Origin of the sequence: Janthinobacterium sp. BJB446 (genome assembly GCF_002735655.1) — a bacterium.
Taxonomy (GTDB): domain Bacteria; phylum Pseudomonadota; class Gammaproteobacteria; order Burkholderiales; family Burkholderiaceae_D; genus Janthinobacterium; species Janthinobacterium lividum.
In genome coordinates, this window is sequence record NZ_PDZK01000003.1 from 450,543 (window position 1) to 508,213 (window position 57,671).

Sequence of the window (57,671 nt, forward strand, 5' to 3'; positions counted from 1 at the left end):
GCCTCGTCTCGGAAACGGCGACGCCCCTGTCCATCTTCAAGGCCGAGGATTTCGCCAAGCAGGGCTTGACGACGGCCCAGGAGGTGCTGGGCAGGATTCCCTCGAATGCGTCGAGCATGGGCAGCGGCAATGCCGTCGGCGGCAATACCAGCGGCTTGCCCACGGGCGGCCAGGCCAGCGCCGACTTGCGTGGCCTGGGCGGCGACAAGACGCTGGTGCTGCTCAATGGCCGGCGCATCGCCAACCATCCGTATGACGGCGCCAGTGTCGACCTGAACATCATTCCCATCGCCGCCCTGGAACGGGTCGAAGTGCTGCGCGACGGCGCCTCGGCCATCTACGGCACGGACGCCATCGGCGGCGTCATCAATTTCATCACGAAGCGCTCCGTCAACGTCACGAATATCACCGCCGAGATCGTTGCCCCACAGCACAAGGGCGGCGGCGAGCACCGCATCAACCTCTCGACGGGCTATGGCGAGCTCGACACCGATGGCTACAATATTTTTGGCGTGCTCGACTATCACAAGCAAAAAGTGCTGACGTCGCAAGACCGCGCCTTCTCGGCCACCGGCATCGTTCCCTCGCGCGGCCTGTCCATCACCAGTGGCACGACTTTCCCCGGCAATTACTTCGATGCGGCGGCCAACGGCGGCGACGGCCTGGCTGGCAACCCCTACGCGGCCAGCGGCTGCCTGCCGCCGCTGTCGGTGCCGGCCGTGCCGGCGAATGGCACTTGCCGCCAGGATTACACGCGGCAGATCGACGATCTGCCCGCGCAGGAGCAAGTGGCCTTCTTCGGCAAGGGCGCCTTCAAGCTCGGTGGCGGCCACCTGGCCACGCTGGAATATCTGCATTCGGAAAACAAGGTCAAGGCGCGCACGGCGCCGCCGCCGCAAACGGGCTTGATCCTGCCCAGCACCAGCCCCTACTATCCGGGCAATGCGGGTGGCGTGCCAGCCCAGCCCGGCTTGTCGGGCCAGCCCCTGAGCGTCAACTGGCGGCCCGTCGAGGCAGGCCAGCGGCAAATCGATTCCACCGGCAAGGCCGACCGCCTGGTGCTGGCGCTGGAAGGCGAACTGGCGGGCTGGGATTACAAGACGGAGCTCAGCCATGCGATCAGCAAGTCGTCGGAAAAGTTCACGAACGGCTATGTGCAGGATGCGGGCTTTGCCGCTGGCGTGCTGAACGGCATCCTGAACCCGTTTGGCGTGCAGGATGCGGCCGGCAAGGCTTACCTGGCCAGCACGGCCCTGCGCGGCGAAGTGCAGAACGCCAAGGTCACCACAACGGGTGTCGACCTCAAAGGCAGCCGCGACCTGATGCAGCTGGCCGGCGGCCCGCTGGCCATCGCGCTCGGCGGCGAAGTGCGGCGCGAAAAGGCCGACTTCAACGTGAACCGCGATATCGCCGGCCAGGCCGCCAGTTCCGGCTTGTCCGGCTCGCTGTCGAAGAGCGGTGCGCGCACGATCCAGGCCGTCTTCGGCGAAATCAACTTGCCGCTGATCAAGGATCTGGAAGTGCAGCTGGCCGCCCGTTTCGACCATTACAGCGACGTGGGCAGCACCACCAATCCCAAGCTGGCCCTGCGCTACCAGGCCAGCAGCGCGCTGGTGCTGCGCGGCTCGGCCAGCACGGGTTTCCGTGCCCCCACCCTGTTTGAAAAGAATGCGCCGCCGTCGAAGAACGATACCAACGATAGTTATGACGACCCGATCTTGTGCCCCGGTGGCGTGCCGCAGCCCGGTGCCAATCCCTTGCGCGATTGCGACTTGCAGCAGTTCAAGCTACAAGGCGGCAATGAAAACCTGAAACCGGAAAAATCCACCACCTTCGCCTTCGGCCTGGTGCTCGAACCGGTGAAGGAAGTGACGGTGGCCATCGATTACTGGAACATCCATCTGAAGGACAAGATTGCATCCTTGCCCGAGCAATCGATCTTCGGCAACTATGAGAAATACAAGGCCTTGTTCCTGCGCAATCCCGACGGTTCGCCCTACGCCATTCTCGACCTGAACGACAACCTCGGTGAAGTGAAAACGGACGGCATCGATGTCAGCCTGAATGCGCGGCTGGGACGCGGCCCGTATGGCGATGTCAGCGTATCGGTCGATGGCACGTGGACCCGCAAGTACGACTACCAGAACGAGCGCGGCGGCGCCTTCATCGCCAACGTGGGCCGCTATGCGGACAACAATCCCGTGTTTCGCTGGAAGCATACGGCGGCGCTGAACTGGCGCAAAGGTAACTGGGGCGCCACCTTGTCGCAATCGTTCAAGTCCGGCTACACGGACCAGAATCTGGTCGCGCCGCCATACCGGCACGATGTGCCCTCGTACAGCCTGCTTGGGCTGTCGGGCAGCTATGCGTGGAAAGGCTTGCTGCTGACGGCCGGCGTGAAGAACCTGCTGGACAAGGAGCCGCCGTTTTCGAACCAAGGCACCTTGTTCCAGAAAGGCTATGACCCGCGCTATACGGACCCGATCGGGCGCGCCTGGTACCTGCGCGGCAGCTATACGTTTTAAGGGGAGAAATTCAGATCGATAAATAAAACAGGCAGCGCTGGCAACAGCGTACCAGCAACAGAAAAGCGGCTCCATCAGCGATGATGTGCGCCGTTTTATTTTACGCATCTGAGCAAGTCTGACAAGGGTTCGCGATACTTTATTACTGAAGGATTATAAAAAAAACAGGGAAATGTTGCATTTCGTCCAAAAAGTCCGCGCGAAATTGACAATCTGAATCGTGAATGTTTTGATGAGGGCCCTGAAAATTTACAGAATTTTCATTGGTGGATTTTCAAAAAGGCAAATAAATTGTTGGTTAGCAACAAGTTATTTCAAAATAATTGCCGCCTTTATCACAATAACAAGGAATTTCAGATGATGATAGAAAATGTAATATCGCGGTCGCTGCGCCTGATGTTTGCAGGCGGCATGGCCCTGAGCATGCACGCCGCGTATGCACAAGAAACAACAGATAGCCCCATGCAACGCGTGGAAGTCACGGGTTCGAGCATCAAGCGTCTGGCATCGGAAACAGCGCTGCCGATCACCTCGATCAAGGCCGACGATTTCGCCAAGCAAGGCTTGACGACGGCGCAAGAAGTCCTGTCCACCATTTCCATGAACCAGAGCTCGCAAAGCAGCTCGCAATCCGTTGGTTCCGGTACTGGCGGCCAGTCCGTCGCCGACCTGCGCGGCATCGGCGGCGACAAGACCCTGGTCCTGCTGAACGGCCGCCGTATCGCCAGCCACCCGTTCAACGGTTCGTCTGTCGACCTGAACATCATCCCGATTTCCGCCCTGGAGCGCGTCGAAGTGCTGCGTGACGGCGCTTCCGCCATCTACGGCACCGACGCCATCGGCGGCGTGATCAACTTCATCACCAAGCGTTCCGTCAAAGGCGGCTCCGTCACGGTCGAACATTACGAGCCACAGAAATCGGGCGGCGGCGACGAGTCGCGCCTGAACCTGTCCGGCGGCTATGGCGACCTGAACAAAGATGGCTTCAACGTCTTCGGTGTTGTCGACGTACATCGCCAGTCGGCGCTGAGCACGGCCGACCGTTCCTTCTCGAAGAGCGGCTACATCCCGAGCAAGGGCGTGGATAACCTGAGCGGCACCACCTTCCCGGCCAACTTCTACGATACGGGCAATGGCCTGATCGGCAACCCAGCCTTTGCCGGCGGTTGCGTGGGTGAAAACCTGTACAAGAATACCTCGGGCAAGAGCACGTGCGCCATGGATGTCACGCCATTCATCCAGGCCATTCCGAAAACCCAGCAGGAATCCTTCCTGGGCAAGGCCAGCTTCAAGCTGAACCAGGATCACCTGGCCACCATCGAATACCTGCACTCGCGCAGCACCAACGAAGCGCGCATCTCGCCGCCGCCGATGTCGAACATCGGCATCCTCATGCCGTCGAGCTCGCCGTACTACCCGGGCGGCAGCGGCGGTGTGCCAGCCATGGCAGGCCTGTCGGGCGAACCGCTGGACATCAGCTGGCGTCCAGTGGCGTCGGGCCAGCGCAGCGGCTTCGACACCAGCACCTCGGATCGCCTGGTACTGGCTTCCGAAGGCGTCCTGGGCGCATGGGACTACAACGTCGGCCTGAGCTACTCCGTCAGCAAGGCCACCAGCGCCTTCACGGGCGGCTACCTGAATGACCAGCGCATCATCGACGGCATCGGCAATGGTATCCTGAACCCGTTCGGCGAGCAAAGCGCCGCCGGCCAGGCCTACCTGAATGACTCCGTCCTGAAAGGCGAGTACCTGAGCGCCAAGATGACCAGCACTGCGGTCGACGCCAAAGTCAGCCGTGAGCTGTTCACCCTGCCGGCAGGCGCCGTCGGTTTCGCCGTCGGTACGGAATTCCGCAACGACAAGGCGGAATACAATGTGAACCGCGACCTGGCTGGCCAGGCGTCGAGCTCCGGCTACGCCGAAGCGCAGAACCAGTCGGGCAGCCGCAACATCGCCGCCATCTTCTCGGAACTGAGCATTCCTGTCGTGAAAGACCTGGAACTGTCTCTGGCAGCCCGTTATGACCACTACAACGACGTCGGCGGCAGCTTCAACCCGAAAGTCGGCGTGCGCTGGCAGCCAACGAGCCAGGTGCTGCTGCGCGGCTCCTACAACACAGGTTTCCGCGCGCCAACGCTGTATGACCTGCATGGTCCGCAAACCAAGACCTTCACGGCCAACAAGTATGACGATCCACGCCTGTGCCCAGGCGGCGTACCGATCCCTGGCGCCAACAGCAACGTCGCCTGCGGCGCGCAGCAATACATCCGTTCGGGCGGCAATCCGGACGTCGGCCCGGAAAAATCGAAAACCTTCAGCGCCGGTATCGTCATCGAACCGACGAAATCGCTGACCGTCTCGCTCGATTACTTCAAAATCAAGCTGCGCGACAAGATCGGCACCGTGGCCGAACAGACCCTGTTCGACAACTACGATAAATATCAAAGCAACTTCATCTACACGGCTGACGGCAAGCTCGATTACGTGCTGGCGACCCTGGGCAACCTTGGCGAAATGCACACTTCGGGCATCGACCTGGGCCTGAACTGGAAATTGCCACGCAGCCAGTACGGCAACTTCACCTTCAACTTCGATGGCACCTGGGTACAGAAGTATGAGTACCAGAATGAGCGCGGCGGCGAATTCGTGCAAAACGTGGGCGTGTATGGCGACAATGCACCGGTATTCCGCTGGAGACACAATGCCTCCCTGCAATGGAATATGGACAAGTGGAATGCCACGCTGTCGAACAAGTATATGAGCGGCTACCGCGACCAGAATTATGTCGATCCGCAATTCGAGCAAAGCGTCAAAGCTTACTCGGTATGGTCGCTGTCGGGCGCGTACTCGGGCTTCAAGAACACCGAAGTCACCGTGGGCGTGAAAAACCTGCTGAACGAAGATCCACCGTTCAGTAACCAGATCGGCACATTCCAGTCCGGCTACGATCCGCGTTACGCTGATCCGCTGGGCCGTACTTTCTACGTGCGCGCTACCTACAAGTTCTAAGTACACCTGACATAAGCTACTGCGCGTCGCGATTTGCGGCCTGCGATGCTCACTGTGCTCAAGCACAGTTCCGCGTCTCGGCCGCAACTTGCTGCCGCTCGCTACGCTTCTGTCAGGCGTCTTGAATGCATTAAAAAAGCCCGGAAAGCTTAGCTTTCCGGGCTTTTTTTCATGCTGCGCGCCACGTCATTCCGCGTCGCCCTGCAAGCGGCGCTGCTTGACGGCCGCCGCCAGGTTTTCCAGCACGGCCACGCTGGCGCTCCAGTCGATGCAGCCATCCGTGACAGACTGGCCATAGATCAATTCCTTGCCCGGGATCAAATCCTGGCGTCCCGCCACCAGGTGCGATTCCACCATCACGCCAACGATGCGGCCATCGCCCGCCGCCACCTGGCTGGCGATGTCGGCGCACACGGGGATCTGGTTTTCCGGTTTTTTCGAGCTGTTCGCATGCGAGGCGTCGATCATCAGGCGCGCCGCCAGGCCTTGTGCCGCGATGGCCTTGCACGCCTCGTCCACGCTGGCCGCGTCATAGTTCGGGGTTTTCCCGCCGCGCAAGATGATGTGGCAATCCTCGTTGCCGTTGGTCGAGACGATGGCCGAGTGGCCGCCCTTCGTGACGGAAAGAAAATGGTGCGGCTGCGAGGCGGCCTTGATGGCTTCCACGGCGATCTTCACATTGCCGTCCGTGCCATTCTTGAAGCCGACCGGACAGGACAGCCCCGACGCCAGCTCGCGGTGCACCTGCGATTCCGTCGTGCGCGCGCCGATGGCGCCCCAGCTGATCAGGTCGGCGATGTATTGCGGGCTGATCACGTCGAGGAACTCGGTGCCAGCCGGCAAACCCAGCTCATTGATATCGCGCAACAGTTCGCGCGCCATGCGCAAGCCGTCGTTGATGCGGAAGCTGTTGTCCATGTACGGATCGTTGATCAGGCCCTTCCATCCCACCGTGGTGCGCGGCTTCTCGAAGTAGACGCGCATGACGATTTCCAGTTCACCCGCGAAACGCGCGCGCTCCTTGACCAGCAGACGCGCATATTCCATGGCCGCCTTGGTATCGTGGATGGAGCAAGGCCCGATCACCACCATCAGGCGGTCGTCTTGGCCATGCAGGATACGGTGCAGGGCAATGCGGGCGCTGGCAGCGGTCTGTTCGGCTTGCTCCGAGCAGGCAAATTCGCGGATCAGGTGGGACGGCGGGGTCAATTCCTTCATTTCGCGAATACGCAAATCATCGGTGCGGGGCATCATTTTCTCCAAAATTTAAGGATGGGTAAAACATCTGGGTAAAAAAAAACCGCCATGAGTGGCGGTTTTTTAGAATTTGCTGGGATCTCGTTTTGCTGCTACGTGAACCGACCGCTACTCCACCGCCTTTGGGTTGGAATTGCTAAAGTAAAAATAAGCGGTAAAAAAGTGGCGAGCGAACATGCGAGTCATCCGTAAGTGATGAACGACTATAAACCTAAATTGCAAGGGTTGGCAAGCATATTTGTCGGCAAAGCCGCATGCCACCGCCGTTTTACACTGCACAACACGCAAAAAAGCATAAAAAGTTGCGCGCTATGACTCTCGCTGTGCATCTGCGCTGTGACTCTGCATACCGGACGCCACCGCTGTGTCCGTCGTGGCAACCACGCCACGCCAGCCATTCTATCGACGAGAAGCGGGGCACTACTTGATCTAGATCAATTCCAGCGTCGCGGGACGGAGAAAACTCAAGGACGTATCGATGACCTTTGACTGCCTGACCTTTCCGGAGAACCGCATGATCCCGACACCATCCTTACAGTCCACCACCTTTTCACCACCCAGACTGGGCCTGGCACTGGCCAGTGCGCTGCTGAGTCTACCCGTCCTGGCGCAGGATGCCGCGCCGATTGCCCGCGTGGAAATCACCGGCTCGAACATCCGCCGCGCGCAGGCGGAAACGGCGTCGGCCGTACAAACCCTGAACGCGGCCGACATTGAAAAGTCGGGCAAGTCCAGCGTGGCCGAACTGCTGCAGACCCTGGCCGTCGACAACCAGGGTTCCGTGCCCACGTCCTTCGGCAACGGCTTTGCCGCCGGCGCTTCCGGCGTGTCGCTGCGGGGCCTGGGCACGGCCTCGACCCTGGTCTTGCTGAATGGCCGCAGGGTGGCGCCGTATGGCCTGGCCGACGATGGCCAGAAAGTGTTTGCCGACCTGAACATCATTCCCCTGGAAGCGGTGGAACGGGTGGAAATCCTCAAGGATGGCGCCTCGGCCATCTACGGTTCGGACGCCATCGCCGGCGTGGTCAACGTGATCCTGCGGCGCGACTACCAGGGCACGGCCATCAAGGGCAATTACGGCAAGACCAAGGAATGGGACGGGCGCGACGCGCGCGCCGCCATCACGCACGGCTTCGGCGACATCGACAGCGACCGCTACAACGTGCTGCTGAATCTCGAATACAGCGAAAAGGCCGCCATCTGGAACCGCGACCGGGCCGGGCGGGGGGCCGTCGGCCGCAGCGACTTGCGCGACCTGGGCTTCAGCGCGCAGGAGTCGCTCAGCGGCGCGGGCGCCATCACCACCAACAATGCGGCCGGCAGCGCCGTCAACGGCAATGTGCGCAATCCCGACACGCTCGATTACTACAACCGCGGCAATCTCGCCGGCGCGGGTTTTACGCGCGCCTTCCCCGGCGCCGCCTGCGGCAACTTCACCACGCATCCGCAAGGCGACCCGGGCGGCGGCTGCCTGACCGATGCTGCGCAACAATACGGCCAGATCCAGCCGAAACAGAAGAACATCAATTTCTTTGGCCGCGCCGCCTGGCAACTGACGCCAGCGTTGCAGACGTATGCCGAATTGAACGTATATCACAGCGAATCGCACTCGGCCACCACGCCATCGACGGTCAGCGGCTCGGTCGGCTACCCGGGCGGCCCTGTCAGCAATGCGGGAGTGTCGCTCGGTGCCGCCCACCCGGACAATCCGTATTTCGGCACGGCGGCGCGGCTGCGCTACCTGGCCGCCGACGTGGGGCCGCGCCTGTCGGAAGTCAATTCCACCTTCACGCGCTTTGTCGCCGGCATCAAGGGCGCGGTGGCGGGCTGGGATATCGACAGCGCCTTGCTGTACTCGCAGAACAAGGTGTCGAACGACTTGAACGGCTACCTGCAGCGCGACGTCGCCTTCGCCCTGCTCAACCCGACTGCCGCGAATGTGGCGGCGGCCAGCCTGAACCCCGCGTATGCAGCCCTGCCGGCCGGCAGCCTGTGGCGCATCGCGGAAAACGCGGGCCTCAACTCAGCCGAGCTGTACGCGGCCCTGTCGCCGCGCATTTCCAACGATGCCAAGACGCATATCGCGCAGATCGACTTCAAGGCCAGCCGCGAGGTGGCCAAGCTGGACGGCGGCGGCCTGGGCGTGGCCGTGGGCGCCGAATTCCGCCACGAATCGACGGAACTGAAACCTACCACGGGCACGGAACGGGGCAATATCATTGGCCTCGGCTATTCCGCCTACAAGGGCAGCCGCAATGCCTCGGCCATCTATGCCGAGGTGCTGGCGCCCGTGCTGAAAACCGTGGAACTGTCGGGCGCGCTGCGCGCCGACCATTTCACCGACGTGGGCAATTCCTATACCCCGAAAGCGGGCGTGAAATGGACGCCCGTGCGCGAACTGGCCCTGCGCGGCACCTTCGCCAAGGGCTTCCGCGCGCCCAGCGCGGCGGAAAACGGCGTCGGCGGCCTGGCCGCGTTCTCCACCGCCAGCGATCCGCTGCGCTGCGGGCTCGGCGTGGAGGTGGCTTGCGATCCCGCCTCCATCGCCGTCATCACGTCGCCCAATCCCAAGCTGTCGCCCGAGCGTTCGCGCAGCTATTCCGTGGGCGCCGTGTGGGACCCGCTGCCGCGCACCAGTATTTCCGTGGATCTGTGGCAAATCCGCCGCAAGAATGAAATCAACCAGGAGCAAACGGACACCGCCATCGCCGAAGGCCATGTGGCGCGCGACCCGTCGACGGCCACGGGCATCGCCGGCGATCCGGGTGCCATCACGGCCGTGCTGGCCAATTATGTGAATTCGGCGCAAACGACGGTGCGCGGCATCGATATCGACGCGCGCCAGCGCTTCAGCCTGGGCAGCGAGTATGGCAGCCTGGTGTTCGACCTGAAATGGACGCACTTGTACAAATGGCTGCGCACGGAGCAGGATGGCACGCAGCGCGATTTTGCCGGCACGCATGGCAATTGCGATGTGTCCAACTGCATGGGCACGCCGGACGACCGCATCAACCTGGGTGCCACCTGGGAGCGCCAGGACTGGCGGGTCACGGCCAACGTCAACTACCGCGCGCCGCTCGACAACGTGCTGTTCAAGAATGATCCGGACGGCTGCGCCACGCATTTCGCCGACGGCACGGATGCCCCTCGCGGCTGCCGCATCGCCTCGTTCACCACGGTGGACCTGACGGCCCGCTGGCTGGCCACGCCCAAGCTGGAAGTGTTTGCAACGGTGCAAAACCTGTTCGACAAGATCGCACCGCTCGATCCGCTCACATATGGCGCCACGGGCTACAACCCGCTCGACTACGCGGGCGCGGCAGGACGCTTCATCAGCGCGGGGGTGAAGTACAAGTTCTGAATTTCGTCATATTTTCAACGTATCAGGCGTTTCAGGAACCGTAGCGAGCAAGCCCAATATTGGGTTGAGTAGCGCAGCTGTACTTCAGGTACAGCGAGCAACGCAAACTCAAGAGTGGGCTGCGCAGTAGGTTCCTGAAATGGCGATCTAAGCCGTCCCGCCGACCGTGATGCCATCCAGGCGCAAGGTTGGCTGCCCCACGCCCACGGGCACGCTTTGCCCCTCCTTGCCGCACACGCCCACGCCCGAATCGAGGCGCATGTCGTTGCCGATCATGGAAACGCGGTTGAGCACGTCCGGGCCGTTGCCGATCAGGGTCGCCCCTTTCACCGGGTAGCTGAGCTTGCCGTTTTCAATCATGTACGCTTCGCTGGCCGAGAAGACGAACTTGCCGTTCGTGATGTCGACCTGGCCGCCGCCGAAGTTGACGGCGTACAAACCGTTCTTGACGGACGCGAGGATCTCGCCCGGGTCCTTGTCGCCGCCCAGCATATATGTATTCGTCATGCGCGGCATGGGCAGGTGGGCGAACGATTCGCGGCGCGCATTGCCCGTCACGGGCATCTTCATCAGGCGCGCATTCATGGTGTCCTGGATGTAACCCTTCAGGATGCCGTCCTCGATCAGGGTCGTGCACTGCGTCGGGTTGCCCTCGTCATCGATATTCAGCGAGCCGCGCCGGCCCGCCAGGGTGCCGTCATCGACCACGGTGACGCCCTTGGCGGCCACGCGTTCACCGATGCGGCCCGAAAACGCGGACGAACCCTTGCGGTTGAAATCGCCTTCCAGGCCATGGCCGATCGCTTCGTGCAACAAGATGCCGGGCCAGCCCGGTCCCAGCACGATGGTCATGGGACCGGCGGGCGCCGGGCGCGCTTCCAGGTTCACCAGGGCCGAATTGACGGCGTCCGTTGCGTATTGTTCCAGCACGGCATCGCTGAAATAGTCATAGCTGAAACGCCCGCCGCCGCCGGCCGAGCCCGTTTCGCGGCGGCCATTCTGTTCCGCGATCACCGTCAGCGAGACGCGCACCAGCGGGCGGATGTCGGCCGCCAGCACGCCATCGCTGCGCAGCACCAGCACCACGTCGTATTCGCCGGCCAGGCCCGCCATCACTTGCACCACTCTGGGATCTTTCGCCCGCGCCATCTTTTCCACGCGTTCCAGCAATTGCACCTTGGCCGTGGCATCCAGCGAGGCGAGCGGATCGTTGGGCAGGTACAAGGAACGGCCGCCCTGCGCAAGCATCTGGCCCGCGATCTTGATTTTGCCGCTACCTGCGCGCGCGATGGTACGCGTGGCCGCCGCCGCTTCCAGCAGGGCCCGCTCGGAAATATCGTCGGAGTACGCAAAGGCCGTCCTGTCGCCAGACACGGCACGCACGCCCACACCCTGGTCGATGGAAAAACTGCCCGTCTTGACGATGCCCTCTTCCAGGCTCCAGCCTTCGCTCTTGGTCGACTGGAAGTACAGGTCGGCATAGTCGACCTTGTGCGTAAACATCGTGCCCAGGGCTTTCAACAGCTTGTCTTCATCCAGGCCGAACGGCGTGAGCAGGATATCGCGCGCCACGGCCAGGCTGGACAGATTGGGTTCAAATGGGATCATGGTTCTTTCTCACAATTCAATTCACATGGTGCGGTGCGCCAGGGCGGGCAGCGACTCGCGCACGCCGGCCAGGAACACCAGGTCGATCTCGCCGCTCACCACGCCCTCGCCTTCAGGCAACACGGCTTTCACTTCGCCCCACGGGTCGATCAGCATGCTGTGGCCCCACGTGCGGCGGCCGTTCGGATGCAAGCCGCCTTGCGCCGAGGCCAGCACATAGCACTGGTTTTCGATGGCGCGCGCGCGCAGCAGCACTTCCCAGTGGGCGCTGCCCGTCGTATGGGTAAACGCGGCCGGCACGACGATCAGCGCGCAATCGCCCATGGCACGGTACAGCTCGGGAAAGCGCAGGTCATAGCAGATGGACAGGCCGACCCGGCCGAACGGCGTCTCGATCGAGCGCACCTGCGCGCCCGGCACGATGGTGCGCGATTCATTGTACGACTCGGTGCCGCGCGTAAAACCGAACAGGTGGATCTTGTCGTAGCGCCCGGCCGGCGCGCCTTGCGGGTCGTACACCAGCGTCGTATTGAGTACCTTGCCCTCCTCACCGGAAATCAGGGGCAAGGTGCCGCCGATCAGCCAGATGCCGTGCTGGCGCGCCATCTGCGCCATGCCATCCTGGATCGGTCCGCTGCCGGGCTGTTCCGCATGGGCCAGCTTGTCCGTTTCCTGCTTGCCCATGATGGCCCAGTATTCGGGCAGCACCACCAGCTGCGCGCCACCGGCGGCGGCCTGCGCCACCAGCCGGCGCGCCGTGGCCAGGTTGTCTTCCACGGAGGGCGAGGAAATCATTTGTACTGCTGCGACTGTATGCATCATTGCCACCTCTTATCCATTCGAACGCCTCGCCTATTTCGCCACGGCCTCCACGGCTGCAGCGGCAGGCACGGCGACAGGTTCCAATTTACCACCATCGAGCTTGGTCACGACGGGCGATTTCCACGGGCCGGCGATCTGCATGTGGTAAGTGAGCGCCTTCATCACGGGAGCGCGCAGGAACAATTGCGCCAGGAAACTGCCCAAGCCGATGACGGGGTTGACGGCCAGCGCGTACACGAGCGGCCCCGTGCCCAGGTTAAATTCGGGGATCACCACCACGTGCAAATTCGTCGTTTCATTGGCGATATCGGCCGTGCCATCCATCAGCACGGTGGCCGCCACGCCATGCATCTTGAGGTTGTCCGTGGTCACGACGCCGCGCTTGATGCTGGCGTTGGCCGTGATGCCGTCGAAGGCCAGGCCTTCGGAAAACACGTCGTGGAAATCGAGTTTCAGCAAACGGGGCAAGGCTTGCAGGCTGAGCACGCCCAACAGCTTGGCCGCGCCCGGATCCTGCTTGAGGAACTGGCCCGATTCCACGTTCATCTCGATCTGCCCCGACAAGGTGGGAATGTCGAGCGAATACGGCAAGCCATTCCAGGCGATGTCACCGCTCAGGCGGCCCTTGCCGCGACGCACCGTATCGGCAAAGCCGAAGCGGTCGAGCAACTTGCCTGCATCGACGATATCGAGGCCAAAACGCAGGCTGGTCGTGCTTTGCCCATCCTTGATGACCCATTTGCCATTGCCGCTCAGCGCGCCATCGGGGTTCGACAGCTGCAGCTTGCCTACGCGCCATTCTCTCCCGCCCGCCGCCATGGTGTTATAGGCCTGCAATTCCAGCCGGCCGATCTTCTTGTTGAACAGTTCAAATTGCTCGGCGACGATATCGAGCGAAGGGATCGACTGGGCGCCACTTTTTCCTTCCAACAGATTCTTCACGTCATTGGCGGCCGACTCGGGAATGATCAGCGACGACAGGCGCGCCGTCATCTTGCCCAGGCCGGACGGCGTTTCCAGCCACGTCACATAGCCGGACACCTGCTTCGCGTCAATATTGGCTTGCCACACATCCTTTTGATGCGTGGCGCCCACGACCACGTTTTCCAGCTTGCGCTCGCCCAGCATCAGTTCGCTGGCACGGGCCGCCATCATGTCCGGCACCACGTATTGCGCAATATCGGGCGCATCGTCGGCAGCACCGCTGTCGGCGGGGGCCATGCCGCTGCCGGCGATTTCACTGCCGGCGGCAATCCAGCTGTCCACGTCCAGGGTTTTCATGTTGACGTTGAACATCATGCCGCTGTCCGGTTCCGGCGCCGGCACATTCACGCCGATGCCGCCGCGCACCAGGCGCCAGGCATCCTTGCCCTGCTTCTGGCGCTGGTAGCGGGCAGCGATGCCGGAACCCAGCGCGATGCGGATATCGTCCGTGCGCAAGCCCGCGCCGTTGGCCGCATTGCCCGTCAGGGTGAATTTCACGGGCAGGCTGTCGCCGGCCGGCTTTTTCAGGGGGGCGGGGAAATCCAGACCCAGGCCCGTCAGCGGCGACTCGACATTGACGACCACCTGGTGGTCGCGCGCCGTGATCAGGCCGCTGTAACGGGCGCCGCCATTCAAATGTTTCGCCAGGCGCTGCAGCACGGGCGCCGGATAGGTCTTGCGCAAGCCGTCGATCGTCATGTTGCCGGCCAGTTTCACCTGGATGGAACTGTCCGGCTGCGTGCCGCCCGAAATGGCCAGCGGCCCGCCCAGCAGGCTACCATTCAAGCCATTCAGGTTGACGCCTTTTTCGTTGAATTCGATCTTGCCCTGCGTGCCGAGCACGGGCGGCATGTCGTGGAACAGCACCACGTCGTTGCCCGCCAGCTGCAAGCTGCCCTGCACGGTCGACTCGAGCATGCGCTCTGTCGGCAAGTGCAATTTGAGGGCCAGCTTGGCATTGCCCGTTGCCGTCGTTTCATCCGTGAAATGCTCGATCCAGCCGAGCACGGGGCTGGCCGTCACGTACTTGAGGAATTCCTGCATCGGGCCGGCCGCATTGCCCTCGATATCGAGCAAGGTGTCGAAGACGGTCAGGTCGGGGATCACGGCTTTGACATTCGTCAAGGCCACGCCGCCCGTGGTGGCCGTGTCGCCGCGGATTTCCATGCGCGCCCGCTCGAACACGAAACTGCCCTTGATCTTTTCCGCCTGCGGCCACAGCGGTGCCTTGCCGGCCAGGGGGCCGCTTTCCGCAAATTCGCCGGGCGCGTAATTCAGCGTGCCATTCTCGATCTTGCCGGCCACGCGGAAGTCGCCCCGGTTGCGCTGGGCCGGGGTGTCGGCCTTGAAGGGGAAATGTTCGAGTTCGCCGCGCAGGCGCAGGCTGACATCGCGCGCCACGCCGCCCTCCAATGCGCCCGTCAGCCAGTGGCGCAGGTGTTCGGGCGTTTGCAGCGGCAGATAGCGGCCGATGGTGTTGATCTGGAAGTTGTCGATCGTGCCCGTCACATCCACCTGACCCAATTTGCTGCCGTCGAGCGGCAAACGCTGCGAACCATGCAAGGCGACCCGCATGCCTTGTTGATTAAAATCAAGCCTGTCCAGGTCAACTTGCAGCATATTGTCTGCTTGGAAAGCCCAGCGCGCCTCCATTTCGAATTGTTCGAACGGCAAGGCCGGCTCACTCAAGTAGGAGGCCAGTTGCAATACCAATCCCTGTGCATCGATATCGATCTGGCCGCCCTTGTCGCTGGCGTCGATACTGCCCGTCAAATGATCGAAACCGGGGATAGCCGGTGCGGCCGCCTGCGCAGGACTGGTCGCCGTCTTCGCCACGGCCAGGCGCGCCGGCTGCGCATTCAGGCCCAGATCGATGAGCTTGCCACGCAAACGGTAGCTGGCCGGCGTCGCCATCTCGCCTTCCCATTGCGCAGAAAAATCCTGCAAACGCCCGCGCGGCGCCAGGGCGTCGAGGCGCTGGCGCTGCTGTTCACCCAGCGGCAGCTTGTCGGCCAATGCGGCCAGGGTCTGCAAATCGAGCGACTTGGCCGTGATTTCCGTACGCGCCGGCTTGCGCTTCGTGGCGGCCACAAAGCGTTCGGACAGGGTCGTGGGCGGCAGGCTGAGGCCATCGCGGGTTTCTACCGCAAAATTCGTCAACTCGACCTGGTGCCCATTCGCGCCAAAGGTAGGCTTGCCGTCCGGCACCTGCGCCGACAGCTCTTCTTTTGCCGAAATGCGCCCGCTGACCGACAGCAAGTCGAGCGGCGCGATATGTTCGCCCAGCTGCGCCTGCACATCCGTCAAGCCCACGTCGGCCGTGAAGCCGGCCAGGCGCGCGTGATCCAGGCTCAACCAGGCGCGCAGGGCGCCCTTGCCCTGGCTCAATTCAAACGGATAGTCGAGATAGCGGCGCCAGGCGGCCAGGTCGGCATTTTTCAGGTCGGCGTACAGTTCCCCCTTCCACATCGACACATCCGAGATGCGCGTGCTGAAAGGCGGATGCGTGAAGTGGGCGCGCACATCGATGGGCGCGGCCAGGCTAGGGGGCGGCGTGGCCTGCAAGCCCAGCCGGTGGCTGCGCCAGCGGTTGCGCAACAGCACATTGACCTGCGATAAAGCCAGCTCGGGTGTGCCGCGCGCTTCGTCCGTCCAGCGCACCTTGCCGTCGCGAATGATGATGTCATGCTGCGACAGCAGCCAGTCGGCGCCCTTGCCATCGCTGCCTTGCGTGCTGTCGATCAATACCCCGGCTACGTACAGCTTGCCATCCTTGCTGCGCCGCACGTCCAGGTCGGGCCGCGTGATTTCCAGGGTAGTAAAGCGCACGGAGCCAAGCACGCTCCACCACGACACGGTAGCCGATATGCTCGGCAGGCTCAACGCCTGGCGGCCCGCCTGGTCGCGCAGGGTCACGTCGCCAAGGAAGAGATTCGGGCGTACGCCATGCCAGGAGGCATAAATGCGCGCAATGCTGACAGGGTTGCCCAGCGCGCGGCTGGCCGCCCGCTCGATATCGCCTTTGTAGTAATCGATATTCGGCAAGATCGCGTAGCGCAGGAATAAAAACAGCACGGCGAAGGCGAAGTACGCCAGCAATACCAGTTTAATGGTAAAACCCAACACATGGTGGGTGGCCAGGTTGGCCATGCGATAGGCGGCACGCAGCCGCTGCCAGCGCAGGGCCAATGGCACATGTTCTGTCACGCTTGCTTCTGGCGGTTTTTGCATCAATAAGCTAATAAACTGGCCCGGCGTCAAATAATGGCAAAAATCGTCTGCATTCGTGGTGCGCGCCTGCATCCTTGCGCTTGCGTCTGAGCAAAGCCTCCCTTACCATCGTCCGGAAGAGCACGCACTGCCGGCGGTATTGGGCCGGCGGCACAATTTTACCGCATCCCCCGCCGTTCGCAGCCAAGTTAAGCAAGAACATGCACGCAGCATCCACGAGACACTTACCGATACCATGAGCACACAGCCTTTGATCTCCGCCTCCCGTTTCTACCAGCGCTGGCTGGACGCCGCCCCCGAGCGCGCCGCGCAGGTGGCGCAACTGGTGCGCGCGCCGCTGGACGGGCTCGACTTTGCCGCCGAGTTGGCCGCCCAGGCGAATGTCGCCACGCCGCCGCTGCCGCCCGAGCGGGCCATGCGCCGCCTGCGCAACCTGCTCGTCTGCGGCCTGATCGCGCGCGATCTTGGCGGCCAGGCCGACTTGAACGAAGTCGTCACGGCCATGACGGGCTTTGCCGATTTCGCCATCCGCACGCATGTGGACGCCATCATGGCCGAAATGGTGGCCCTGCACGGCATGCCTGTCGGCGAGGAGTCGGGCGAGGAGCAGGCCTTGATGGTATTGGCGATGGGCAAGCAAGGCGGCGGCGAACTGAATGTCTCGTCGGATATCGACCTGATCTTTGTCTACCCGGAAGATGGCGACACGCAAGTCACCGTGGCGGGCCAGCGCAGCCTGTCCAACCACGAGTTTTTCATTCGCATGGGCAAGAAACTGATCGCCGCCCTGGCCGAGATCACGCAAGACGGATTTACTTTCCGCGTGGACATGGCCTTGCGTCCGAACGGCAACTCGGGGCCGCTTGCCGCCAGCCTCAGCATGGTGGAACAGTACCTGATCGTGCAAGGGCGCGAATGGGAACGCTACGCCTGGGTCAAGGCGCGCGCCGTAACGGGCAAGGCCGAGGATATCGCCTCGCTCGACGCCATCGTGCGCCCGTTTGTCTTCCGCCGCTACCTCGATTTCGGCGTCATCGATGCCATCCGCACCATGCACGGCCAGATCCGCGCCGAGGTCAACCGCCAGGAACGGCTGCACCCGGACCGCAGCAACAACGTCAAGCTGGGCCGTGGCGGCATCCGCGAAATCGAATTCCTCGCGCAAGTGTTTCAATTGATACGGGGCGGGCGCGACGCCGAGCTGCGCGAACGTTCCACGCGCGCCACCCTGCGCACGGTGGCAGACAAGGGCTTGCTGGAACCGGCCATCGTGGAACAGTTGCTGGGTTCCTACACCTTCCTGCGCAACCTCGAACACCGGCTGCAATACCTGGACGATGCGCAAACCCACACCCTGCCCGCGAATGACGCCGACCGCCTGACCGTGGCGCAGATGATGGGCTTGCCCGACACGCCTACCCTGCTGGCCCAGCTGGAAGCACACCGCGTATTTGTCGCCGGCCAGTTTGACGAGATGTTCAGCGACAAGAGCAGCGGCACGCCGCCGGCCGACACGGGCATCGATCCGCAAACGTCGAACGACTGCGCCGCATCCGACCAGCAGGAAGCCATCGAAGCGCGCTTTGCCGCCCTGGGTTTCCATGAGCCCGCCGCCTGCGCGCGCCGCCTGCTGGCCACGTGGCAGGCGCCCCGTTTGCAATCGTTGCCCGAGGCGAGCCGCACGCGCCTCGTCGCCCTCGTCAATTCCGCCCTGCCCCTGATCACCGATTGCTCCGTGTCCAACGGCAATGCCAGCCAGCTGGCCACCCTGGGCCGGCTGCTCGATTTCCTGGAAGCGATTGCGCGCCGCTCGGCCTATCTGTCGCTGCTGACGGAATACCCGCATACGCTCGAGCGCGTCGTGCGCATGGTGTGCGCCAGCGGCTGGGCCGCCACCTTCCTCACGCAGCACCCGATCCTGCTCGACGAGTTGCTCGATGAGCGCATCCGCAACACGGTGCCGGACCCGGCCGCCCTGGCGCTCGACCTGCAGCGCCAGCTCGACGACGCGCCCGGCGACACGGAGCGGCAGATGGATATCCTGCGCGAAATGCACCACGCGCAGCTGTTCCAGTGCCTGGCGCAAGACCTGGCGGGCGACCTCAGCGTGGAAAAACTGGCCGACTACCTGTCGCAGCTGGCCGACATCATCGTCGCCGCCACCGTGCAAGCCGTCTGGCAAACCTTGCCGACGCGCCACCGCGACGTGCCGAAATTCGCCGTCATCGCGTACGGCAAGCTGGGCGGCAAGGAACTGGGCTATGTGTCCGACCTGGACGTCATTTTCCTCTTCGACGACGACGACCAGGAAGCGCCCGGCCTGTACGCGAAGCTGGCGCAACGTTTCATTACCTGGATGACCTCGCACACGTCGGCCGGCATTCTGTTCGATATCGACATCGCCCTGCGTCCCGATGGCGCCTCGGGCATGCTGGTTTCCAGCGTGCAGGCATTCGAGCGCTACCAGGGAAGCGCGGCCTGGGTGTGGGAACACCAGGCGCTCACGCGCGCGCGCTTTTGCGCCGGAGATACCACCATCGGCAAGCATTTTGAGCGCATCCGCGACACGATCTTGCGCAAGGAGCGCCCGGAAAACGGCCCGCTCAAGGGCGAAGTGGTGGCCATGCGCAAGAAGATGCTGGATGCGCATCCGCCCCGCCCTGGCAGCTTTGACTTGAAGCAGGATCCGGGCGGCATGATCGACATCGAGTTCATGGTGCAGTACCTGGTGCTTCAGCATGCGGCGCAGTATCCGCAACTGACGGCCAACTCGGGCAATATCGCCCTGCTGCGCCTGTGCGGCGAACTGGGACTGATCGACGCCCAGCTGGCCGCCCTGGTCGCCGACGCCTACCGCGCGCTGCGCAAGCTGCAGCACCAGTTGCGCCTGCAGGGGCAGGACCTGGCCCGCGTGGAACCGGAGCGCGTGCGCGTGCATGCGGATAACGTCGTGCGCCTGTGGCAAGCCATCTTCGGCGCCGCAGCCTGAGGCCGGCCCGGGCATGCCGCTCCATTACCTGTCGCGCCTGAGCGGCTCGGCGCGCGATACGCAAGCCAACCTGCAGCTGGGCTGCGTGCTGGCGCTGGTGGCGGGCGCCGTGAATGCGGGCGGTTTTCTCGCCATCGGCGGCTATACCTCGCACATGACGGGCATCGTCTCGGGCATGGCCGATGACCTGGCGCTGGGCAATATCACCGTGGCCCTGGCAGCGCTGGGCGCATGGCTGGCCTTTGTCAGCGGTGCGGCCGTCACGGCCATCATGGTGAACTGGGGCAAGCGGCGCCGGCTGCACAGCCAGTTTGCCGCCAGCCTGCTGCTGGAAGCAGCCTTGCTGTTGCTGTTCGGCTTGACGGGCAATTATCTGGCCGCCATGCCCGACGTGCTGGGCCCCGTCACCATCTTGCTGCTGTGCTTTGTGATGGGATTGCAAAACGCCATCATCACCAAGATTTCGGGCGCCGTCATCCGCACCACGCACGTGACGGGCCTGTCCACCGATATCGGCATCGAACTGGGCAAGATGGCGTATTACAACCGGCGCCACCTGCCGGACCGGATGGTGAAGGTCAACCGCGGCAAGCTGAGAACGCACAGCCTGCTGATCGCCTGCTTCTTCATCGGCGGCGTCAGCGGCGCCCTGGCCTTCAAGCACATCGGTTTTCCCGCCGCCACTATCCTGCTCGCCGGTGTGCTGACCCTGCTCTCCGGCGTGCCGGTGCTGCGTGACTTGCGCCTGCTATGGCGCTTTTACCGGCGCCGCCTGCACGCCTGGCGTTAGCAGGAATATTTTTCTTTATAGCAATAAATTACTGATTTTAATGCTAATATTTTTCTGCGTCTGGCCGGTTCACCATGCCTGCCGTGGCGGCCTTTTGATTTGACACCCTACCGTTGTCCAATTGTGAAAGCGAGAAAAATGATTTCCATTAAAAAAGCCCTGTTTATCTTTGCCATCGCCGTCGGCGCCGCAGCTTCGTTCTCCAGCACGGCCGCCGTGCGCGCGTGGATTCCGTCGGAAAACTGCGACTACATCCTCAACATGTGCTACCAGGGCGTCGAGGCGTCGTGCGAGCAGTGGCGCAACCAGTGCGAACCCAAGGAATAAGCTGGCAACAGACGAAAAAAAACGCCCCGAAGGGCGTTTTTGCTTATGCGGTCAAAAGATTACTTGGCCGACATCAGTGCGACGGTGGTGTCGAGCATGCGGTTCGAGAAACCCCACTCGTTGTCGTACCACGACGATACTTTCACCAGGCGGCCCGACACTTTGGTCAGGGTCGAATCGAAGTTCGACGAAGCCGGGTTGTGGTTGAAGTCGATCGAGACCAGCGGTTCGGTCTGGTACGTCAGGATGCCTTCCAGGGCGCCTTCCGAAGCGGCCTTCATCAACGCGTTGACTTCTTCCACGGTGGTGTCGCGCTTGGCGATGAAGGACAGGTCGACCAGCGACACGTTGATGGTCGGCACGCGGATGGCGAAGCCGTCCAGCTTGCCATTCAGCTCAGGCAATACCAGGCCCACGGCGGCAGCGGCGCCCGTCTTGGTCGGGATCATGCTCATGGTGGCCGAACGGGCGCGGCGCAGGTCTTCATGCATCACGTCGGACAGCACCTGGTCGTTGGTGTAGGCGTGCACGGTGGTCATCAGGCCCGTTTCGATGCCGATGGCGTCGTTGAGCGGCTTGACCAGCGGTGCCAGGCAGTTGGTGGTGCACGAAGCGTTCGAGATGACGGTGTCGGTCGATTTCAGTACCGAGTGGTTGACGCCGAACACGACGGTTGCGTCGACATCCTTGCCGCCTGGTGCCGAAATGATGACTTTTTTCGCGCCGCCCTTCAAGTGAGCCGAAGCTTTCTCTTTGGTGGTGAAGAAGCCCGTGCATTCCAGCACGACGTCCACGCCCAGCTCGCCCCATGGGATTTCAGCCGGATTGCGCTGTGCGAATACGCGGATCGGATCGCCATTGACGATCATGTTGTCGCCTTCGACGGTGACCGTGCCCGGGAACTTGCCGTGCGCGGTGTCATAGCGGGTCAGGTGGGCGTTCGATTTGGCATCGCCCAGGTCGTTGATGGCAACGATCTGGATATCCTGTTTCTTGCCGCCTTCGTAGAAAGCGCGCAACACATTACGGCCGATGCGGCCGTAGCCATTGATTGCAACTTTGATCGTCATACTCTGCTCCTGATTAAAAAAGAAGGTACATGCACGCCCCTGGCAAATGCATTGCCAGGGCCGTTAGAAATCAATATTAGCCAGCGATAACGGCTTTGACCTTGGCCACGACGTTCTCGACCGTGAAGCCGAAGTGCTTGAACAGCACGCCAGCCGGAGCCGATTCGCCAAACGTGTCGATACCGACCACGGCGCCTTCCAGGCCCACGTATTTGTACCAGAAGCTGGTCACGCCCGCTTCGATGGCCACGCGCGGCACGCCTTTCGTCAGCACGCTGGCCTTGTAGGCGGCGTCCTGACGATCATACACGTCGGTCGACGGCATCGACACCACGCGCACGTTGATGCCTTCGGCTGCCAGCGCGCTGGCGGCGGCGACAGCCAGTTCCACTTCGGAACCGGTGGCGATCAGGATCGCCTTGGCATCGGCCACGTCGTTCAGCACATAGCCGCCGCGGTAGATGTTGTCGATCTGTTCGGCGCTACGCTCCTGGTACGGCAGGTTCTGGCGCGAGAAGATCAGGGTCGACGGGCCATCCTTGCGGCGCACGGCGGCGCCCCAGGCAGCGGCCGACTCGACGGTGTCGCATGGACGCCAGTTGTCCAGGTTCGGGATCAGGCGCATCGACGAGACGTGCTCGACCGATTGGTGCGTCGGGCCGTCTTCGCCCAGGCCGATCGAATCGTGGGTGAACACGAAGATCGAACGCAGCTTCATCAGGGCAGCCATGCGCAGGGCATTGCGGCTGTAGTCGGAGAACGTCAGGAACGTGGCGCCGAACGGGATGTAGCCGCCGTGCAAGGTGATGCCGTTCATGATGGCGCTCATGCCGAATTCGCGCACGCCGTAGTTGATATGGTTGCCCGGCTGGCCCGAACGCACGGCCACGCACTCTTTCCAGTTGGTCAGGTTCGAACCGGTCAGGTCGGCCGAACCGCCGAGGAATTCCGGCAGGGACGAAGCCAGGGCCTGGATGGCGTTCTGGCTGGCCTTGCGGGTGGCGATGTTTTCTTTTTTCTCGACGCAGGAAGCGATGGCGGCCGACAGCGCCGTTTCAAACGCGGCTGGCAACTCGCCCTGCATGCGGCGCGACAATTCTGCGGCTTGCTGCGGGAATTCACGGCTGTAGGCGGCAAAGCGCTCGTTCCAGTCCGCTTCCAGCAAGGCGCCTTGTTTCTTGGCATCCCAGGCCGCGTACACGTCGGCCGGCATCTCAAATGGCGCGGCATCCCAGCCGATGTATTCGCGTACGGCAGCGATTTCCTTGTCGCCCAGCGCGGCGCCGTGGACCTTGTCGCCGCCTTGCAGGTTCGGCGAACCCTTGCCGATGATGGTCTTGCAGCAGATCAGGGTTGGCTTCGATGCGGTCTTGGCGGCGGCGATGGCGGCAGCCACGGCGGCAACATCGTGGCCATCGACGGCGCGGATGACGTTCCAGCCGTACGCTTCGAAGCGGGCCGGGGTGTCGTCCGTGAACCAGCCTTCGACTTTGCCGTCGATGGAAATGCCGTTGTCATCGTACAGGGCGATCAGCTTGTTCAAGCCCAGGGTGCCGGCCAGCGCGCACACTTCGTGCGAAATACCTTCCATCAGGCAACCGTCGCCAACGAAAGCATAAGTGTAGTGGTTGACGATGTCGTAGCCAGGCTTGTTGAATTCAGCAGCCAGCAATTGCTCCGACAGGGCCATGCCGACGGCGTTGGCGATGCCCTGGCCCAGCGGGCCGGTAGTCGTCTCGATGCCTGGCGTGATATCGACTTCCGGGTGGCCCGGGGTTTTCGAATGCATCTGGCGGAAAGCCTTGATGTCATCCATCGACAGGTCGTAACCGGTCAGGTGCAGCAGCGCGTAATGCAGCATCGAGCCGTGGCCGTTCGACAACAGGAAACGGTCGCGGTTCTGCCATTTTGGATTCGCGGGATTGTGGCGATAGTGACCACTCCACAGAGCAACTGCGATCTCGGCCATGCCCATCGGCATGCCTGGATGGCCGGAGTTGGCCTTTTGTACAGCGTCCATTGCCAGTGCGCGGATCGCATTGGCCATTTTGGTAGTCGGGAGCGTAGTTGTCATGATGGTGTGGGTCAGTCGCGAGTTTGGGATTCGTTTGCAACAGCACGGACAGGGAAGCCGGCTGCTTTCTGTGGTCAAGTATTTTACCAGACTGGGGGGCCGCAAATTAGAATTGCGGCGTACTGGCCAGCCAAATGGCTATACTTTGACGTCTTTCCACCCCACATATACCCCCGTTGAGGATTTGCATGCCGCGTTTTTTCTGCCCCCAGCCGCTCGTTGCCGGCACCACCATCGCCCTGCCGGAGGCTGTCGCCCACCATATCCAGGTCGTGCGCCTGGCACCGGGCGATGTCATCACCCTGTTCAATGGCGAAGGCGGCGAAGTGCAAGCGAGCCTGGTGACGGTTGCCAAGCGCAGCGTGACGGCTGAAATCCAGACGCACATAGCCCGCGAAGCGGAGCTGCCGTATGCCGTGACCCTGGCGCAGGCGCTGCCGGAAGCATCCAAAATGGACTGGATCATCGAAAAAGCCATCGAACTGGGCGCGGCGGGCATCGTGCCGCTGTCGGCCCAGCGCTGCGTCGTGCGCTTGTCAAGCGAACGGGCCGAAAAAAAACTCGCGCATTGGCAAGGCATTATCGTTTCCGCTTCGGAACAATGCGGGCGCAACCGCCTGGCGCAGCTGGCACCGCTGCAGGATTTCAATAGCTGGAGCAGCCAGAAAGATTTACATAAACGCATCATTTTGACGCCGCGCGCGGAGCAGTCCCTGGCCGACTGGGCCCGCCACCAGCCGCCGCAAGCCATCACCGTGATGGTAGGACCGGAAGGCGGGTTTTCGGAGGCGGAAGAAAAGGCGGCCCTGGCCGCCGGCGCCATCGGCCTGGCCATGGGCCCGCGCATCCTGCGCACGGAAACGGCGGGCCTGACGGCGCTGGCCACGCTGAGTGCCTTGTGGGGCGGGATGTAAGCAGTCAAGACTGGACGAGCAGGCAAAAAAAACCCCGCTAGCTTGCGCTAGCGGGGTTTTTCTTTTCCCCTCTTGCCGTGAGACACGGCAAGGGGTGAAAAACAAGTCAATTAAAACTTGTAGTTGTACTCGGCGGTCAGACGCACGGAACGCGGTGCGGTGTAGCTGATAACGCGGCCGTAGGTTGGGCTGACGTTCAACGAGCTGTCCACGTTGTACGTTTCGTCCAGGGTCTGCACGGTTTGCTTGTTGAGTACGTTAAATACGTCAACTTTCAATGCCAGACCTTTCACCAGTTGCGGACGGTAGGACAGATTCATGTCCAGACGCGTATCCCACGGCAGGGTGCCTTTCGAGCCGCGTGGTGAAGCAGCACCATCGCAGTAGAAGTAGACCGAACCATAGTCCACTTCGCCAGGAACGTTAGGGTTCCAGCCGAAGCAGTTCTTCGGACGACCCGAAGCCAGCAAGGCGTTCGCGCCGACAGTCCACTCAGGGTTCAGTTCATAGAAACCGAAGGCCTTGATTTGGTGCTCGCGGTTGTTTGGCAGCAAGCCGTTGGCATTCACCATCAACTCCGGATTATCCCAGGTCGACGTTGCGGCAACGTCGGTTTGGGCATTGTCCGAACGGGTTTGACCTTCGGTATTACCTTTGCTGCGCGACCACGTGTAGTTCACACGGCCATACCAGCCATCACGCATCGGATGCTCAGCAAACAGATCGATTGCCGTGTACGTACGTTTCGCTTCGTCAAAGCCCAGCTGTGCTTTGGTCAGGTGAACTTTCGTGTAGTTGCTGCGGGTACCAGCATAGTCGACCAGGAAGGTGTTGTCTTTACCTGGGTTAAACGATGCACACGAAAAACCGGAGTAGTTCGACGTATCGATATTGTTATCAACAGCGTAAGCGTCGATCAAACGGGTATCGCAGTAGTCATCGATGGTGGCTTTCAATTGGCGATAAGTCACTTTCGCGCCAAAGTTCAGGCTAGGCGAAAACGCTTTTTCGAAACCGATGGTCAACTCATCCTGATACGTTGCCTTGATATCCTGAGCAACAACGGTTTTTGGATCCTTGTACTGACCCAATTCGTTGTTGACCGAGTAAACCGGTGCCAGCGATTGCAGGCCCGTCGGCTGACCGTAAGCGTCGGTACCCGTGTAGGTGTAGCCTTCACGTGTCAGTGTCGAACGGCTGCCACCGCGAACGGCAAGGTGGGTCGGGATTTGCAGAGCATAACGGCCAGCGCTACCGTACACTTTCAACGAGGCATCACCGTTGACGTCCCATGCCGCGGCAAAGCGTGGCGAGATCATGTTCTTCACTTCCAGGAAGGTATCACCGTCGCCGTTGACGTTTTTAAAGCCTTCGTTACGAATGCCCAAGGTCAGCAACAGGTCCTTCGTGGTTTGCCAGCGGTCTTCCAGGTATTGTGCGCTTTGCTCGGAACGAGCATCCGTCACGCTGGAGAACAGGCGCTTGCTGACCCAGTAACCCTGGGAAGCCAGCAGACCAGGATTGTTCGAGGTCTTCACGGTGCTACCACCCAACTGCAGCGGCACAGTACCGTCACCAACACCGTTTTTACGGGTTTGGCCATACACCCAGATACCGCCGCCGCCATAGATGTCACCGACGTTGGTCGAGGTCAGCTTGTTGTCATCCAAACCGCCACGGATGGTGTGGTTGCCAATCTTGTATTCCAGATCCAGACGGGTAGACTTGATTTTGCTGGCCGAGTCGTTAGCGGAAACAGCACCGTTCAAGGTTTGCGGGCTGCTGTAGTTCAAGCCAGGCGCGCGGACATTGCTGGCGGCGCTGATCTGGAACAGATCCGCAGGTGCGGTACCGATCGGATCATAAACAGCCGAGTTCGGCGTTTTGCTTTGACCGTACAGGGCATTGACCGTCAAGTTTTCAGTCAGGTTACCCGTGTAGCGAATAATTTGCGTTTCTGCACCAACCGATGGCGAGAAGTCTTCGCTGTTCTTGTAGTGCTGCGATGCGGTCTTGGCAAGACGACGGCTGTTCGTGTAGTCGTAGCCATACAATTGACGGTCGGTCTTGGCTTCGTCGCCCAGCAACGTCATTTCCAGACGGTGATCATCCGTGATATTCCAGTCAAACTTCGCCATGTAGCGGTCGATCTTGTGCTGGTTCGACTGCCAGCCAGTGGTGGCGTTCGATGCCGAGGTACGGGTACCCAGCGCGGCGTCGGTATCGAGACTGCGCGATTCAAACGCGGCAAACATGAACAGTTTGTCTTTGATGATCGGGCCACCCACATAGGCGCCATACGTCTTTTCCGAGCGCGAGCTGTCGTTGCGGCGCAGGTACAGCGTGTTGTCGGTCGCGGCGTTCGACGTCGCGCCCGTATTCGGGTAGTAATAGTCTTTTGGCGTCGAGCGCAAACCGTTAGGCTCGATGGCAACCTGGGCACCGAATTCCCAGTTGTTGGTACCGCTCTTCGTCGTGACGTTGACCACGCCGCCAACCGAACGGCCAAACTCGGCGCCGAAGCCGCCGGTCAGGATCTGTGCCTGGGCGATCGCGCCGAATGGCAGTTCCGATGCGCCCAATTGGGTCAGCGGATTGGTAACTGGGAAACCATTGATGTAATACGCATTTTCCGAAGCGCCGCCGCCGCCGAACGATGCGCCGGCAGAGTAACGGGAGTCAGCACGGGTCGTGTTAGGCGCCAGCTGAATGATCGCGGCAACGTTTTGCGCGATAGGCAATTTTGCCAGTTCTTTGGCGGTAAACGTCGCGCCATTGTTCGAGCTCGAAACGTCGATGCGACTACGACGACCGGTAACCTGCACTGCCTGTACCGCGCTGCTGGCGAACGATGCATCAACGCCTTGACCCACGATAACATCGGTTTCGACGGTGTTGACGGTCTTGCCGTCGCGCACCAAGTCAATCTTGTAATGGCCTGGAGCCATGCCCGACGCAAAATAGCGACCCTCGGCATCGACCGTCACGGTACGTTTGGTACCAGTACCGATATTTTGCAAGACAACGGAAGCGCCAGCGGCTGCGCCATCGACCGTACCGTAAATATTACCGGCAGCGTTAGATTGCGCCATTGCGACAGGAACGACAGCTGCAGTCACCGCAGTCGCACTAAATGCAATCGCCAATGCACGCACTAAGACAGTTTTTCTAAACATGTGATTTCCTAATTATAGTTAAGCTTTTCTCGTGGATCAGCTTGGATAGAATGCATACAACAAATCACGGTCAATATTATTTTAAGTCCCGATTTTCCCCACTCCGTCATTTTATGACAGGTCATATAGTCCTATAGCCGGTCCCCTAGCTAGCTGACTAGACAACATATGGAAACATATGCAAACCTTAACTGTCAACAAACAGTACAGAATGGTGCGCAGAAACAACACACCTGCACAAAAAAGGTCAGAAAAAATAAACACACCCAAAAATGGTGCGGCAATGCACAATTTTGATGCGTGGAAAAGGCATAAAAATGCATATGCAAATACGTTTTTAGCGCGCTGCCAGCTCTTGCATGTATGAAAAAAGGGAGGAGTGCGGCCGCAGGAAGCGGTTATGTGCGAGTGCGCAAATAGAGACCCGCTGCCCGCCACGCACCGCCCAAAACCTCACGAATAGGGGGTGCGCTGACGGGGATCGAACGAAATATGCAGCCGCTATCAGATGGCTAAACGTTTCTGCTCTGGAGTAGGATTCAAAATAAATTAATTATCATTTAAATAATTATTTCTTTTTATATGCAATACGCTTCATCTCTTGCAGGTTGCGCAAGTTTCTCTCTTCCTGATCATTATCATTTTCCAATTTCACCAACTGGGCTTTATGTTGTGCATTGCTGTTATAAACAAATTCTTCAGTATCTTTTTTCCAGCGAACATTATCGGCAATGATTTCATCCGCGACCTTCTGGCTGTCATTTGCTATTTTTTTATACGTCTCAGAAATCAGTACATCTGCCTTGACAAATTCCTCATTGCTCATCAGCTTAAGGATATCTGGCGGAATAGTATTTGTTATTGGCATCGCCGCATTCAAATTCTTTACGAAACGCCCATAACAATCCACCCATGCATTAACGGCGGAATTCACCGAAGTAATTTCAGTATTTTTAGTAGACACCTTGGGAATTACTGGATGGGTACAATTAAATTTGCCATAGGCGACATTGGCACCGTCAAAGTTGGTAGTGTAGTAAGCGATGTCGGTTTTGCGTGCGCTCCGTTGTTGCACCAGATCCAGTGATGCGGCCGCTTCCGGGTTGCCGCCGGCAGCAGCCTGCTTGAGCCAGTACGTCGCCTGCGCTACGTCCTCTGTCGTGCCTTCACCAAAACCGTACATTTCACCCAGCTGCAATTGCGCGGCACTGTTACCCTGCTTGGCCAATTTCGTGAACTTCTGGAACGCAGTTGAAAAATCCTTGGCTTCCCACGACTTCTGAGCATCGGCAAGGTCATCTGCATGTACAGCCCCGAATGCCATCATTAAGCAAAAGCTGAGTGTGATTTTTTTCATCTTGACGTCCACTAGAAAGTTGATTGGAATAAAAGAATTTTCTGCTGGCAGGTTCGTTGCTCGTACGGAAGCAGTAGCAGTTCCCAGAAGGCAAATACAGCCCGACGAGTGCTTTAATCGTAGCTCAGAAATACGGGTTCCGCAATTAATAAGTTTGGCAAAAGGATCACATTTTTACGGCACTGTTAAATAAAAAAGACAAGCAAACCGTCACACCTCGTTAACTATTTATATTGTTTACACACAACCGAGCCATCCATGGCAAATCGACGAAGACGTAGCCGTCATGCAACGTCCGCCCCACATACCCGCCAGCCATCATTGACATGCTCTGCAAATAGCAGCGCTAGGGGTAAAATAGCGCCTGGACTGCGCTCTTCCCTCCCTGGCAAAACCTTCTCATCGCAAGTTATGGTTGGCAAGGAGCAACAGCTTGCCAGGCAGTCTTTGCGTGCTTTATTCATGGGGCCTAGATAGCCCCCAACCTTGGACCCATCATTATGTTGCGACTCAACGAAGTAAAACTCCCCCTCGAACACGACGAAGCGGCCCTGCCCGCCGCCATCCTGGCGCGCCTGGGCATAGCCGCCGCCGATTTGCTCGGCTTTACCGTCTTCAAACGCAGCTATGACGCGCGCAAGCGCAGCGCCGTGGTGCTGATTTACTCGCTGCACGTTGAAGTCAGGAACGAGGCCGCCGTGCTGGCGCGCCTGCAGCACGATGTGCACCTGATGCCCGCGCCCGACACCGACTACAAATTCGTCGCCGGCGGCGAACAGCTGGCCGGCCATACCAATGAACCGCGCCCCATCGTCATCGGCACGGGCCCCTGCGGCCTGTTCGTGGCGCTGATCCTGGCGCAGATGGGCTTGCGCCCCCTCATCCTGGAGCGGGGCAAGCAGGTGCGCGAACGCACGGTCGACACCTTCGGTTTCTGGCGCAAGCGCGAACTGAACCCGGAATCGAACGTGCAGTTCGGCGAAGGCGGCGCCGGCACCTTCTCGGACGGCAAGCTGTACAGCCAGATCAAGGACCCCAAGCACTACGGCCGCAAGGTCTTGACGGAATTCGTGAAGGCGGGCGCGCCTGAAGAAATCATGTACGTGAGCAAACCGCACATCGGCACCTTCCGCCTGGTCAAGATGGTGGAAGAAATGCGCGCCAATATCGAACGGCTGGGCGGCGAATACCGCTTCAGCAGCAAAGTGGTCGATCTCGACATCGTGCCAGGCAGCGATGGCGGCCAGGTGCGTGGCGTGGTGCTGGACAATGGCGAAACCATCGCCAGCAACCACGTCGTGCTGGCCATCGGCCACAGCGCGCGCGACACCTTCGAGATGCTGCACCGCCGCGGCGTGTACATCGAAGCGAAACCGTTTTCGATCGGCTTCCGCGTGGAACACCCGCAATCCCTGATCGACAGCTGCCGCTTCGGACCCAGCGCGGGCCACCCGATCCTGGGCGCGGCCGACTACAAGCTCGTGCACCACGCCAGCAATGGCCGCTCCGTCTACAGCTTCTGCATGTGCCCGGGCGGCACGGTGGTGGCGGCCGCGTCGGAACCGGGGCGCCTGGTGACGAACGGCATGAGCCAGTATTCGCGCAACGAGCGCAACGCCAACAGCGCCATCGTGGTCGGCATCACGCCGGCCGACTACCCGGGCGACCCGCTGGCCGGCATCGCCCTGCAACGCGAACTGGAAGAGCGCGCGTTTGCCCTGGGAGGCAGCAACTACGATGCGCCAGGGCAATTGGTCGGCGACTTCGTCGCAGGCCGCGCCTCGACCGAATTTGGCAGCGTGGTGCCATCGTACAAGCCGGCCGTACACTTGACGGACCTGGCGCCATCGCTGCCAGAATACGCGATCACGGCCCTGCGCGAAGCATTTCCTGCGTTCAACAAACAGATCAAGGGCTATTACAAGGCCGACGCCGTGCTGACGGGCGTGGAAACGCGCACCTCTTCGCCGATCCGCATCAAGCGCCGCGACGACGACCTGCAAAGCCTGAATACACGGGGACTGTTCCCCGCGGGCGAAGGCGCCGGCTATGCGGGCGGCATCCTGTCGGCGGCCGTCGACGGCATCAAGGTGGCTGAAGCGGTGGCCCTGTCGATGGCGGCACGCGGCTAAGCACGCTGTCCCCGCCCTGCAGCGTGACGAAAAAAAAACCGGCACCATGTGCCGGTTTTTTTACGCCTGCGCGCTGCTTAAAACTTGTACGAGGCATTCAGGTAGCCAGTGCGGCCGCGCGGATCGTAGTAGCGGTCGTCATAGCCGAATTGCTGGCCGCGGTTCGCGCCGGACGTCGATGGCACGAATGGCGGGCTCTTGTCGGTCAGGTTCAGCACGCCTGCGGTGAGGACCCAGCTCTTGCTGGGCGTCCATACCGTTTGCCAGTCGAGCGTCGAATAGAAGCCCACTTTCATGCGGATCTTTTCCTGGCCCGTCACTGCGCCCGAAGCGTCAAGCACGTCGACCGACGTTTCCTGGTCCTTGTAGCCGGACAGGAAGTTGACCGTCAGCGAATTGGCCCAGTTGCCCGTTTTCAGGGTATTCGTCCATTGGCCGCGCGTGCGGAAAGTCACCGTGCCCAGATCGGCGAAGTTGCCCAGCGCCGAATAATATTGGCCATCGCGTTCCAGCTGCACATCCTCGCGCAGCATCTGCGTCGCGTTCAGCTGCGACGTGAACAGGCCGATGCCGGAGCGGTAACGGGCGCTGACGTCGATATCGACACCGGTGGCAAACGATTTACCGAGGTTCTGGTTATCCGCCAGGAAGGCCAGGTAGGTCGTCCCTGTGCCCACGTCCTTGTTGACGCCCCAGGATTTCGGGAAGTTGGCCGGATTGGCGAATACCAGCTGTTCCGTCAGCTGGCCGAAGGAATCGCGGATCTGCACATGCCACAGGTCGGCGCCCAGGGTGATGGCGCTGATCGGCTCGTAACGGAAACCGATGGTCGCCTGTTTCGATTTCTCGGGCTGCAAGTCGCGGTTGCCACCGGCCAGCTGATCGTACTGGCGATTGCCTGGCTGGCATTGTGCATTCAGACGCGTGGCGATGGCTTGCAAGGCTGGCGAGCACGTGTACTTGTCGCTGGTGACACCATAGCCGCGCTGCAAGGCATTCACTTGCGGCACGGTCGGCGCATGGAAGCCATTACCGACCGAACCGCGGATCAGCAAGGTGGGCGCCGGCGTCCACTTGAAGCTGGCCTTGGCCGTGGTGGCGCCGCCGAAGTCCGAGAAGTCATCGAAACGCAAGGCCGCGCCCAGTTCCAGTTCTTTCAGCACAGGTGCGATAACTTCGCCAAAGATGCCCTTCGAGGTGCGGCTGGCGCTGTATGGCTGGCTGCTGGCCGCGTCGCCGAAACGCTGGTCGCATTCCAGGCCCGTCGTGCCGCCGCACAAGGTGCCTTTTACGGGATCGGCCAGGATGCCTTGCGCAAACGGGCTCGGCTTGGCCGAGAATTCCTCGCGGTTGATGTTGGCGCCCACGCCCAACATCATGGCGCCGCCAGCCAGACGCCGTACTTCCGTCGATCCATTCAAATTGATGGTTTGCAAGCGCGAGGTGCCGCCATCCCAGTAACCGGAGAAGGTGGCGCTTTTGATGGCTTCCTGCGCCGCAGTGGACTGCTTGCCCGGGCCGACGAAGGGGTCGAGCAAGCCGCTTGACGTGAGATTATTGACGGCGATGGCGCCAGGATAGCCGGAAATACTGCCTTTTACGCGGCTTTCCGAGAAGTTGTACGAGGCGTTGTAATCCCAGCCGGCAGCGACGCCGCGCGTACCTACCACCACGCTGGCGAAGTCAGCCGTATCCTTCGAGGTACGCTGGCCCATGTCGAACAGCCGGTAAAAAGCCGTGCTGTCACCAGTAATACCGATTGGCAATAAATACTTGTCATGCAGGGGCGTGCCGGCATCCACGGCGATGGCGCCAGGGACGGGCGCGATACGCGAGGTTTGTTTGGTGCGCGACAGCAGCACGTCCGCAAACACTTCGTGGCCGGCAATCTTGAACGTGCCCGAGGCCATGAAGTTGTCACGCTTGCGCTCCGGATAGATTTCCAGATCCTTGGTGAAATCGTAGCCGCAGTAGTCATCGACCAGGCCGCTGCCATCGTTATACGGTTCGATCACGCGGAACGTCTTCTCGGGACAGGATCCGTTGCTCTTCTGGAAAGGACTGATCAACTGGCCATTGTCATCGGTGGCATTGGCCGGAATCGGGCTGGCCGAGAATTGCTGCTTCTGATAGCGCTTGCCGTTGGCCGAGAATTGCACCTTGCCCGTGCTGGCGAACTTGCGGTCGACGGAAGCGAGCTTGTCGCGCTCGTCGTGGCCAAAGGTCAGCACTACATTGTAGCCATCGTCTTCCAGGTTGCCAAAGCCCTTGGTGGCGCTGATGCGTTTCTCGCGCGCACCGTTTTTTGGTGCGGAATAGCCGATGGACACATCGCCTTCTGTCGTGTCGTGCTTGGTAATGAAGTTGACCACGCCGGCAATGGCGTCGGCGCCGTACAGCGCGGAGGCGCCGTCGGTCAGCAGTTCGACGCGCTGAATGGCTGAAATGGGAATCGAATTCAAATCGAAACCGGCGGCAAAACCGGTCAGCGTCTGGCCGCCGAACTGGGCCAGGCGCTTGCCGTTCAGCAAGACGAGCGTACGCGTCTCACCCACGTTATGCACGGAAATGCCGGAGAAACCAAAGGTGCTGCCGCCCACCGAGGAACTTTCGCTGGTGGCGCCCTGGGCGGAAGAGAGTTTCTTGACCAGATCGGTGACCGAGGTGGCGCCCGAGGTGCGGATGGCTTCAGCGGTCAGGACGGTGACCGGCAAGGCGCCTTCGGCGGCGATGCGCTTGATCGACGAGCCCGTGACTTCCACGCGCTGGATCTGCGTATCGGCCCCTTGCGCATCCTGCGCGATCGCCGACTGTGACGCAACGGACAGCGCCGCTGCCACGCCGCCGGCGCAAACGATGCGCACGGCATGGGAGATGACGGTTTCTTTAAGCATGGTGACCCCTTTTCATTGTACGTTATACAAGCAACGGATCTGGTATCCGCACTGCAGTCGTTCACTTCAAGGCACTCTTGCACCGCACATTTTTCAGGTCCCGGCCCCAGCAGGGAGCTCCACGTATTTGCGCGGAAAAAGACACTAGACAACTGAAAGTTAACTTGGAAACTACATAGAATCACAATGCCAATCTTGGTGTCAACAGAACTCAGCACGTGTATGGCGTGCATACAACATTGTGAAAACAAAGGAGGATGGATCACGCAGGCCACCTGGAGGTGGCGCAAACGCAGGCCTGGTCAGCTGCCTAGCCGGCCAGCGGTAGCCTGATCTGTATATGGCAGCCGGGAGTGCTGTCGATGGCGCACACCTGGCCGCCCAGCTGCTGCACGATCGTGTAGACGATGTGCATGCCCAGGCCGGAGCCGCCCTGGCCCCGCTTGGTGGTGAAAAACGGTTCGAACATATGCTCGCGCACGGCCGGCGCCAGGCCGATGCCGTCGTCGGAAAAATCCAGCAGCAGCCAGCGCGCAGCCGCGTCAGTGTCATCCGCCTCGATGCGCGCGCGTATCGTGATGCGCCCCGGCCCGCCCTGCGGATAGCCATGGCGGGCGCTATTCATCAGCAGGTTCGAGAGGATTTGCGACAGTTTGCCGGCCGCCAGGCGCACCTGGCAATCGGGGGCGATATCGAGTTCCACGCCCAGCGCCGCCTTGCGCAATTCCGGACTGTGCGCCGATACCAGGCCGTGCACATAGTCGTGCAGCGCCAGGTCGGCCACGTATTCGCTGACCTGGTCCACTGCAAGCTGCTTGAAATTGCCGATCAGGTCGGCAGCGCGCGCCAGGTTGCGCTCGACCAGGGCGGCCGCGCCTTTCAAGGATTCGGCAATGTCGATCAGTTCGGCGCGGCTGACCTTGGCGCCGCCCAGCAGCTGCACCAGCTGGTCGGCATAGCTGCCCATGCTCGACGCCGCCGTCAGCGCCACGCCGATGGGCGTGTTGACTTCATGCGACACGCCGGCCACCAGCGAACCGAGCGCCGCCATCTGTTCCTGCTCGATCAGGTTCGCTTGCGCCGCCAGCAGCGACTCGGTGCGCACGCGCACGATTTCTTCCAGCTGCTGGGTGCGCTCCTGGTGCTGCAGCTCGGCTGCGCCGCGCGCCGAGAAGATCGACAGCAGCAGCAGCGCCAGCAAGCGCTTGTTTTCATCGATGGGCCGCGTGTCGATGGCCGACAGGATGCCCAGGGTCTTGCCATCGGTATCGATCAGCGGCATGCCGACATAGCTTTCCGCCCGCATGTCGACGAGGAGACTATCGAATGGAAAGCGACGCTGGATGTCGCTGCCATGAAAACACATGCTCTGGCAAGTCACGTCCTGGCAAGGCGTGTGCTGCAGGCTGTATTCGATATTCGGCTGGTAGCCATCGCCGCCCCACAGGGCGAGGGTGCGGATGCCTTCGCTGCCGTCGTCCAGGCGCACCAGCCGCCCAGCGATCACATAGTGCACGTCGAGCGCTTCGGCCAGGTCCTTGACGAGGATGCGCAGGAAGTCATCGCCACGGGCATGCGCCGTCGAGGCGGTAATCGAGCGCAGCGCAGCTTCCGCCAAGGTGCGCCGCTGCTCGGCATCGAACAGGGGTTCTTGCGAATTCACATCAAACAACGGAATACTCATGAATGCTCCTGCGCAGCACCGGAAGCGCAGGCACACTTGCCGGCGCGGCGACTCTCAGCCATGGCCCGCCCCAGCGGACCTGCCGCGATTGTACCCCTGGCTATTGTTTAATAATACAGATACACAGGAATTTTTTATAGCCAGCCGGAACGCTTGAACAAGTAATACATATAACCGCAGACACAGCTCATCACTGCCACGGCGGCCGGGTAGCCATAATGCCAGTCCAGCTCCGGCATGAACTTGAAGTTCATGCCCCAGATACCGGCAAACGCCGTGAACACGGCGAAAATAGCGGCCCAGGCCGCCAATTGCTTGTTCACTTCGCTCTCGTCGATGGCCACCATCGACAGATTCACCTGGATCGCCGTGCTGATCGTGTCGCGGATCGTGTCGAGCGTGCCGTTGATGCGCGCCAGATGGTCATGCACGTCACGGAAATACTCCTGGGTATCGTGGCACAGCGGCGGCACGCGGCCGCCATGCAGCTTGCCCACCGCTTCCATCAGAGGCGCCACCACGTGGCGCAAGACCATGACCTTGCGCTTCAATTGATACAGGCGTTCGATATTGTCGCGCTCGGTGCCACGGTCGAAGATGCGGTCCTCGATCAATTCCAGCTCCGATTCCAGCGCGTCGAGCACGGGAAAGTAACGGTCGACGACGGCGTCCATCAGCGCGTACAGCACAAAGGCGGAGCCCTGGCGCAGCAGGTGCGGTTCACGCTCGGCGCGCGCACGAACGCCAAGGAACCCTTGCGAGCTGTTGCTGCGCGACGAAAGCACGTAATTGGCGCCCACGAAAATGTCGACTTCGCCCAACACCAGTTCGTTCTCGACCATTTCCACGGTTTTCACGACGGCAAACAGGGAATCGCCATATTCCTCGATCTTCGGGCGCTGGTGACCCCGTTGCGCGTCTTCCACCGCCAGTTCGTGCAGGCAAAACTCGTGCTGCATCTGTTTCAGCTCGTCCGGCGTAGCGTCGAGCAGGGCTACCCAGACGAAGCAATCGGGGCGCTCGACGTAGTCGCTGATGTCGTCGATCGGCAAGTCGGCCAGTTTTTTGCCATCCTGGTAGGCCACGCAGTTTATGAGCATGCTATTCCACAGTTCAAGTTAACACCGGACGAAACAGTCCGGCAGGCGCCAGCTTACCTTATCGCCTGCTGTGGGTGTTGTGGCGTGCAAGGAACACCGCAAGAAAAAGCGGACGGGGGAGCCCCCGTCCGGCAAGACGTCAATCGTCCTTGGCGCCGTCGATGCCCAGTTCGGATATCTTGCGGGTGATGGTGTTGCGGCCGATGCCCAGGCGCACGGCGGCGTCGTTCTTGCGCCCGTGCGTATGCTTGAGCGCCGTCTTGATCAGGGCCGACTCGAACTGGCGTCCCAGCACGGCCATGACTTCCTGCTGCCCCGCGCCCAGCATGCCGGCCGCCTGCAATTCCAGTAAACCGATCCAGCCCGGCGGCGCGCCGTTGGCGGGCGCGGCCGCCTCGAAGACCTGGCCGCCATGCGGATGAGCCACGGCCGCCGGCGCAGCTTCGCCCGCCGCCGCGGTGGCCGCGCCATCGCCCTGCCCCTGCGTCAATTCCAGCGGCAAGTCCTTGATTTCCACCGTCTGGCCCGGCGCCATGACGGTGATCCAGTTACACAGGTTTTCCAGCTGGCGCACATTGCCGGGCAAATCCAGGCTGCTGAGGAACTGCATCGTCGGCTCGCTCATGCGCTTGGCTTCCACGCCCAGCTGGCGCGCGCTTTGCACCAGGAAGTGGCGCACCAGGATGGGGATATCCTCGCGCCGCTCCCTCAAACTGGGCAGGCGCAGGCGGATCACGTTCAGGCGGTGATACAAGTCTTCGCGGAACAGGCCGTCGCGCACGCGCTGCTCGAGATTCTGGTGCGTGGCCGTAATGACGCGCACGTTCGCCTTCATGGGCTGATGGCCGCCGACGCGGTAGAAATGGCCGTCGGACAGCACGCGCAGCAAGCGCGTCTGCAGGTCGAACGGCATGTCGCCGATTTCGTCGAGGAACAAAGTGCCGTTCTCGGCTTGCTCGAAGCGGCCCCGGCGCGTCGTTTGCGCGCCCGTAAATGCACCGCGTTCGTGGCCGAACAGTTCGGACTCCAGCAAATCCTTCGGGATCGCCGCCGTGTTCAGGGCAATGAACGGCTGCGCCGCGCGTGGGCTGTGCTTGTGCAGCGCGCGCGCCACGAGTTCCTTGCCGGAACCGGATTCGCCCGTGATCAGCACGGTCACATTCGATTGCGACAGGCGGCCGATGGCGCGGAAGACTTCCTGCATGGCCGGCGCCTGGCCGAGGATTTCCGGCGTTTCCGACGGGCCCGACTCGACGCTGGTCTCGCGCAGGCTTTCTTCCAGCGCGCGGCGGATCAGCTCGACGGCCTTGTCGATATCGAAGGGTTTCGCCAGGTATTCGAAGGCGCCGCCCTGGAAGGCTGCGACGGCCGAATCGAGGTCGGAAAAGGCCGTGATGATGATGACCGGCAAGCCGGGAAAGCGCGACTTGACCGTCTGCAGCAATTCCAGGCCGGATGCGCCCGGCATGCGGATATCGGACACGAGCACTTGCGGTGTGTCAAATTCCAGTGCGGCGATGGCGTCGCGCGCATTGGCAAAACTCTTGGTGGCGAGATTTTCCCGCGCCAGGGCTTTTTCCAGCACCCAGCGGATTGATTCGTCGTCGTCAACTATCCAGATTGGCTTCATTAGTGTGTGCGTCCCGCAATGGATTTCATGGGTGGGATACCTCCTCGCTTATGGCAAGGGTAGAACGATCCTGAAATCGGTGTATCCAGGCCGGCTTTCGCACTCGATCACGCCCAGGTGCTGTTGCACGAAGGTTTGCGCCAAGGTCAGTCCCAACCCGCTGCCGCCTTCCCTGCCCGACACCAGCGGGTAGAAAATCCGGTCGCGGATCTGGGGTGCGATGCCCGGTCCATTGTCAATGATATGCAAGTCTAATGCCAGGCCGTAACGGACCTTGGCCAGGGTCACCTGGCGCGCCACGCGCGTCTTGAAAATCAGCTCCGCATCGCCCGCCTCGATGCGCTCGGCCAGGGCTTGCGCCGCGTTGTGCGCGATGTTGAGCACGGTTTGTATCAATTGTTCCTTGTCGCCGCGAAACTCGGGGATCGAGGCATCGTAATCGCGCGAAATAGTCAAGCCACTGGGAAATTCGGCCAGGATCAGGCTGCGCACGCGCTCGCACACTTCGTGGATATTCACGTCGCCCACGATATGCGGGCGGCGGTGCGGCGCCAGCAGGCGGTCGACCAGGGTTTGCAGGCGGTCCGCTTCCTTGATGATGACTTGCGTGTATTCGCGCAGCTCGCTCAGGTGCAGGGCCGGCAATTCCAGCTCCAGCAGCTGGGCCGCGCCGCGGATGCCGCCCAGCGGGTTCTTGATTTCATGCGCCAGGTTGCGGATCAGCTCCTTGTTGACCTGGCTCTGGTCGAGGATGCGCTCCTCGCGGTCGAGCTTTAGCTGCTGCACGTTTTCGCGCAGCTCGATCAGCACGCCGTCGCGCGGCGCGTCGAGCGCGCTGATGATGCTGTGCACGCGCAGCGGTTCGCGCCCCAGGCGTTCCAGGCTCAGGTCCTGCCGCAAGTCGGAAAATTTATGTTCGAGCGCCTGCGCGCAAATACCGGACAGCTCGTCGGGATTGAGGAACAGCGCCGTCAGCTTTTGCCGCGACAGGGCTTTCAATGAGCTTTCCAGCAGGTTTTCGGCCGCCGCGTTGGCATAGCTGATGCGGCCGTCGCCGTCGAGCAGGATCACGGCTGAAGCGAGCAAATCAAGGCCGGCCAGGTGGGCGGGACGGCTGGAATGGTTGTCTGGTGTCATGTGCTTTACCGAATATTCGCGATCTCGCGTTTCAGGGCCTCGACGTTCTGCTGTGTTCGGCTAATGTTGTCCTTCAATTGCACCACCCGTTCCTGATATTTCGCATAGTTGCGCTCATTGCCCTGGCGCTCGGGCTGGCCGGCGTTGAATTCCAGGCGCTGGGCCGCCAGTTTCAGTTCTTCGCTGCGCAATTCGTCCTGCAGGATCTGGCGCCGGTCCAGGTCGCGCGCGCGCTGCTCGGCGCCATCGACCTTGGGAAACGCGCCGGCGGCAGGCGCCGCGGTGGCCGCCGCCTGCATGGCGGGCCGGGCAGGCGCGCCGGCCAGCGGCGCCGTCTTGCGTGGCGGCTCCGTCATGGCGCCCGGTAAATCGAGCAGCTGGCAATGCGCGCCAGCCCGCTTGTCCGTGTACGTCTTGTGTCCTTGCGCATCGGCGCACACATACAGCTGCCCGTGCGCCTGTGCCGCCGCGCCCAGCAATCCTGCCATCAGCGCCATTCTGTAATGCTTGGTCAATCTTCACTCCTGTCGGCACATGCCGCATCGTTCCTGGGCCGACTATACAACACCGCACGATCACCGCCTTGGCGTACTGCATAAAAAAACGCGGGCAAGACCATCGCCTCACCCGCGTTTTTTATTCACTACCGGCACATTGCCGGCATGGCGCCATTACAGCGAGTAGTACATGTCGAACTCGGCAGGATGCGTGGTCATGCGCATGCGCTGTACGTCCTGCATTTTCAGTTCCAGGTAAGCGTCGATCATCGAATCGCTGAACACGCCACCACGGGTCAGGAACTCGCGGTCCTTGTCCAGTGCGTCCAGAGCTTCTTCCAGCGAAGCGCACACGGTCGGGATCAGTGCGTCTTCTTCCGGCGGCAGATGGTACAGATCTTTCGAGGCGGCTTCGCCCGGATGGATCTTGTTGGCAACGCCGTCCAGGCCAGCCATCAGCAGTGCGGCGAAGCACAGGTACGGGTTCGCCAGTGGGTCCGGGAAGCGCGCTTCGACGCGGCGGCCTTTTGGATTGGCCACGTGCGGGATGCGGATCGAGGCGGAACGGTTTTTCGCCGAGTACGCCAGTTTCACTGGCGCTTCGTAGCCTGGTACCAGACGCTTGTACGAGTTGGTGCCCGGATTCGTGATCGCGTTCAGTGCCTTGGCGTGCTTGATGATGCCGCCGATATAGTACAGGGCGAAATCGGACAGGCCGGCATAGCCGTCGCCGGCGAACAGGTTTTTGCCATCTTTCCATACGGATTGATGCACGTGCATGCCCGAACCGTTGTCGCCAACGATAGGTTTCGGCATGAAGGTGGCGGTCTTGCCATAGCTGTGCGCCACGTTCCACACCACGTATTTCAGGTTTTGCGTCCAGTCGGCGCGCTCGACCAGGGTCGAGAACTTGGTGCCGATCTCATTCTGGCCGGCGCCGGCCACTTCGTGATGATGTACCTCAACCGGGATGCCCAGCGATTCCAGGATCAGGCACATTTCCGAACGCATGTCCTGGAAGCTGTCCACTGGTGGCACCGGGAAGTAGCCGCCCTTGACGGTAGGACGGTGGCCGCTGTTGCCGCCTTCGATGTCCTTGCCGGTCGACCACGAACCTTCGTCCGAACCGATCTTGACGAAGCAGCCCGACATGTCGATCTTCCAGCGCACGCTGTCGAAGATGAAGAATTCCGGCTCAGGGCCGAAGTAGGCGGTGTCGCCCATGCCCGACGATTTCAGGTAGGCTTCGGCGCGTTTCGCGATCGAGCGCGGGTCGCGGTCATAGCCCTTGCCGTCCGACGGTTCGATCACGTCGCACTGCATGAACAAGGTCGTTTCTTCCATGAACGGGTCGATATTGGCCGTGTTTGGATCCGGCAGCAAGATCATGTCGGACGCTTCAATGCCTTTCCAGCCAGCGATCGACGAACCGTCAAAGGCGTGGCCCGACTCGAATTTGTCCATGTCGAAGTGCGACACGGGAACCGTCACGTGCTGCTCTTTACCACGGGTATCGGCAAAGCGGAAATCAACGAATTTGACTTCGTTTTCTTCTACCATCTTCAAGACTTCTGCGGCTGTCATTGCCATGCGTATCTCCTAAATGAATGTGGGGTGAGCCGACCTTAGTGCGTCTGGGCTGATGAAGCGAAGCAAACATTGCGTGCCACCAAAACTCATAAGGATCATAGCAGATTCCATGCCAGCTCCAGGAGCCCCCTGGTGCCGGCAACAAAATTACTGCCATCCCAGTGAAAGTTTCATGCCCGCGATTTTCCTGCTGCGTTTGCGTCAAATCAAGAATGCACTATGCAAGTGCAAAAAACGAATAACGCACCATTATCGTGCATTTTGTATGAATTTCTGGAAAATGCCTCGTTGTGGTGCAACGACTGTGCACCATGGTTTCCCGTTTGCGGGGCGCGGACGGCGCACTATAATCGTACACACCTGCCCACTTTCATCGAGGACGCCATGACTACCGCCGCCGACATCCTGACCACCGCCCGCAGCCGGGCCAATGAAGGCACGCCCTATGCCGGCGCCGTCACGCCGCAGGAAGCGTACGACCTGCTGCAAGGCGACGCTGCCGCCAAGCTCATCGATGTGCGCACGAATGCCGAGCGCGATTGGGTCGGCCGGGTCGACATCGCCGATACCCAGCATGGTGCGGTGCAGTGGGCCACGTATCCGGGCGGCGCGCCGAATCCCGATTTCCTCGCGCAACTGGCCGCCCAGGCCGGCAAGGATGAGGTGCTGCTGTTCCTGTGCCGCTCCGGCGTGCGTTCGCGCCATGCCGCCAAGCTGGCGACGGAGCACGGCTATATCAACTGCTTCGACATCCTCGAAGGCTTCGAGGGTGACAAGGACGCCGATGGCCACCGCAAGCAGATCGGCGGCTGGTGCAAGGCGGGGTTGCCGTGGCTGGGCGCCTGACACTGGCAGCCGAATTATCTGAACAGTGTTTGATCTGGCGGGCCACCATGCGGTCCGCCATCGGCTACAACCATCCATGCACGCCCGCTTTTTCAAGAGCGGCGCAGATTTACCTTGCGAATATGTACCTTATATAGTACAACGTAGAGGTGCGTCATGGATGCTTCCGGCTTACGGCAGATTACCCTGCTGTTCTATGCGAACGGCAATGGCGGCGAACCCGTGCGCGACTGGCTCAAATCCTTACCCATCGAAGAGCGTCATGTGATCGGGCAAGACTTGATGCATGCGCAATGGCGCTGGCCCGTGGGCATGCCCCTGTGCCGCCACTTGGGGCACGGTGTGTCGGAAGTGCGCAGCAGCTTGCCCGGCAACCGCATCGCGCGCGTGCTGATCTGCCATCACGGCGATTGCCTGGTGGCGCTGCACGGCTTTATCAAGAAAACCCGCGCCACGCCGGACGACGACCTGGCGCTGGCCCGCAAACGCCACAAGGAACTGACATGAACGCCACCGCTCCCCACCTCGGCAGCAGTCTCGACGACTTCCTCAAGGAAGAAGGCATCTTTGAGCAAACGCAAACCCGTGCCATCAAGGAAGTGATCGCCTGGCAACTGACGCAGGCCATGCAGGAACAATCGCTGTCGAAGACGCGCATGGCAGCCCTGCTGCAGACGAGCCGTTCGCAACTCGACCGCCTGCTCGACCCCAGCAGCGACGTGACGCTCTCTACCCTGGAGCGGGCCGCCGCGCTGGTCGGGCGCAAGCTGTCGATCACCCTCGTTTAAGCGGGTTCAACGTTCAGGCCGGCTCGCCCGCCTCGGGCGCCGGATGCTCGCCCATCAGAGTCAGGATGCGCTTGCGCACGAAATTGATGTGGCTGCGCAAGCCATACAAACCATCGGCAAACGACAGCGGTATCGATATCTGGTTGACCATTTCCTCGATCTGGTCCAGCCGTTGCAATTGCGCCGCATAGACTTGCGCGCGCTGCGCTTCCGGCACGTCTTCCAGCGCCTGCTCGACCGTGCGCAGCTGGCCGTACCAGCGGTACACGCGCGAGCGGATGCGCCACACGTACAGGGGCGGCACCACGCGCGACAGGGGCAGGATCAAGGCGCCCAGCGCCACCACCAGCACCCACATGCGGTCAAAGAAATTGGCCAGCCAGAAACTCATGTAGCGCTGCAGCACAGGCGCGCCATCCTTGTAGAATTTCAGCGCTTCCGGTGCCACGGGAATCTCCGTGTAGCGCGCGGATGGGAACTGTCCCTGCTGCTGGAACCAGCCCGTGCCGCCATGGATGCCGGCTGCCGCCTGCACGAACAGGTCAACCAAGGCAGGATGCAAGTCTTCGCGCGCGACCAGGGTGGCGGTCGGCGCGATCAGGTGATAATCCTGCGCGGGAATGTTCTGCCCCAGGTCGACGATGCCGCGTGGCAAGACGACATGCGTAAGGAAAGGCAGGCGCCGCGTGTACGCTTCCGCCTGTGAAAAGTCAAACAGCTTGATGCCCGGCGTTTGCAGCAGCATCTGGATCAGCGGCGCTTCCGGCGCCGAGCTGAACACGAGACCGTCGATGCGCCCTTCCAGCAGCTCCACCGTGGCAGGCGTGTTCTGCAAGTCGCTCACCGTCAAGTCCTTGGCTTCGACGCCATTTACGGACAGCAACTGGCGGAACAGGCCGGGCACGCCCGTGCCTTCCGGCCCCAGGTTGATCTTCATGCCCTTCAGTTGCGTCAGCTCCGTCACGGCCTTGTCTTCGCGCATGAACAGCCAGACGGGCTCCGTAAACAGGCTGCCCAGGGAAATCAAGCCATGGCGCTCGGCATCGTCATGTTCCGTCGAGCCGCTTTGCACGAAGGCAATATCGGTCTTGCCCGCGTTCAGGCGCTGCAGGTTTTCCTGCGAACCCAGCGACGGCTGCAAGGTCACCTTGATGCCGTGCTTGGCCAGCGTGGCCGCATATTTCTTGCCGAACTCTTCATACGCGCTATTGTCCTGCCCCGTCGACAGGCTCACCTGGCGTGGCGGCGCGGGGTCGACCAGCCAGTACGCGAGCGCGCAAAACGCGCCGACCAGCAGCAAGGTGGGACCGGCGGTGGCGAGGAAGTCGCGCACGGAAAAGCGGCTGAACGCGAGGATTTTGGACATGTGGTGGCGCATAGGTTTCATGGGTGGCTACGATGCCAAGAAAACCCCAACTATGCAAGGCACTTTCACATGCGCGGCGCGGCCAATTCGGCTACAGTTCTGGATCGCCCACCTGCCTATGGAGTCCCGCATGCTGAAAATTCTTGGAAAAGCCGCTTCGATCAATGTCCGTAAAGTCCTGTGGACGTGCGAGGAACTCGACCTGCCGTATGAACGCGAAGACTGGGGCAGCGGCTTTCGCAGCACGGACGACCCGGCTTTTCTCGCCTTGAACCCGAACGCCATGGTGCCCGTGCTGCTCGACGGCGACCTGGTGCTGTGGGAATCGAACACGATTTGCCGCTACCTGTGCGCCCAGGCGGGCCGCGACGACTTGCTGCCGAGTAATCCGCGTGCCCGCGCGGAAGTGGAAAAATGGATGGATTGGCAAATGGGCGATTTGAACAACAGTTGGCGCTACGCCTTCATGTCGCTGGTGCGCCACAGCCCGGCCCACCAGGATGCGGCGCAGCTGGCGGCCGGTATTGCCGGATGGAACAAGATGATGGGCGTGCTGGAGCAGCAGCTGCAGCGCACGGGCGCCTTCGTCTGCGGCGAAGCGTTCACCCTGGCCGATATCGTGCTGGGCCTGTCCGTCAAGCGCTGGCTGATGGCGCCCATGCAGCGTCCCGACTATCCGGCCATCGCCGCGTATCACGCGCGCCTGGAAGGTAAAACGGCCGTGTTTGCCGGTTAGTCCAGTTCGATTGCCTCGACCGTGCCGCCGATGACATAGCAATCGCCATCGCGGCGCACTTCCTCAAGGGTCGCCGGGTCGGCGTGCGCATACGTGCCGTCGATATCGACGCACCAGACATCGCCGAAACGCAGCAACTTCACGCCGCAGCAGATGCGGTTGATGAAGTTGCCCGGCGTCCTGATCAGTACCTCCCGCACTTCTCCCACCGTGATGGCGACTTTGCGCCAGACATTGCCTTCCAGTTCATGATTCCTCGCGTACACCACGATGCGCACGCTCTGCACGCCCCGGGGTCCATATGCTTGCTCGAATGATACGAGCGCGCCATCGTCAAAACGGTGATATTGCGCAAATATCTGCTGTGTTCTTTCCATGGATTCTTTCTCCTCCATAAAAAAACCGGCCCATTCAGGCCGGCTTTTAATTGCAGCAACGATTTAATTCGTGCACTGCTTGGCCACGCCCTCGGCTGGCGCGGGCGCCTCGATCAGCGGCATCAAACTCGGCGCCAGGGACACCAGCAGCTGCACGGGCAAGGCACTGGTGAAATCGTAGTTCTTCGATTCCGGTCCGCGCACATACGCCGTCATGCTGCCATAGAAGCGCTCGCCGATATTGAACACAAATGTCGCCGAGCGGTTCACATAGCGCGACTCGATCAGGCGGCCACCGGCGCCGTACACGTCGAAGCGCTGGTCGCCCGTACCCGTCTTGCCGCCCATGGGGATCGGCACGCCATCGGCGCCGACAAACGCCGTCTTCGCCCGTTTCGCCGTACCGTCCGACACCACTTCGCGGATGGCCTTGGCCACTGCCTTCGCCACGTCCGGCGACAGCACTTGCTCAGCTTCCACCTTCGTGCCACGCTTGACCATGGTGTCGTATGGCGTATTGGCGGCGAAATGCATGGAATCGATGCGCACGCTCGGTTTACGCACGCCATCGTTGATGATGATGCCCATCAACTCGGCCAGTGCGGCGGGACGGTCGGCCGATGCGCCCAGGGTCGTCGCGTACGACGGCACGAGCGAATCGAATGGATAGCCCATCTTCTTCCACTGGCGGTGGATTTCCAGGAACCCTTCCACTTCCAGCAAGTTGGCGATGCGGCGGTCCTGCGCATGCTTGCGGTGCGTATTGAACAGCCATTTATAGACTTCCTGGCGTTCCTTCTCGCTGGCCGCCACCATCTGCGACAGGGTGGAACCTTCGTGCTGGCGCAGATACGCCACCATCCACAGTTCCAGCGGATGCACATTGGCCAGGTAGCCACGGTCGGCCAGCGACCAGTTTTCCATCGCGTACTGCTGGTACATCTTGGCGACGCGTTCGGGCGGTACTTCGTTTTGCGACGTCAAGTTGGCATTGAGGAAATCGCCAAATTCCGCGACGGTCCCCTTCGGATTGACGGTGCGGAAAATATTGGCCAGGCGCACGGGGGTCGGGCGGATGCTGGCCAACAAAATCTTTTCCTGCTCGTCAACGCTCTTGCCGCGGTATTTCTGATAGAAGCGGTGCAGGAATTCACGCCCTTCCTTGTCGGCAAAACGGCTCAGGTACTGGGCCCGGCGCGGATCATCCGCATCCGCCAGCAACGAGGCCGAGGAATCGGGACGCGAAAACATGTAATAGCGGGCCACGTCGCGCATCAGGCGCACGAACACCAGGTTGGTCGACTGGCGCAGCGCCTGCTGCAAGGTCATGATGCGGCTGTCGTCGAGCTTGGAGAAGTTGCCGAAATGGTGCAAGCCGCCGCCCGTGAAGAAGCCTTCGCCCGGGTTGCCCGAATATTTGCGTTCCATGGCGGCCGCCAGCATGGCCGGCAGGTTGCGCGCCTCGCCGAGTGCCAACGGTTTCAGATAGGCAATCGCCCACTGCGACAGCATGTCCTTGGGATCGACGGCGATCTTATTCAGCTCGGCGGCGCCCATGCCACTGTAGCGCTGGTGCAACTGGTCGATGATGTCCAGGTAGGTGACCAGGGTGCGCAGCTTGGCCGTGGAACCGAGGTCCAGCTTGGCGCCTTCGTTGATGTCGAGCGGCTGGTCGTAGTTATCCGTCTGCACGCGCAGCAAGTTGGCTTGATCGCCCTTTTGCAGCAGGGTAAAGCTGTAGACCACGTTGGCCGGGTCGCCATTGCCCAGCATGCCCTTGCCCGTCAGGCCGGCCGCTTTCGCCACTTCCGGATCGCGCAATTCGCGCAAGACCTTGGTGACGGCGTTTTGCGCCTGCGCGTCGAGCGTGCTGACCACTTTCAGGTCGAGGCGGTCGAGGTTGTACAAGCGCGGGTCGCCCAGCATGCTGGCCAGGTGATTACGCACGGCATTCGAGGCCTTGCGCGTGACGAACGAGGTCGATGCTTCCGATTGCACGCCGGACGCCGTCGACGGACGCAGCTTCTCGGCGATGGCCGCATTGCGCAGCTGCGGCGAAATCACGCCCGCTTGCGCCAGCAGGCGCAGATGGCTGTTGGTCAATTCTTCCAGGTCGGCGCCGCCGGCCACCAGGTAATGCGATGGACGGCGCTGCGCGATCAAGAGGCTCAGCGCCTGCTTGTAGGCCAGCGCGCTGCCCGGCTGGTCCATATTACCCTTGAGCAAAGTCTTCACTTCGGCAAATGGCCTGCCATACCAGACCCACATGCCGTCGCCAATGCCGTTGACTTCGCCAAAACCGCTCTTTGCCGACAGCGGCACGGTATTGAGGTAATTGACGACGATCTTGCGCCGCGCTTCCATGGTGTTTTCGCCATCCTGGTACGAGCGCAGGCTGGCCGAAATCATCTGCAGCAACTTGTCCTGCATGGAACTGGTGCGGCCGTCTTCCGAATGCCGGTATTTTTCAATTTGGGTAGCCAGAGTGCTGCCGCCGCCACTGCGGTGGCCGCCGAACAGGTTCAGCGCCTTGTCGAGGACAGCCTTGCTCAAACGGTCCCATTCCACGGCGGGATTGCGCTCGGGCGTGCCCGGGTCGAGCAATTCGCGGTTTTCGATGAACAGCAGGCTTTGCACGAGCGCGGGCGGCGCTTCGGCAAAGCCGTCGAACATGCGCTCGGGATAGCTGGCCGCGAACAGGGGCGCGGCGCGGCAATCGAGGATGGTCAGTCCGGCGCGGTTTTTCTCGTGGTACGTGGCAAAGATGCCCCGGTCGACCAATTGCACCATTTTCGGCGACATGCGCGCCTGCGCCGTCACTTCATAGTCGCGCGCATTGAGCTTGCTAATAAAATCCGGCAGGCTGGCATAGCCGAGCCGCTCATCATATGGCCCGTGCTGCGGATAGCGGATGGCGCCCGCCGGTGCCGGGCCAGGCTCGACCTTGAACGCCAGCTGGCGGTCCAGGCGCGTGAAAAACTCCGCCTGCAGGGCCGAGGTGCGCACTTCGCGCATGACGAACCACGCCGCGCCGGCGATCAGCGCCAGCACGATGATGGCAAAGATGGGCCAGATGCGCGAACGGCGCTTCTTCGGCGGGCGCGCCGGCGGCGGCGCCTCGGCGCCCGTGTCGGAGAGTGGATCAGAGGGGGGCCGCTCTTGCGCGGCCAGATTGACGCCTGTGTCTTTCATGGGATGCTGGGGTAAGGTTGGGTTTGGACGGCGCGGGAAATGCGGTAGCGATACCGCTCCGCGCGGGATAAGACCAGGGCCGGCCAGGGCCGGTCACGACAAAGCTTGCTTAACATGATGTCCATACCGGTGAATCAAAAAAACACGCTACTGCACAGGCAGGCAGCCCCGCGTTTGACACGCCAGGCTCCTGTTCACCATTCCACCACATCGGCATGGGAACGACTGACGAGCGCACACAAAAATCTTGCTTCATTGAAGATTTTCGCAAAAAAACAACGTCTTGGAATGTACGCTTGCGTACATAGATGCAAGGCGGGCTGGACGCCGGCGAAAAAGCCGCCGGCGCCGGGCTGGCTGCATGTCAGATGGTGGTGTATTCCGCTTGCAAGGTATCGAGCGCGGCGCACATCTGCGCGAAGGCGGCCTCTGCCTGCGCGGGCTCGCCCTTGACGCCCAGTTCGATATGCCGGCGCGTCTGCGCATCGCCCACGCTGGGCAGGCTGAACACCTTAATCAGCGGAAACTCTGTTTCCAGGCGCACCATCAGCGGCGTCAGCAGGGATTCGGCCGTTTCATACACGAGCAAGGCGTGTTCCGCGCGCGGCACCTGGTTGAACAGGTGCGCATAATGCGTGTCGAGCACCCATTCGATCATGGGCCAGGACATGATGGGAAAGCCGGGCACGAAATAATGTTCGCGTATGGCAAAGCCGGCAATCTTGTTGTACGGATTCGGAATCAGCTCGGCGCCTTCGACAAATTCCGCCATTTTCAGGCGGTGCAGGTTTTCCGGCGAGTTCAAATCGGCCGGCACGCCCGCCTCTAGGCCCATTTCCGTGATGCGCTGCTGGATATTGACCTTGCCCTGCGGATGCAGCACCAGCGGCAAGCCCAGCGCATCGGCCGCCGCCTGGCGCGTATGGTCATCCGGCGTGGCGCCGATGCCGCCAAAGCTGAAGACGATGTCGCCGCTGGCAAAGCTGCGCTTGAGCAGGGCGACCAGGCGGGCCGGCTCGTCGCCCACGTATTCCGCCCAGCTCAGCTGCAAGCCCCGTGCCTTGAGCATGCTCACTACTTTCGGGAAATGCTGGTCCGTGCGCTTGCCCGACAGGATTTCGTCGCCGATGATGATCAATCCGATAGCCATGAAGCTCCCTCGTAGAATTCGATAAAAATACTCAGGCGTCCGCCGGCGCCACGTCGGTCATGCCGCGTACGCCCCGCAAACGCGACAGTGCTTCCAGGCAGTAATACTGGAACCACAGGCCCGTGAAGATAAAGATCAGCACATACAGCCAGATGGCGAACGCCGCCAGGAAGGGGAAGAACACCACCGACATCACGCCGCCCATCCACAGCATGCCCGGCACGGCGCCGGCCGCGCCGGACACCATGCCGATGGCCAGCAGGGGCCAGCGCTGCGTGCGCATGATGGCGTGGCGCTCTTCCGCGCTGGCGTAGTCGGCCATGGCGTCATACGCCATCACGCGGTAGGTCAGCCAGCCCCATAGCACGGCTTGTCCCGCCAGCGCGGCCGGCGGAAACGCGTACAGGGGCAGCAGGATGACCCAGGCGATGATGAACAGCAAAAAGGTGGCCAGGGACGTCCCCACGCTGCCCAGCAGGCTGCCGCCATGTTTCTTTTCCAGCTCAGGAAAGTGCCGCCCGCCGATATGGCGGCCGATGGCCGGCATGGCGAACAGGCCCATGAAGATCAGCGCCGTCAGGATCATCAGCGGCAGCAGCATGAACATGGCGATCAGCGGCACGATCACGGCCTTCAGCACGCCCAGGCCAAAGGTGGACAGCACCTGCCCGCTGGTGCGGAAGAAATCGTACTGCGTAAACAGCGCATGCAGGCTGTCGATCAGCGGCTGCAAGCCCACATACAGCAGTCCACCCCACAGCACCAGCGACAGGATGAACGGCGCCACGCTCAGCAGCAATATCCTGCCGTGCAATTGCGACAGGAAAGCACGGCCATACGAATTCAACACATTACGCATCAACGGCGTCCTTTTCGTTTGATTCTTGCAAATTCCACCATGCGGCGCAGGCCCAGCCATTGCTGCTGCCAGAAGCCGTGGCCATAGCTGCGCCCCGGCCGGCCCATGCCCTTGCTATCGATACGGGCCAGCTGGTCGCGCACACCCGTGCGCGCATAGCCCGCCGAGAAATTCGCGGTGCCCAGCAGCATATCCCAAATCGGCAAGACCACGCCGAAGTTGCAACCGCCCATGCTGCCCTTGCCTTTCGACTCGTGCCCCACGCCAATCGCGTGATGCGTGCGGTGGAAACGGGGCGAGATCAGCAGCCGCTCACCGATGCGGCCGAAGTGTATCCTCACATTTGCATGCTGCAAGCTTTGCAGGATGCGCGAAATCGACACCAGCAGCACATACTGGCCCGGCGGCACACCGATACCGAGCGCCACCAGGGCCATCACCACGTCGCGCAGGAAGTCATCGAGCAGGTGGTTGCGGTCATCGCTCCACAAGTTCATGTTTTGCTGGCTGTGATGCAGGCTGTGCAAGCCCCACCACCAGCCGAAATGGTGCGAGGCCCGGTGGTAGCAATAGTCGACGAAGTCCAGTATCACAAAATAAATGATAAAACTGAGCAAGGGACTGATGCCGGGCAACAGCGATTCCAGGTTCAGGGGATGAATATTGTCGAAACGCAAGGCGCCCGCCAATGCATCCATCAGCGGATCGAGCGTGAAAAAGACCACGACAGAAAACAGGCCGATGCGGTGCAGCACGGTGTAGATAAAATCGTTCCAGCGGGCGCGCGGGTCGGTGATCTTTTGCGCGGGAATCAAGGCTTCAAGCGGGCGCAGCACAAGAAACAGCAGCACCAGTTCGCACAGGCCGATCAGCAGCCACTCCGTGCCCTCGAACGCTTCTTCCGTGAATTCGCCAAAGCCCAGGTGATACACGAGGGGGTTCACGATGGTCTGGAACAGCCAGCCCTGCGCCACGCCAAAGGCGTCGACGACGGCGTCGATGACGGGAGTGACGTGGCCGAGGATGTCGGCGGCGATCATGGCTGGCCCTTCTTCTGCGCGTAGGCAGGATGCTCGCGCAGCGTGGCAAAGCAGAACCCTTTGTCTTGCAAGCCGGAAATCAAGGCGTCCAGGTTGGCGGGCGCCCACGCATCCTTGCGCGACCAGATGCCCATATGCGAAATGAAAATATCGCCGCTGCGCAAGTTCGCCAGCGCTTTTTTCAGCAACATGGCGTTCGGATACTTGTCGCTGGGCAGCTCATCGCCGGAATACCCCGCAGGCGCCCAGCCCGCATGCTGGTAGCCGCAGGCGCTGCCGGCCGCCAGGGTGCGCGGCGACGTGTAGCCGCCCGGCGCACGCCAGAATGGGTCGAGCTTGTGCCCGGTCAATTCCTGGAAGCGCGTATCGACGCGGCGCAATTCCTCGCAGAACTGTTTATCCGTGAACGACGCCAGCTTGCCGCCGTCCTTGCCGAACTGGGGCTTGACCTGGATCAAACCGTTGGCCAGATCCTTCTTCCAGTACACATGGTCAAACGTATGCGTGCCGAACGCATGGCCTTCGGCGACCCGGGCTTTCCAGTACGGCGCCCACGAGGCATCGAGCGAATAATCTCCGCGCGTGGTCTTTTCATTGGCGAGGAAGAAGGTTGCCTTCACATGGCGTTGATTCAGCACGTCGGCGATCAGTTGCGCTTGCGACTGGCTGCCCGTGTCGAAGGTCATGTAGATGGTGCCCTTGCAGGCGGCCGGGGCGACAGGTACGACGGCCTGCGCGGGCGACAGCATGGCGCTGACGCACAACAGCATGGCGGGCACGTGGCACGCGGAAACCAGACGTTTCATCAGCACACCCGCCATCACATGCGCGGCGAGTGGGTGGCGAAATACACGCCATGGGGCGAGCGGCCCACCGGTATGGTCTTGATGACCTTGCGCGTCGTCAGGTCGATCACGGCCACTTTCTTGATCCAGCGCAGGGTCACCCACATGGTCTTGCCATCGGGCGTGATTTCCATGCAGTCGGGGCCGCCCGGCACATTGATGGTGCCCACGTTTTCCAGGGTTTTCTGGTCGATGATGTTGATCGTGTTCGACACGCGGTTCGAGACGAACGTCATGCGGTTGTCCCCCAGCGCGCGGAAATTATGCGTGCCGGCGCCCGCCTTGATGCGCTTGACGGTCTTTTGCGTGCGCCAGTCGATCACTTCCACATAATCGCTGCCCATGATGCCGACCAGCAAATGCTTGCCATCGGGCGTCATCGTGATGCCGGCTGGCGCCGGGCCGACGGGCATGGTCCACTTGACTGTTTGCGTGGCCAGATCGATGGCGCTGACCTGGTTGCTGCCCTGCTGCGTGATGAAAGCCATGGTGCTGTCGGCCGTGAACGCCATGTGGCTGGGCAACTTCGGCAGCGGGATGCGCTTGGCCAGGGTCAGGTTCTTGCCGTCGTAGCGGTACAGGTCGATGCGGTCCAGGCGCAGCGAATTTGAAATGAACCACTTCTGGTCCGGCGAAAAGCCGATCTGGTAAGGATCGAGGATATTGCTGATGCGGCGCTGGATCTGGCCCGAGACAGGGTCGAGGAAAATCAGCTCGTTGCCGACGGAACTGGCGACGATCAGCGACTTGCCATCCGGCGTTTCCATCAGATGGTGCGGTTCCTTGCCGACGGCAAAGGTAGACAGGGGAGCATAGGTTTTCTGGTCCAGCAGTTGCACCGTAGCATCACGGGAATTGAGCACCACCACCACTTCGGCTTGCGCCGTCGATATTGCGGAAACCAGGCACAGCGAGGAAAAAACAAGGCGGCATAGACTGCGGAACATGGAAGAAATCACTGTTAAATACAAAACATGCATTTTACGTGGAACACTGTATTTATTGTGTTAAATCCCCCCTTAAATGCGACCGGCAGCCACACATCGTCGTAATTTCTGGTTTTTCCCTGCGCCGGGCCTGGAATGGCGCTTTGCAACTCATTGCTCTACAATCTGAAGCTTTCATCGCCTACACAAGGATTATCATGACCACCACCACTACCGCTTCCGGCCTGCAATACATCGATACCACCGTTGGCGAAGGCGCTGAAGCGCAAGCTGGCAACAATGTTGTCGTGCATTACACGGGCTGGCTGCAAAACGACGACGGCAGCGCCGGCGCGAAATTTGACTCGAGCAAGGACCGCAACGACCCATTCGAATTCCCGCTGGGCGCCGGCCGCGTCATTCAAGGCTGGGATGAAGGCGTGCAAGGCATGAAAGTGGGCGGCAAGCGCCAGCTGATCATCCCTGCAGCACTGGGCTATGGCGCACGCGGCGCCGGCGGCGTGATTCCACCGAACGCCACCCTGATTTTCGACGTTGAACTGCTGGGCGTATAAGAACAGACTCCGCAGCGCGCAAGCGACTGTACCAGGCGCCGCCCCTGTTCACTCAGCGGCGGCGTTTTTGTTTTGAGTGTGTCCTCTAATGCACGGCACGCTTTTTTCACTATGATGTCAGGCACTGCAGCACGCACGGTGGCCACTCCGCCGGGCCTGCCGCACTTTTCCAGCGATTCCATCAGCACACAGGAGCCATCATGAGTTTACAAGAGCAATTCGAACAAGCGCAGCTCGATTCCAAGACCCTGTCCGAGCGTCCGGACAATATGACCTTGTTGAAAATCTATGCCTTGTTCAAGCAAGCCTCGAGCGGCGACGCCACGGGCGAGCGTCCTGGCATGACCGACTTCGTCAACCGCGCCAAGTTCGACGCCTGGGCGGCCCTGGCCGGCACCTCGAAGGAAGAGGCGCAACAGCAATACATCGACCTGATCGAAGACTTGAAGGACTGATCTTCCCCTGCCCCGGCACTTGCCGGGGCAGTATAATTTCTGTATGACACCATCACCGATTTCCCGGGTTTCGCTGGCCCATGCCGACGACCTGCCCCGTTTGTTCGACGTCTGGCACCTGTCCGTACGCGCCACCCACGATTTTCTCGCCGATAGCGATATCGCCTTCCTGATGCCCTTCGTCCGCGATGAGCTGGCCAGGGTGACGGCAGCAAGCCTGCTGCACGTGCTGCGCGCCGATGACGGCGTCGCTCAGGCCTTCCTGTGCGTCGAGCACGCCAAGATCGAGATGCTGTTCGTGCATCCCGACCGGCGCGGCAGCGGCGCCGGTCGCGCGCTGGTCCGGCATGCCCTCGCGGCGCTGGGCGCCACGGCCGTCGATGTCAACGAACACAATACGCAGGCATATGGCTTTTACCGGCACCTGGGCTTTATCGTGGAAAACCGCTCGGAATGCGACCCGTTCGGCAAGCCTTTCCCCATTTTGCACCTAAAACTGGCCGAAAGGGCCTAAAAACTCACCAAAAACCACAAAAACAGGCCGTTAACGCAAAAGTGGCTACCGAATCGGTAGCCACTTCTTTCAATGCCGGGTAGCGCTGAAACTTACTTCTTTGCCGCCGCCAGCGCTTGCGCGATCCAGCCATCAAATTTTTGCTGGTGGAACTTGATCCAGCCAGCCGTATGGCGGGCGATATCGGCCTGCGTGTTTTCGCCGCGGCGCATGCGCTCGTTCTGCGCATTGATGTCCGCCACGGGCAATTGCATCACTTCGAACAGCTTGGCCGCGGCCGGATTTTTCTCCGCCCAGGCCTTGTTCGACACGATGCGCGCCGTGTTGACGGCAAAACCGTAGTCGCTGCCATCGTCGAGGCGGGTATTCACCTTGTCCGGATTGGCCGAGAACGGCACTTTCAGCCAGACCACGTCCTTGCCCGGCACCAGCACGCCACTGACCCAATACGGCGTCCACGTGTAATACAGGATGGACTCGCCACGCTTGTAGCGGCCCAGGGTATCGGCGATCAGGGCCGCATAGCTGCCCTGCACGTGCGTCACCGTCTCGCGCAATTTATACGCATCCATGTGGTTCTCGATCAGCGCTTCGCAGCCCCAGCCGGGGTTGCAACCCGTCAAGTCGGCCTTGCCGTCGCCATCGTGGTCGAACAGCTTGGCCAGGGTGGGGTCGCGCAACTGGTCGATATTCGTGATGTTGTACTTCTCGGCCGTCGCCTTGTCGATCAGATAACCTTGTGCGGCAGGACCGGCGTATTGGCCCGTGCGCAACAGCTTGGCGTCGCCGCCCGCATTGTTATAGAAATCCTTGTGCATCGGATCCCAGTGCACTGCCATGAAGGTGGCGTCACCGTTGGCGATGGCGATATGCGCGGTCGGATACTCCACTTCCTTGATCGGCTGCACTTCGTAGCCCAGCTTTTCCAGGGCCTTGTCGACCAGCATGGTCTGGAAGGTTTCTTCCGCGATCGAGCTTTGCAGCGGCTGCACCTTGACGCCCTTGCCGGGCAGCGCATCGGCGGCCACGGCCGGCGTCTGCGCCATGGCCAGGCTGGTGGTCAGGGCCAGGGCGGCGATCGCCAGGGCGGAAAACAGCTGGAACTTGCGTTGCGATTTTTGCGTCACTTTAAAATTGTCAATTTGATGCATGTGTATCCTTTATTGTGCGTTGGCCAGCGTTGCTTGCTGTTCAACATTATTTTTGTCCGTGTTGCCGCGCACCAGGCGCAGCACGAAACCGGCAGGACCCGTCTGGTACCAATGGCGCACGCCACGGCGTGGCTGGCCCATCGCTTGCGTCAATCGGTCCAGGGTGATGGCCAGCAGCACGATGCCCAGGCCACCCACGGTTGCCAGGCCCATGTCCAGGCGGCCAATGCCGCGCAATACCATCTGGCCCAGGCCCCCCACGGCGATCATCGAGGCGATCACGACCATCGACAGCGACAGCATCAGCGACTGGTTGATACCGGCCATGATGGACGGCATGGCCAGCGGAAATTGCACGCGGGTCAGCAGCTGCCACGGCGAGGCGCCATAGGCGCGGGCCGCTTCGATCAGGTCGGGACGCACCTGGCGGATACCGAGGTTGGTCAAACGCACCAGCGGCGGCAGGGCAAAGATGATCGTCACGATCACGCCTGGCGCATTACCGATACCAAACAGCATCACCACGGGCACCAGGTAGACGAAGGCAGGCGTCGTCTGCATGGCGTCCAGCAGGGGACGCAGGATATTCTGCGCGCGGTCGCTGCTGGCAAGGAAAATACCCAGCGGCAAGCCGATGGCCAGACAGAAAGCCAGCGACGTCAATACCAGCGACAGGGTGGTCATGGCTTCCGG

41 protein-coding genes (2 of these 41 cut by a window edge) are annotated in these 57,671 nt (G+C 61.2%); 16 read left to right on the forward strand and 25 right to left on the reverse strand.

The window, feature by feature from the left end:
• Positions 1-2,525: the 3' portion of a TonB-dependent receptor gene (locus tag CSQ92_RS21415; protein ID WP_099395320.1), read on the forward strand. The gene continues 151 nt to the left of window position 1, outside the view; only the last 2,525 of its 2,676 coding nucleotides appear in the window; the start codon falls outside the window, past its left edge; the stop codon is at positions 2,523-2,525.
• A 357-nt stretch (positions 2,526-2,882) separates the two neighbouring features.
• Entirely contained in the window at positions 2,883-5,534 is a 2,652-nt protein-coding gene (locus CSQ92_RS21420) for a TonB-dependent receptor (RefSeq protein ID WP_180277080.1), read from the forward strand.
• A 186-nt stretch (positions 5,535-5,720) separates the two neighbouring features.
• Here the strand turns inward: CSQ92_RS21420 and aroG are convergent, their stop codons facing one another.
• Positions 5,721-6,785, reverse strand: a complete 1,065-nt coding sequence (aroG, locus tag CSQ92_RS21425; RefSeq protein ID WP_092612071.1) for a 3-deoxy-7-phosphoheptulonate synthase AroG — start codon at positions 6,783-6,785, stop codon at positions 5,721-5,723.
• A gap of 484 nt (positions 6,786-7,269) precedes the next feature.
• Here aroG and CSQ92_RS21430 point away from each other — a divergent pair, with 484 nt between their 5' ends.
• The gene (locus tag CSQ92_RS21430) at positions 7,270-10,152 is read left to right on the forward strand and encodes a TonB-dependent receptor (protein WP_257219312.1); all 2,883 of its coding nucleotides are present in this window, start codon (positions 7,270-7,272) and stop codon (positions 10,150-10,152) included.
• Between the two features lie 147 nt (positions 10,153-10,299).
• On the opposite strand, the gene tldD is transcribed toward CSQ92_RS21430, so the two are convergent.
• From tldD to CSQ92_RS21445, 3 genes are read right to left on the reverse strand one after another with little or no spacing between them, the layout of a single operon-like run.
• Complete coding sequence (tldD, locus tag CSQ92_RS21435; RefSeq protein WP_099395321.1) at positions 10,300-11,760, reverse strand: metalloprotease TldD; 1,461 nt, start codon at positions 11,758-11,760, stop codon at positions 10,300-10,302.
• A gap of 21 nt (positions 11,761-11,781) precedes the next feature.
• The gene (locus CSQ92_RS21440; RefSeq protein ID WP_034782501.1) at positions 11,782-12,582 is read right to left on the reverse strand and encodes a carbon-nitrogen hydrolase family protein; all 801 of its coding nucleotides are present in this window, start codon (positions 12,580-12,582) and stop codon (positions 11,782-11,784) included.
• Between the two features lie 30 nt (positions 12,583-12,612).
• Positions 12,613-16,797, reverse strand: a complete 4,185-nt coding sequence (locus CSQ92_RS21445; protein WP_180277081.1) for a YhdP family protein — start codon at positions 16,795-16,797, stop codon at positions 12,613-12,615.
• 235 nt (positions 16,798-17,032) lie between these two features.
• Here CSQ92_RS21445 and glnE point away from each other — a divergent pair, with 235 nt between their 5' ends.
• From glnE to CSQ92_RS21460, 3 genes are all read left to right on the forward strand, one after another.
• Positions 17,033-19,786 (forward strand): bifunctional [glutamate--ammonia ligase]-adenylyl-L-tyrosine phosphorylase/[glutamate--ammonia-ligase] adenylyltransferase, encoded by a 2,754-nt coding sequence (gene glnE / locus CSQ92_RS21450; protein ID WP_373606059.1) that lies wholly within the window; start codon positions 17,033-17,035, stop codon positions 19,784-19,786.
• A gap of 13 nt (positions 19,787-19,799) precedes the next feature.
• Positions 19,800-20,576, forward strand: coding sequence for a YoaK family protein (locus CSQ92_RS21455; RefSeq protein ID WP_070280971.1), 777 nt, complete (start codon positions 19,800-19,802; stop codon positions 20,574-20,576).
• 138 nt (positions 20,577-20,714) lie between these two features.
• On the forward strand, positions 20,715-20,903 hold the full coding sequence (locus CSQ92_RS21460; protein ID WP_070260030.1) for a hypothetical protein: 189 nt from the start codon (positions 20,715-20,717) through the stop codon (positions 20,901-20,903).
• 59 nt (positions 20,904-20,962) lie between these two features.
• Here CSQ92_RS21460 and gap read toward each other — a convergent pair whose 3' ends face one another.
• Both gap and tkt read right to left on the reverse strand, forming a co-directional pair.
• Positions 20,963-21,973 carry a type I glyceraldehyde-3-phosphate dehydrogenase gene (gap, locus tag CSQ92_RS21465; protein ID WP_010395244.1) on the reverse strand — a complete coding sequence of 337 codons (1,011 nt, stop codon included), beginning with the start codon at positions 21,971-21,973 and terminating at the stop codon, positions 20,963-20,965.
• A 76-nt stretch (positions 21,974-22,049) separates the two neighbouring features.
• Positions 22,050-24,047 (reverse strand): transketolase, encoded by a 1,998-nt coding sequence (gene tkt / locus CSQ92_RS21470; protein ID WP_070280969.1) that lies wholly within the window; start codon positions 24,045-24,047, stop codon positions 22,050-22,052.
• A 188-nt stretch (positions 24,048-24,235) separates the two neighbouring features.
• On the opposite strand from tkt, the gene CSQ92_RS21475 reads away from it, so the two are divergent.
• Positions 24,236-24,961, forward strand: a complete 726-nt coding sequence (locus CSQ92_RS21475) for a 16S rRNA (uracil(1498)-N(3))-methyltransferase (RefSeq protein ID WP_099395323.1) — start codon at positions 24,236-24,238, stop codon at positions 24,959-24,961.
• Between the two features lie 110 nt (positions 24,962-25,071).
• Here the strand turns inward: CSQ92_RS21475 and CSQ92_RS21480 are convergent, their stop codons facing one another.
• Positions 25,072-28,137, reverse strand: a complete 3,066-nt coding sequence (locus CSQ92_RS21480) for a TonB-dependent receptor (RefSeq protein ID WP_070260036.1) — start codon at positions 28,135-28,137, stop codon at positions 25,072-25,074.
• A gap of 178 nt (positions 28,138-28,315) precedes the next feature.
• Here CSQ92_RS21480 and CSQ92_RS28895 point away from each other — a divergent pair, with 178 nt between their 5' ends.
• Positions 28,316-28,504, forward strand: coding sequence for a hypothetical protein (locus CSQ92_RS28895; protein WP_143450415.1), 189 nt, complete (start codon positions 28,316-28,318; stop codon positions 28,502-28,504).
• A gap of 201 nt (positions 28,505-28,705) precedes the next feature.
• Here the strand turns inward: CSQ92_RS28895 and CSQ92_RS21485 are convergent, their stop codons facing one another.
• Positions 28,706-29,494 (reverse strand): tetratricopeptide repeat protein, encoded by a 789-nt coding sequence (locus tag CSQ92_RS21485; RefSeq protein ID WP_143450416.1) that lies wholly within the window; start codon positions 29,492-29,494, stop codon positions 28,706-28,708.
• A gap of 500 nt (positions 29,495-29,994) precedes the next feature.
• Here CSQ92_RS21485 and CSQ92_RS21490 point away from each other — a divergent pair, with 500 nt between their 5' ends.
• Positions 29,995-31,626 carry an NAD(P)/FAD-dependent oxidoreductase gene (locus tag CSQ92_RS21490; protein ID WP_099395325.1) on the forward strand — a complete coding sequence of 544 codons (1,632 nt, stop codon included), beginning with the start codon at positions 29,995-29,997 and terminating at the stop codon, positions 31,624-31,626.
• Between the two features lie 77 nt (positions 31,627-31,703).
• On the opposite strand, the gene CSQ92_RS21495 is transcribed toward CSQ92_RS21490, so the two are convergent.
• From CSQ92_RS21495 to glnA, 7 genes are all read right to left on the reverse strand, one after another.
• Positions 31,704-34,520, reverse strand: a complete 2,817-nt coding sequence (locus CSQ92_RS21495; RefSeq protein WP_070260042.1) for a TonB-dependent receptor plug domain-containing protein — start codon at positions 34,518-34,520, stop codon at positions 31,704-31,706.
• Positions 34,521-34,830: 310 nt separating this feature from the next.
• The gene (locus CSQ92_RS21500; protein WP_092611818.1) at positions 34,831-36,204 is read right to left on the reverse strand and encodes a GAF domain-containing sensor histidine kinase; all 1,374 of its coding nucleotides are present in this window, start codon (positions 36,202-36,204) and stop codon (positions 34,831-34,833) included.
• A 134-nt stretch (positions 36,205-36,338) separates the two neighbouring features.
• Complete coding sequence (gene corA, locus CSQ92_RS21505; protein ID WP_034760218.1) at positions 36,339-37,304, reverse strand: magnesium/cobalt transporter CorA; 966 nt, start codon at positions 37,302-37,304, stop codon at positions 36,339-36,341.
• Positions 37,305-37,443: 139 nt separating this feature from the next.
• A complete protein-coding gene (gene ntrC, locus CSQ92_RS21510) occupies positions 37,444-38,934 on the reverse strand; it encodes a nitrogen regulation protein NR(I) (protein WP_034782485.1) in 1,491 nt (496 codons plus the stop codon).
• A gap of 48 nt (positions 38,935-38,982) precedes the next feature.
• Positions 38,983-40,071 carry a nitrogen regulation protein NR(II) gene (glnL, locus tag CSQ92_RS21515; protein WP_034782484.1) on the reverse strand — a complete coding sequence of 363 codons (1,089 nt, stop codon included), beginning with the start codon at positions 40,069-40,071 and terminating at the stop codon, positions 38,983-38,985.
• Positions 40,072-40,076: 5 nt separating this feature from the next.
• Positions 40,077-40,586, reverse strand: a complete 510-nt coding sequence (locus tag CSQ92_RS21520; protein ID WP_306532435.1) for a DUF4124 domain-containing protein — start codon at positions 40,584-40,586, stop codon at positions 40,077-40,079.
• 156 nt (positions 40,587-40,742) lie between these two features.
• Positions 40,743-42,158, reverse strand: a complete 1,416-nt coding sequence (gene glnA, locus CSQ92_RS21525; RefSeq protein ID WP_029496182.1) for a type I glutamate--ammonia ligase — start codon at positions 42,156-42,158, stop codon at positions 40,743-40,745.
• Between the two features lie 384 nt (positions 42,159-42,542).
• On the opposite strand from glnA, the gene CSQ92_RS21530 reads away from it, so the two are divergent.
• From CSQ92_RS21530 to CSQ92_RS21540, 3 genes are all read left to right on the forward strand, one after another.
• Positions 42,543-43,004 carry a rhodanese-like domain-containing protein gene (locus CSQ92_RS21530; protein ID WP_099395326.1) on the forward strand — a complete coding sequence of 154 codons (462 nt, stop codon included), beginning with the start codon at positions 42,543-42,545 and terminating at the stop codon, positions 43,002-43,004.
• A 156-nt stretch (positions 43,005-43,160) separates the two neighbouring features.
• A complete protein-coding gene (locus CSQ92_RS21535; protein ID WP_099395327.1) occupies positions 43,161-43,511 on the forward strand; it encodes a type II toxin-antitoxin system RelE/ParE family toxin in 351 nt (116 codons plus the stop codon).
• The gene (locus tag CSQ92_RS21540) at positions 43,508-43,792 is read left to right on the forward strand and encodes an XRE family transcriptional regulator (RefSeq protein ID WP_077400232.1); all 285 of its coding nucleotides are present in this window, start codon (positions 43,508-43,510) and stop codon (positions 43,790-43,792) included. The genes CSQ92_RS21535 and CSQ92_RS21540 overlap by 4 nt, the downstream gene beginning before the upstream one ends.
• A gap of 13 nt (positions 43,793-43,805) precedes the next feature.
• Here the strand turns inward: CSQ92_RS21540 and CSQ92_RS21545 are convergent, their stop codons facing one another.
• On the reverse strand, positions 43,806-45,158 hold the full coding sequence (locus tag CSQ92_RS21545; RefSeq protein ID WP_099395406.1) for a TAXI family TRAP transporter solute-binding subunit: 1,353 nt from the start codon (positions 45,156-45,158) through the stop codon (positions 43,806-43,808).
• A gap of 130 nt (positions 45,159-45,288) precedes the next feature.
• Here CSQ92_RS21545 and CSQ92_RS21550 point away from each other — a divergent pair, with 130 nt between their 5' ends.
• Positions 45,289-45,894 carry a glutathione S-transferase family protein gene (locus tag CSQ92_RS21550; RefSeq protein ID WP_099395328.1) on the forward strand — a complete coding sequence of 202 codons (606 nt, stop codon included), beginning with the start codon at positions 45,289-45,291 and terminating at the stop codon, positions 45,892-45,894.
• Here CSQ92_RS21550 and CSQ92_RS21555 read toward each other — a convergent pair.
• The 7 genes from CSQ92_RS21555 to CSQ92_RS21585 form a co-directional block, all read right to left on the reverse strand.
• Positions 45,891-46,271 (reverse strand): hypothetical protein, encoded by a 381-nt coding sequence (locus tag CSQ92_RS21555; protein WP_099395329.1) that lies wholly within the window; start codon positions 46,269-46,271, stop codon positions 45,891-45,893. The genes CSQ92_RS21550 and CSQ92_RS21555 overlap by 4 nt on opposite strands.
• 63 nt (positions 46,272-46,334) lie before the next feature.
• Positions 46,335-49,463, reverse strand: coding sequence for a transglycosylase domain-containing protein (locus CSQ92_RS21560; RefSeq protein ID WP_099395330.1), 3,129 nt, complete (start codon positions 49,461-49,463; stop codon positions 46,335-46,337).
• Between the two features lie 364 nt (positions 49,464-49,827).
• Complete coding sequence (locus CSQ92_RS21565) at positions 49,828-50,613, reverse strand: competence/damage-inducible protein A (protein WP_099395331.1); 786 nt, start codon at positions 50,611-50,613, stop codon at positions 49,828-49,830.
• A 31-nt stretch (positions 50,614-50,644) separates the two neighbouring features.
• Positions 50,645-51,472 carry an EI24 domain-containing protein gene (locus CSQ92_RS21570; protein WP_099395332.1) on the reverse strand — a complete coding sequence of 276 codons (828 nt, stop codon included), beginning with the start codon at positions 51,470-51,472 and terminating at the stop codon, positions 50,645-50,647.
• Positions 51,472-52,512 (reverse strand): sterol desaturase family protein, encoded by a 1,041-nt coding sequence (locus CSQ92_RS21575; protein WP_092611839.1) that lies wholly within the window; start codon positions 52,510-52,512, stop codon positions 51,472-51,474. The genes CSQ92_RS21570 and CSQ92_RS21575 overlap by 1 nt, the downstream gene beginning before the upstream one ends.
• Positions 52,509-53,318, reverse strand: coding sequence for a polysaccharide deacetylase family protein (locus tag CSQ92_RS21580; RefSeq protein WP_180277082.1), 810 nt, complete (start codon positions 53,316-53,318; stop codon positions 52,509-52,511). Before CSQ92_RS21580 ends, CSQ92_RS21575 begins: the two co-directional genes overlap by 4 nt.
• A gap of 14 nt (positions 53,319-53,332) precedes the next feature.
• A complete protein-coding gene (locus CSQ92_RS21585) occupies positions 53,333-54,304 on the reverse strand; it encodes a YVTN family beta-propeller repeat protein (RefSeq protein ID WP_070260058.1) in 972 nt (323 codons plus the stop codon).
• Between the two features lie 197 nt (positions 54,305-54,501).
• Between CSQ92_RS21585 and CSQ92_RS21590 the strand changes: the two genes are divergently transcribed.
• The 3 genes from CSQ92_RS21590 (at position 54,502) to CSQ92_RS21600 (ending at position 55,827) form a co-directional block, all read left to right on the forward strand.
• Positions 54,502-54,858, forward strand: coding sequence for an FKBP-type peptidyl-prolyl cis-trans isomerase (locus tag CSQ92_RS21590; protein ID WP_034782471.1), 357 nt, complete (start codon positions 54,502-54,504; stop codon positions 54,856-54,858).
• A 200-nt stretch (positions 54,859-55,058) separates the two neighbouring features.
• Complete coding sequence (locus CSQ92_RS21595) at positions 55,059-55,313, forward strand: acyl-CoA-binding protein (protein ID WP_034782468.1); 255 nt, start codon at positions 55,059-55,061, stop codon at positions 55,311-55,313.
• A 43-nt stretch (positions 55,314-55,356) separates the two neighbouring features.
• Positions 55,357-55,827: a GNAT family N-acetyltransferase gene (locus tag CSQ92_RS21600; protein WP_099395334.1), complete on the forward strand. Its 471-nt coding sequence runs from the start codon at positions 55,357-55,359 to the stop codon at positions 55,825-55,827.
• Positions 55,828-55,919: 92 nt separating this feature from the next.
• Here CSQ92_RS21600 and proX read toward each other — a convergent pair whose 3' ends face one another.
• Together proX and proW are read right to left on the reverse strand one after the other, a co-directional pair.
• The gene (proX, locus tag CSQ92_RS21605; protein WP_034782466.1) at positions 55,920-56,978 is read right to left on the reverse strand and encodes a glycine betaine/L-proline ABC transporter substrate-binding protein ProX; all 1,059 of its coding nucleotides are present in this window, start codon (positions 56,976-56,978) and stop codon (positions 55,920-55,922) included.
• A gap of 9 nt (positions 56,979-56,987) precedes the next feature.
• Positions 56,988-57,671 carry the 3' portion of a glycine betaine/L-proline ABC transporter permease ProW gene (gene proW / locus CSQ92_RS21610; protein WP_092611845.1) on the reverse strand. It continues 420 nt past the right edge of the window, so only the last 684 of its 1,104 coding nucleotides appear in the window; its start codon lies beyond the right edge, outside the window; it ends in the stop codon at positions 56,988-56,990.

What these genes read in the sequence shown, in the direction of transcription:
- CSQ92_RS21550 (WP_099395328.1), top strand. Translation starts at nt 45,289, where the DNA reads ATGCTGAAAATTCTTGGAAAAGCCGCTTCGATCAATGTCCGTAAAGTC.
- CSQ92_RS21590 (WP_034782471.1), top strand. Translation starts at nt 54,502, where the DNA reads ATGACCACCACCACTACCGCTTCCGGCCTGCAATACATCGATACCACC.
- aroG (WP_092612071.1), bottom strand. Translation starts at nt 6,785, where the DNA reads ATGCCCCGCACCGATGATTTGCGTATTCGCGAAATGAAGGAATTGACC.
- CSQ92_RS21495 (WP_070260042.1), bottom strand. Translation starts at nt 34,520, where the DNA reads ATGCTTAAAGAAACCGTCATCTCCCATGCCGTGCGCATCGTTTGCGCC.
- glnA (WP_029496182.1), bottom strand. Translation starts at nt 42,158, where the DNA reads ATGGCAATGACAGCCGCAGAAGTCTTGAAGATGGTAGAAGAAAACGAA.
- CSQ92_RS21535 (WP_099395327.1), top strand. Translation starts at nt 43,161, where the DNA reads ATGGATGCTTCCGGCTTACGGCAGATTACCCTGCTGTTCTATGCGAAC.
- CSQ92_RS21430 (WP_257219312.1), top strand. Translation starts at nt 7,270, where the DNA reads ATGACCTTTGACTGCCTGACCTTTCCGGAGAACCGCATGATCCCGACA.
- CSQ92_RS21570 (WP_099395332.1), bottom strand. Translation starts at nt 51,472, where the DNA reads ATGCGTAATGTGTTGAATTCGTATGGCCGTGCTTTCCTGTCGCAATTG.
- CSQ92_RS21420 (WP_180277080.1), top strand. Translation starts at nt 2,883, where the DNA reads ATGATGATAGAAAATGTAATATCGCGGTCGCTGCGCCTGATGTTTGCA.
- CSQ92_RS21555 (WP_099395329.1), bottom strand. Translation starts at nt 46,271, where the DNA reads ATGGAAAGAACACAGCAGATATTTGCGCAATATCACCGTTTTGACGAT.
- gap (WP_010395244.1), bottom strand. Translation starts at nt 21,973, where the DNA reads ATGACGATCAAAGTTGCAATCAATGGCTACGGCCGCATCGGCCGTAAT.
- CSQ92_RS21600 (WP_099395334.1), top strand. Translation starts at nt 55,357, where the DNA reads ATGACACCATCACCGATTTCCCGGGTTTCGCTGGCCCATGCCGACGAC.
- CSQ92_RS21500 (WP_092611818.1), bottom strand. Translation starts at nt 36,204, where the DNA reads ATGAGTATTCCGTTGTTTGATGTGAATTCGCAAGAACCCCTGTTCGAT.
- ntrC (WP_034782485.1), bottom strand. Translation starts at nt 38,934, where the DNA reads ATGAAGCCAATCTGGATAGTTGACGACGACGAATCAATCCGCTGGGTG.
- CSQ92_RS21575 (WP_092611839.1), bottom strand. Translation starts at nt 52,512, where the DNA reads ATGATCGCCGCCGACATCCTCGGCCACGTCACTCCCGTCATCGACGCC.
- CSQ92_RS28895 (WP_143450415.1), top strand. Translation starts at nt 28,316, where the DNA reads ATGCAAACCTTAACTGTCAACAAACAGTACAGAATGGTGCGCAGAAAC.
- CSQ92_RS21445 (WP_180277081.1), bottom strand. Translation starts at nt 16,797, where the DNA reads ATGCAAAAACCGCCAGAAGCAAGCGTGACAGAACATGTGCCATTGGCC.
- CSQ92_RS21530 (WP_099395326.1), top strand. Translation starts at nt 42,543, where the DNA reads ATGACTACCGCCGCCGACATCCTGACCACCGCCCGCAGCCGGGCCAAT.
- CSQ92_RS21475 (WP_099395323.1), top strand. Translation starts at nt 24,236, where the DNA reads ATGCCGCGTTTTTTCTGCCCCCAGCCGCTCGTTGCCGGCACCACCATC.
- CSQ92_RS21595 (WP_034782468.1), top strand. Translation starts at nt 55,059, where the DNA reads ATGAGTTTACAAGAGCAATTCGAACAAGCGCAGCTCGATTCCAAGACC.
- CSQ92_RS21545 (WP_099395406.1), bottom strand. Translation starts at nt 45,158, where the DNA reads ATGTCCAAAATCCTCGCGTTCAGCCGCTTTTCCGTGCGCGACTTCCTC.
- CSQ92_RS21460 (WP_070260030.1), top strand. Translation starts at nt 20,715, where the DNA reads ATGATTTCCATTAAAAAAGCCCTGTTTATCTTTGCCATCGCCGTCGGC.
- CSQ92_RS21580 (WP_180277082.1), bottom strand. Translation starts at nt 53,318, where the DNA reads ATGAAACGTCTGGTTTCCGCGTGCCACGTGCCCGCCATGCTGTTGTGC.
- tldD (WP_099395321.1), bottom strand. Translation starts at nt 11,760, where the DNA reads ATGATCCCATTTGAACCCAATCTGTCCAGCCTGGCCGTGGCGCGCGAT.
- glnE (WP_373606059.1), top strand. Translation starts at nt 17,033, where the DNA reads ATGAGCACACAGCCTTTGATCTCCGCCTCCCGTTTCTACCAGCGCTGG.
- corA (WP_034760218.1), bottom strand. Translation starts at nt 37,304, where the DNA reads ATGCTCATAAACTGCGTGGCCTACCAGGATGGCAAAAAACTGGCCGAC.
- CSQ92_RS21560 (WP_099395330.1), bottom strand. Translation starts at nt 49,463, where the DNA reads ATGAAAGACACAGGCGTCAATCTGGCCGCGCAAGAGCGGCCCCCCTCT.
- proX (WP_034782466.1), bottom strand. Translation starts at nt 56,978, where the DNA reads ATGCATCAAATTGACAATTTTAAAGTGACGCAAAAATCGCAACGCAAG.
- CSQ92_RS21480 (WP_070260036.1), bottom strand. Translation starts at nt 28,137, where the DNA reads ATGTTTAGAAAAACTGTCTTAGTGCGTGCATTGGCGATTGCATTTAGT.
- CSQ92_RS21540 (WP_077400232.1), top strand. Translation starts at nt 43,508, where the DNA reads ATGAACGCCACCGCTCCCCACCTCGGCAGCAGTCTCGACGACTTCCTC.
- CSQ92_RS21585 (WP_070260058.1), bottom strand. Translation starts at nt 54,304, where the DNA reads ATGTTCCGCAGTCTATGCCGCCTTGTTTTTTCCTCGCTGTGCCTGGTT.
- CSQ92_RS21455 (WP_070280971.1), top strand. Translation starts at nt 19,800, where the DNA reads ATGCCGCTCCATTACCTGTCGCGCCTGAGCGGCTCGGCGCGCGATACG.
- CSQ92_RS21440 (WP_034782501.1), bottom strand. Translation starts at nt 12,582, where the DNA reads ATGATGCATACAGTCGCAGCAGTACAAATGATTTCCTCGCCCTCCGTG.
- tkt (WP_070280969.1), bottom strand. Translation starts at nt 24,047, where the DNA reads ATGACAACTACGCTCCCGACTACCAAAATGGCCAATGCGATCCGCGCA.
- CSQ92_RS21485 (WP_143450416.1), bottom strand. Translation starts at nt 29,494, where the DNA reads ATGAAAAAAATCACACTCAGCTTTTGCTTAATGATGGCATTCGGGGCT.
- glnL (WP_034782484.1), bottom strand. Translation starts at nt 40,071, where the DNA reads ATGACACCAGACAACCATTCCAGCCGTCCCGCCCACCTGGCCGGCCTT.
- CSQ92_RS21565 (WP_099395331.1), bottom strand. Translation starts at nt 50,613, where the DNA reads ATGGCTATCGGATTGATCATCATCGGCGACGAAATCCTGTCGGGCAAG.
- CSQ92_RS21490 (WP_099395325.1), top strand. Translation starts at nt 29,995, where the DNA reads ATGTTGCGACTCAACGAAGTAAAACTCCCCCTCGAACACGACGAAGCG.